The following is a 56,508-nucleotide window of genomic DNA, read 5'->3' on the forward strand; positions in this document are numbered from 1 at the left end:
AATGAAACAGAGACCACCAAAATATAAAAACTAAAAAAAACTCAAAAACTACACCAAAAAAATACGAACTAATTATGCCAGAAAAGCCCAAAAAGAGTAGGGCCCTCCCGTCGTAACGGCGTAATTCCGTCGTTGAGCAGTGAATTTACCTGCGCTGAACCGTTTTAGTGCCGGGTATCTGACGGCGTGTCGACGCCCGCTCCAGCGAACAATTGAGCGATATCGGCAGCATCGAACTCGTAGCGTTCGTTGCAGAACTGGCAGTCGATCTCGACTTTGCCGCCCTGCTCGGCCACCAATGCCTGCGCATCTTCCAGACCCAGACTGACCAGCGCATTGCCCGAGCGTTCCCGCGAGCAGCTGCAGTGGAAGCGCAAGTTCTGCACGTCGAACAAGCGCACTTGCTCTTCATGGTAGAGGCGATGCAGCACGGTTTCGTTGTCCAGGCTCAACAATTCATCGGCGGTCAGGGTGCTGGCCAGCGCGGTGATGTGCTGCCAACTGGCGGCGCGATCTTCTTCGTCTTTCAGACGATCGGCCGGCAGTTGTTGCAACAGCAGGCCACGGGCGCGACGACCGTCGGCGAACAGCTTGAAGCGGGTGCCGACCTGTTGCGACATGACGAAATAATTGGTGAAGCAATCGGACAGGGTTTCGCCGTCGAGGTCGACGATGCCCTGATAGCGCTGGCCAACAGTCGGGTCGACGGTCAGGGCCAGGACGCCGTTGGGCATCAAGTCGCTGAGGGTCGCATCGGCCGAGATCTGGTCGGCGTGGTAACGCGCCAGGCCGCGGATTTCACGATCGCTGGAGCATTCGATCATCAACATCGGGATCGGGCCTTCAGAGCGCGCCTGCAGAATCAGCAAACCGTCGAACTTCAGGGTGCCCACCAGCAACGAGGCCGCCGCCATCAATTCGCCCAGCAGTTGCGCAACCGGCTCCGGGTACGGGTGCTTGGCGAGGACTTCGGCGTAGCTGCGTTCAAGCGCTACCAGTTCGCCGCGAGTGTCGCTGTCATCGAAGATGAAGCGTTGGGTGTAATCGGTATCCGGGAGATCGGTCATAGGTCTGGGTATCTGAATTGATGACAAATTGGTTACAAAACATGAAAATGCCGCGCTTCTTTGCACCGGTTTGGTGCGAACGTTCAGCCACGGGAGGCATTTTATGAACAATCCGGGTTTGTTCCAATCAAGGTGGAACCTCGGCCGGTTGGTTCTGTGCAACGTCGTGCCATTGGCGCTTCTGGCTTTCTGGTTATGGCCTACGGGCAACCTGCTGTGTGTGATTTTCGACGAGTGGCTGTTTCGCTCGCTCAATGCACCGCTGGCCAGCAACCCGATATGGCTCCACATCTGGGCAATTGCAAGTCTGCGCCCTTTCGACATCGTCGTCGGACTGATTCTGCTGACGCTTCTTATCAAGGGCGACTGGGTGTTCAAGGCGATTGACGTGCGTCGCGCGTTCTTCGGCTTTTTCTCGATCCTGCTGTTGATGGTGGTGATTCGCGCACTGTTTTCCAAGTTCGCCGACCACATGGGCTGGCAGCACAACAGCCCGTCGATGGTGCTGGAGGGCGCGGTGCACCTCAGTGACTACTTCCCCCATCTGGAGAAGACCTGGGAGCTGAAGGATCGCTCGGGCCAGAGCTTCCCCGGTGACCATGCGTCGGTGCTGCTGATCTGGGCACTGTTCATGGGTGTGTTCAGCCGTACGGTCGGCCAGTTCCTGACGATCTGGGGCCTGGCTGTGCTGTTCATGCTCCCGCGACTGGTGGCTGGCGCGCATTGGGGTCAGGACGATTACATCGGCGGCGTGTTGCTGGCGGTATGGGCGTTGGGCTGGGGCTACTACACGCCGTTTGCCTATCACGCGGCGAATTTCTGGCTGAAAGTGACAGCGCCGATTTTCAATCTGTTGGGCAAGTTGCCGCTGGTTTCGCGGATGAGTGTGGTGCGTAGCGCCTGATACCGCGTCGTCCCCAGCGAGTGCTGCGCACTCGAATCGACAGCAGGCTGGCGACGAGGCCGGCACGGACGACACTGAAACAGCAGCCCTAATCGTCGTTACTGTTCCCACGAAACTTAAACAGATCCCGCCTCTGCTTCTTGCTCGGTTTGCCGTCGGTGCTCACGCCCAACGCGCCAGCCTTGCGCATCGCCGCGGCCGCTTCGCGCTTGGCAATACTCGCGTCGGTTTCCGCATACAAAGCCTGCGCCTCGGGGGCGCCGCGGCGCACGATCGACAAGGCTTCGACCCTGACGATGCGTACTTCGAAACCGTTACGTATCTCGAACTCATCGCCGACGCGCGGCTCTTTGCCAGGCTTGCAGCGCTCGCCTCGACAATGCACCTTGCCACCCTCGATTGCAGCTTTGGCCAAGGCACGGGTTTTGTAAAAACGCGCTGCCCATAGCCACTTATCGAGACGGACCTTGTCGTCCTCTTCCTGTTTTTGTGCCATATGAATTCCTCGCTCAGCCAGTAGTCGGAACTGTACTACCGTTTCTGTCGGGCGCAAGAACTCGGCCCTCCAGATAGACTGTGATCTTGGCCGATTCATCGGTATGGAGTGATCGAGTGACTAAATTTCCGTCTTCATTAACCTCGCCCAAGACGGGTTGCCAGGGCTGCCAGCAAAGCGAGCCGCTGGGCTTCGATTTTTCTTTCGCCTACCAACCTATCGTAGATCTGCGCAACCAGTCGGTTTTCGCCCATGAAGCGCTGGTCCGCGGCGTGGCCGGCGAAGGCGCACTGACTGTGTTAGATCAGGTTACAGAAGAGAACCGCTACCGTTTCGACCAGCTATGCCGGACACGCGCCATCGAAGGCGCGGCCAGACTTAATATGCAGACACACTTGTCGATCAACTTCATGCCCAACGCTGTCTATCGTCCAGAGTTATGCATTCGCAGCACCCTGGAGGCCGCAGAAAAATACAATTTCCCGATTGATCGACTGATTTTCGAAACCCTGGAAAGCCAGCACGTAGATAACTATCGCCATTTGACCAATATTCTGCGTGAATACCGCGAATTCGGCTTCAAGACCGCCATCGACGATTTCGGTGCCGGTTATTCGGGGCTCAATCTGCTGGCTGATTTCCAACCGGACCTGATCAAACTCGACATGGCGTTGATCCGCGATGTCGATCACGACCGTGTCCGTCAGGCTATCGTTCGGGGGATTGTCACAATCTGTGCGGAGTTGGACGTTACAGTCATTGCCGAAGGGATCGAAAGCGCCGGTGAACGGGATTTCCTGGCGGACTGTGGAATATTTCTGATGCAAGGTTATTGGTTCGCCAAACCTGCATTCAAAGCGTTGGCCCAGGTCTCACCTAGGGCCTGGACGCGTTAATCGTTGGTTTTTTCCTATTGAAGACATTTGACCATTTGACCGTTGTTGGTCTGCGCGAGTGGGTGGCGCTCCCGGATTTGGGAGTCGCGGGCCTGCGCGCAAAAATCGACACCGGTGCCAGTACCTCCAGTCTGCATGCCACCGACATCGAACCGTTCGAACGCGACGGCACGAAGTGGGTGCGATTTACCGCGCACCTGGGCACGGTGGTGCAGTTGCGTCACCGGCGTTGCGAAGCGCCGCTGGTGACGCGCAAAACCATCAAGAGCTCCAACGGCCATGCTCAGGAACGCTACGTGATCAGCACCACCCTGGCCTTGGGTGATCGGGTCTGGCCAATCGAGTTCACTCTGGCCTGCCGCAAGTCGATGCGTTATCGCCTGTTGCTCGGTTCCAAAGCCCTGATCGACGGCCAGTTGGTGGTCAATCCGGGCATCAAATATGTACAAGACAAGCCGGTGTTCCCGGTATCTACCTCTTCCACAGGTGTTGCATGAAGATCGCTGTGCTGTCGCGGAACCCGCGTCTGTATTCCACCCGTCGTCTGGTCGAGGCCGGCACTGAACGCGGGCATGAAATGGTCGTGATCGACACCTTGCGCGCCTACATGAACATCGCCAGCCACAAGCCGCAGATCCACTATCGCGGCAAACCGCTGGAAGGCTTCGACGCGGTGATCCCGCGGATCGGCGCGTCGGTGACGTTCTATGGCTGTGCGGTGTTGCGCCAGTTCGAAATGATGGGGGTGTTCCCGCTCAATGAATCGGTGGCCATTGCCCGCTCGCGTGACAAATTGCGCTCGCTGCAACTGCTGTCGCGCCGTGGCATTGGTTTGCCGGTGACCGGGTTTGCTCACTCGCCGGACGATATTCCCGACCTGATCGACATGGTCAACGGCGCGCCCCTGGTGATCAAAGTGCTGGAAGGCACTCAAGGCATCGGCGTGGTGTTGTGCGAAACCGCGACCGCCGCCGAGTCGGTGATCGAGGCGTTCATGGGCCTGAAGCAGAACATCATGGTCCAGGAATACATCAAGGAGGCTGGCGGTGCAGATATCCGCTGCTTCGTGGTCGGCGACAAGGTAATCGCGGCAATGAAGCGTCAGGCCAAACCGGGTGAATTCCGGTCCAACCTGCATCGCGGCGGCAGCGCCAGCCTGATCAAGATCACCCCGGAAGAACGCATGACGGCGCTGCGTGCGGCCAAGGTCATGGGGCTGTCGGTGGCGGGCGTGGATATTCTGCGTTCCAATCACGGGCCGCTGGTGATGGAAGTGAATTCGTCACCGGGACTGGAAGGGATCGAGACCACCACCGGGAAGAACGTGGCGGGGATCATCATTGAGCATCTTGAGAAGAATGGCGGGCCGAATATGACCCGGACCAAAGGCAAGGGCTAAAGCGAAGAGCAAGAGCCCCTCACCCTAACCCTCTCCCATAGGGAGAGGGGACTGATTGGGGGATGCTTTTGAGATACACCGACCTGAACGAGTATCGCCGAATCCATAATCGACCGGATCTTTCAGGTCGGTGCAGGACGCAAGACACCTCGGTCAGCCCCCTCTCCCTCCGGGAGAGGGCTGGGGTGAGGGTGCTTTTGACTTACACCGCATCTCGCGGCAGCATCAACCCCAACGGCAACCGCACCCGCGCTTCCAGCCCACCACCGGACCGGTTACGCAGCTCAACATTGCCGCCATGCATCGAAGCAATCCGCTTCACGATCGCCAATCCCAAGCCGGTACCCTTGCCGCCCCGCGCCCGATCCCCTCGGGTGAACGGATTGAAAATCGCCTCAAGCTCCGACGGATCAATCCCCGCACCACGGTCCATCACGCTCAGCACCACATACGGCGCGCTGGTGTCGCCGGACACATACGCCGCCACTTCAACGCCGCTGCCGGCATGGTTCAAGGCGTTGCCGATCAGGTTGTTGAGCAGACGTTTCATCGATACCCGACGTAGCGGGAACGGCTGGATCGGCTCCAGACGCAGGCGAACCTTCTCTTCAGTCTGGTTGTACGGCGCCGCCACTTCACGCACCAGATCGCTGAGATCTACCTCCTCCACCGACTCGTCACGACCATCGCGAATGAACGCGAGGAACTGGTCGAGAATCGCGTCCATGTCTTCGATGTCACGCACCATGTCGTCGGTCAGGTCGTTGCGGTCGCCCATCAATTCCAGCGAAAGCCGCAAGCGCGTCAACGGCGTACGCAAGTCATGGGAGACGCCGGCCAGCATCAGCTCACGCTCACGTCCGGCCTGTTCGACGTCTTCGGCCATCTGATTGAAGGCGCGATAGACCTCGGTCATCTCACTCGGCGTGTCGCTGATCGGCAGGCGCACGCTGCGACCCTGGCCGAGTTGCCGGGCGGCGTATACCAGACGTTTCAAGGGTTGGTTGAGCTGGCTGACGAAAATCCATGCCGAGGCAGTCGACAGCAAACCGATCGCGAGGAACCAGCCCAGCACGTTCCAGATTTTCTGGCCACGCAACGGGTGCGGATACAGCGGGACTTTCAGCCAGCCATCACCCAAGCTCGGGGCGCGAACCCACAAGGCCGGCGGCGAGTGCATACGCAACCGCACTTCGGTGTCGGCGCCGAGTTCCGACTGCATCTGCCGTTGATAGATCTCGCTGTAAGGCCAGTGCTGTTCGCCTTCGGGTACACCGGCACCCACCACCCGGATCAGGGTTGCGGCGTCAGCGATCTTCGCGCGATTTTCTTCGTCAGCGGCCCAATAGGCACGCAGCGTCAGGGCGACGCCGTGGCTATATTGGCGATCCACCAGCACGTCCTCGTTCATCAACAGATAAACCAGGGTCAGCGCCTTGGAAAACAGCACGACGATGAGCACCAGCCAGAGGGTGCGGGAGAAAAAACTTTGGGGGAACCAGACAGGGGTCTTCATCAATAACCGCTACACACTTGCAGGAGCGAGCAATGCTCGCATATTGCGGATTGCGAGTCTGTGGGAATGGCCGTTCGACCACCTCCCAACAGACCCGCTCCTACAAATCGCCGATCACTTGGTGGCGGCGCCATCCGGTACGAACACGTAGCCCACGCCCCAGACAGTCTGGATGTAGCGCGGCTTGGATGGATCGGGCTCGATCATACGGCGCAGACGGGAAATCTGCACGTCGATGGAACGCTCCAGAGCATCCCACTCGCGGCCACGGGCCAGGTTCATCAGTTTGTCGCGGGTCAGTGGCTGACGCGCGTTCATCACCAAGGCCTTGAGTACCGCAAACTCACCGGTAGTGAGCATGTGCACTTCGTCACCGCGTTTCAGCTCACGAGTGGCCAGCGACAAGACGTAATCACCGAAGGTGACGTTTTCGTCTTCGCTGCCCGGCGCACCCGGCACTGGTGCGGCCTGACGACGCAGCACCGCTTTGACCCGAGCCATCAGCTCGTCCGGGTTGAACGGCTTGGCCAGATAATCGTCAGCGCCCAGTTCAAGGCCCTTGATGCGGCTCATCTCATCGCCCTTGGCGGTGAGCATGATGATCGGAATCTGGTTGTTCGCGGCCCGCAGGCGGCGGCAAGCGGTCAGACCGTCTTCGCCGGGCAGCATCAGGTCGAGGACGACCAGATTGAATACTTCACGCGCCAGCAGACGATCCATCTGCTCGGTATTGGGTACGGTACGGGCACGGTAGCCCTTGCTGACGAAAAACCGTTCCAGCAGGCTGCTTAGCCCAGGATCGTCGTCAACGATGAGAATTTTTTCGCCTTCAGCAGTTTGTGCAGTGCTGCTCATTAGATGCTCCTTTTAGCTCGGCGCGCATTATGGCGTAGCTGCCGTTATACGCACCGTGTGCATTGTTAGCAGATTTTTCCTTCACTGCCAGAAAACCGGGGTTTAAGCCTACAGACTGTGACGCCCCCGAATGACAGAACGCTGGTTATAATGCGCGGCGTTTTGTGCCAGGCAACGTCTGAATCGTTACCGCAAGTGGCCGTCTTTTTCCCCGGCCAGCGCAGTAATAGTTCGATTTCACGGGTCAATGGGCTGCCTTTTGACCCAGGCAGCGGCAATCTTCAAGCCGCTCAACCAGACTCCGGGCCTTTATTTCCGTGCCTGCGAGCCTGCTTTCACAATATGTCAGGTGGTTTTATGGACAGCATCAACAGCCGCATCGCCGAGGAACTCGGCGTACGCCCACAACAGGTCGAAGCGGCCGTCGCGCTACTCGATGAAGGCTCTACCGTTCCCTTCATTGCCCGCTACCGGAAAGAAGTCACCGGCAGCCTCGATGACACCCAGTTGCGTCATCTGGAAGAGCGTCTGCGCTACCTGCGAGAACTCGACGAACGGCGCATCAGCATCCTCGCCAGCATCGAGGAGCAAGGCAAACTCACCCCTGCCCTCGAGCGCGACATCAAACTCGCAGACACCAAGACTCGCCTCGAAGACTTGTACCTGCCGTACAAGCAGAAGCGCCGCACCAAGGGCCAGATTGCCCTCGAGGCCGGCCTCGGCGACTTGGCCGACGGCCTGTTCAACGACCCGAACCTCGCGCCGGAAGCCGAAGCCGCACGCTTCGTCGATACCGAAAAAGGCGTGGCCGATGTGAAGGCTGCGCTGGAAGGCGCCAAATACATCCTGATGGAACGTTTCGCCGAAGACGCCAGCTTGCTGGAAAAACTGCGTACCTATCTCAAGCAGGAAGCCATCCTCAGTGCCCGCGTCATCGCCGGCAAAGAAGAGGAAGGTGCCAAGTTCCGCGACTACTTCGAACACGACGAACCGCTGAAAAGCATGCCGTCGCACCGCGCCCTCGCGATTTTCCGTGGCCGTAACGAAGGCATTCTCAGCTCCGCGCTGAAAGTCGGCGACGAACTGCCGGGCACCATGCACCCGTGTGAAGGCATGATCGGCCAGCAATTCAAAATCCAGAACCAGAACCGTCCGGCCGACAAATGGCTCGGTGAAGTGGTGCGCTGGACCTGGAAGGTCAAGCTTTACACCCACCTCGAAACCGACCTGCTCGGCGAGCTGCGCGACGGCGCCGAAACCGAGGCGATCAACGTTTTCGCCCACAACCTGCACGACCTGCTGCTGGCCGCCCCGGCCGGCCCGCGCGCCACCCTGGGCCTCGACCCGGGCCTGCGTACTGGTTGCAAGGTGGCCGTGGTCGACTCGACCGGCAAAATGCTCGATCACGCCACGGTTTACCCGCACGTGCCGCACAACAAGTGGGATCAGACCATCGCCATTCTGGCGGCCCTGTGCGCCAAGCACTCGGTTGACCTGATCGCCATCGGCAACGGCACCGCGAGCCGCGAAACCGACAAACTGGCAATCGAACTGATCAAAAAATATCCAGCCATGAAAATGACCAAGGTCATGGTGTCGGAGGCTGGTGCATCCGTGTATTCGGCGTCGGAACTGGCGGCCAAGGAATTCCCGGATCTAGACGTGTCGATCCGTGGCGCGGTGTCAATCGCCCGTCGATTGCAGGATCCACTGGCAGAGCTGGTGAAAATCGATCCGAAATCCATCGGTGTCGGTCAGTACCAGCACGACGTCTCGCAGTTGAAACTGGCGCGCGGTCTGGATGCTGTGGTCGAAGACTGCGTGAACGCCGTCGGTGTCGACGTGAATACCGCCTCCGTGGCGCTGCTGGCGCGAATTTCCGGCCTCAACGCCACGCTGGCGCAAAATATCGTTGCTCACCGCGACGAACACGGCGCGTTCAAGACTCGCGCGGCACTGAAGAAAGTCGCACGTCTGGGCGAAAAAACTTTCGAACAGGCTGCCGGTTTCTTGCGCGTGATGAACGGCGACAACCCGCTGGATTCCTCGGCCGTTCACCCGGAAGCCTATCCGCTGGTGCAGCGCATTGCCGCTGAAACCGACCGCGATATCCGCTCGCTGATCGGTGACGCCAGTTTCCTCAAGCGTCTGGATCCGAAGAAATTCACCGACGAGACCTTCGGTCTGCCAACGGTGACCGACATCATCCAGGAACTGGAAAAACCGGGTCGTGACCCGCGTCCAGAGTTCAAGACTGCCGAGTTCCAGGAAGGCGTAGAAGACCTCAAGGATCTGCAACTGGGGATGATCCTCGAAGGTGTCGTCACCAACGTGACCGCGTTCGGCGCATTCGTCGACATCGGCGTGCATCAGGACGGTCTGGTGCACATCTCGGCGCTGTCGGAGAAGTTCATCAAGGACCCACGCGAAGCGGTGAAGGCCGGTGACGTGGTGAAAGTGAAGGTCATGGAAGTCGACATTCCGCGCAAACGCGTCGGCCTGTCGATGCGCATGGGCGACACCCCGGGCGAAAAAATTGACGGCGCCCGTGGCTCGCGTCCGGGCTCGGCACAGCGTCAGCCGTCGAACAACGCACCACGTAAGGAAACCGCGACCGCAGCGCCAGTGAACAATGCGATGGCCTCGCTGTTCGCCAACGCCAAACAGCTGAAGAAACGCTGATGGAAATTCCGGCCGGGCTCGTCGAGAGCGCGTTTTTCAAGCTGTTGGGCTGTCGCCTGCACAGCCTGGAAACCGGGGTGGCGCAAGTCGCCCTGGGGCTGGAACCGGAACTGCGCAACCGCGGCGGCAAATTGCACGGTGGCGCGCTGTTCAGTCTGGTCGACATTGCCATGGGGCTGGCCTGCTCCAGCACTCACGGTTTCGATCAGCAGAGCGCGACCATCGAGTGCAAGATCAACTACATCCGCGCCGTCTCGGACGGCGAGGTGCTGTGCACGGCGCGGGTGATTCACCCGGGCCGACGCACGTTGGTGGTCGAAGCCGAGGTGATGCAGGGCGACAAACTGGTCGCAAAAGCGCAGGGCACGTTCGCTGTCCTGTAGATGTTGGTCATCATTTTGAGTTAATTTCGGCGCTGTGAACGCAGCGTCGAGCTTTTCTGTGGGAGCGAGCTTGCTCGCGAAGGCGGTGTGTCAGGCGACTTGATGTTGACTGATACGCCCTCTTCGCGAGCAAGCTCGCTCCCACAAGGACCGCGTAATCTTCGCGTGCATCAGCCAGATTCAGGGAATGAAGTTGGCATTTCAACGGGGGCTTTCAGGCCCGAAAAACCAGGCGAAAACGCCAGTTTCAACTTCACCCTTGTAGACCGTCCTGCCCACCCCCATATTGGGGCGACTGACGCGTGAAGGAATCCAAATTGAGCGAACTTCTCAACCGCCGCCTGGCTCTGCTCGGTGAGCGCGCCAACCTCTCTCTGCTCGAGCAGTGCCTTCACGGTATCGAACGTGAATGCCTGCGCGTGACCAGCGAAGGTCGCCTGGCGCAAACGCCGCACCCGGAAGCCTTGGGTTCCGCGCTGACCAACGAACAAATCACCACCGACTATTCCGAGTCGTTGCTGGAATTCATCACACCCGCCCTGCCCGACCCGGCCGACACCCTGGCCAGCCTGGACAAGATTCACCGCTTTGCCTACAGCAAACTCGGCACCGAGTATCTGTGGAGTCCATCGATGCCGTGCCCGTTGCCGGCCGAGGAAGACATCCCGATCGCCTATTACGGCACCTCCAACATCGGTCAGCTCAAGTACGTCTATCGCAAGGGTCTGGCCCTGCGTTACGGCAAGACCATGCAGTGCATCGCCGGGATTCACTACAACTTTTCCCTGCCGGAAAAGCTCTGGCCGCTGCTCAAGGAAGCCGAAGGTTTTGTCGGCACTGACCGGGATTTCCAGTCGGTCTCCTACATTGCGTTGATCCGCAATTTCCGTCGCTACAGCTGGCTGCTGATGTACCTGTTCGGTGCCTCACCGGCGCTGGACGCCGGTTTCCTGCGGGGTCGTTCACATCAGCTGGAACAACTGGACCCGGACACGCTGTACCTGCCCTACGCCACGAGCCTGCGCATGAGCGACCTCGGTTATCAGAGCAACGCCCAGGCCGGCCTGACGCCGTGCTACAACGATCTGGCGAGCTACACCGACAGCCTGCGCAAAGCCGTCGCCACGCCGTACGCGCCGTACGTTGAAGTCGGCACGCATCAGGATGGCGAGTGGGTGCAACTGAACACCAACATCCTGCAGATCGAAAACGAGTATTACTCCAACATCCGCCCGAAACGCGTGACCTACACCGGCGAGCGGCCGATCCAGGCGCTGGTCGCCCGTGGCATTCAGTACGTCGAAGTGCGTTGCCTGGACATCAACCCGTTCCTGCCGATGGGCATCGACCTCACCGAGTCGCGCTTCCTCGACGCCTTCCTGTTGTATTGCGCGCTGAACGACAGCCCGCTGCTGACCAACACCTCGTGCAGCAACGCCACGTCGAACTTCCTCAGCGTGGTCAAGGAAGGTCGCCGTCCAGGCCTGCAATTGCAGCGTGATGGCCAGCCGGTCGACATGAAGACCTGGGCGGCAGAATTGCTGGAACAGATTGCTCCACTGGCGGCGCTGCTGGATCAAAGCCATGGCGGCCACGCGCATAGCACCGCACTGGATGCGCAACTGGCCAAGGTCAAGGATTCGTCCCTGACGCCATCGGCGCAGGTGCTAGCCGCGATGGCCGAGCACAAGGAAAGCTTCGCCCAGTTCTCCCTGCGTCAGAGCCAAGTGCATGCCGAGTTCTTCCGCAGCGAGCCGCTGGCGGCCGATGAGCAGGCGAAGTTTGAGGAAGTGGCGCGTACTTCGCTGGCGGCGCAGGCTGAGCTTGAGCAGAACGAGGTGGGCGATTTCGACGTGTTTGTCGGGTCGTATCAGGCGAGTATTTTGGCGATCAGCAACTGAAAAGCCCCTCACCCTAACCCTCTCCAAGAGGGAGAGGGGACTGACCGAGGTGTTTGGTCGAGCTACGCCGACCTGAAATACCGAGTCGAACTCAGGAGTTGAAAAGCCCCCGATCGGCTCCCTTCCCCCTCGCCCCCCTGGGGGCGGTCCGACGTTTCGGGAGGGTTGGGGTGAGGGGGGAAAATCTCCAGCCGAACCCCAAACCCAAAAAGCCCACAATCCACCGAGCCTTAGATTTTTCCGCTCATAAGCTCATTCTAAAAAGTTATTTATTTCTGCGTTCTTAGATCATTTAGTCTCCTTTCACGCCGACGCTCGGTCGCCTGATATGGAGCTTTTCGATGAAACTGAATTCCCCGCTTCGCCTGCTGGCCGTGGCCTCTCTGGCTGCCGCGAGTTTTCTGGCTCAGGCCACCGACCTTACTGTCGCTTACCAAACCACCGTTGACCCGGCGAAAGTCGCTCAAGCCGACGGCGCCTACGAGAAAGCCACCAAGGCCGATATCAACTGGCGCAAGTTCGACAATGGTGCCGACATCATCGCCGCCATCGCTTCCGGCGACGTGCAGATCGGCTATCTCGGTTCGAGCCCACTGACCGCAGCGATCACCCGCAAAGTCCCGGTGGAAACGTTCCTCATCGCCACCCAGATCGGCGCCGCCGAAGCACTGGTAACCCGCGACGGTTCCGGGATCAAGACACCACAGGACCTGATCGGCAAGAAGATCGCCGTGCCATTCGTGTCGACCGGTCACTACAGCCTGCTCGCGGCGCTGAAGCACTGGAACATCGACCCATCGAAAGTCACCGTGCTCAACCTCGCCCCGCCAGCGATCATCGCGGCGTGGAAACGCGGTGACATCGACGCCACCTACGTTTGGGATCCGGCGCTGGGCGTGGCCAAGGAAAACGGCAAAGTGCTAATCACTTCCGGCGAACTGGCCAAGTTCGGCGCGCCGACGTTCGATGCCTGGATCGTGCGCAAAGACTTCGCCGCCAAGCACCCGGAAATCGTCACCGCGTTCGCCAAGGTCACCCTCGACGCCTACGCCGATTACCGCAAGGACCCGAAAGCCTGGCTCGCCAACCAGAGCAATATCGACAAACTGGTGAAACTCTCCGGCGCCAAGGCCAGCGACATTCCGCTGCTGCTGCAAGGCAACGTCTACCCGCTGGCGGCGGATCAGGTCAGTGACCTCGGTGCGCCGACCACCAAAGCCATCACCGACACCGCCGCGTTCCTCAAGGAGCAAGGCAAAGTCGAAGCCGTTCTGCCGGACTACGCACCGTACGTCAGCGCCAAATACATCACCAACTGATCGGGAGTTAACTGCGATGGCCTTGCTACAGCTGGAGCGCATCAGCGCACAGTACCCGGGCAGCCCTACACCTGTGCTGGCGGATATTTCTTTGACCCTGGGGCCTCAGCAATTGCTGGTCGCCCTCGGCCCGTCCGGCAGTGGCAAGACTTCGCTGTTGAACCTGATTGCCGGTTTCGTCGAACCGAGCGCCGGGCGCATCACCCTCGACGGCGTGCCGGTCAAAGGTCCGAGCGCCGAACGGGGCGTGGTGTTCCAGGACGACGCGTTGCTGCCCTGGCAGGACGTGTTGGCCAACGTTGCTTTCGGTCTGGAACTGGCCGGTGTCGCCAGGAACAAACGCGAACTGCGCGCCCGCGAGATGCTCGCGCTGGTCGACCTTTCCGGTTTCGAAAGCCGCCGCATCTGGCAACTCTCCGGTGGCCAGAAACAACGTGTCGGCCTCGCCCGCGCACTCGCTGCCGACCCGCGCGTTTTGCTGATGGACGAACCCTTCGGCGCCCTCGACGCCTTCACTCGCGAACAGATGCAGGAGCTATTGCTGCAAGTCTGGCAACGCACCGCCAAACCGGTTTTCCTGATTACCCACGACATCGAAGAAGCGGTGTTCCTCGCCACTGACCTGATTCTGCTGGCGCCGAGTCCGGGGCAGATCGTTGAGCGTCTACAGCTGGATTTTGGTCAGCGTTACGCGGCCGGTGAGTCCGCGCGAACGATCAAATCCGACCCGCGTTTTATCGAAACCCGCGAACACGTACTGAGCAAAGTGTTCTCGCAACGGCAGGAGCGCGCATGAGCAGTTACGACGTTTCCGCCCCTGCGGTAAAAACCGCCATTCCCTCGGTGGCAGTTCCAGTGCGCCGCAGCCTCAGCACCCGGTGGATCAGCCTGCTGACGTTGCTCGCGTTGTTGGCAGTCTGGTGGGCAGTGACCGCGGCGGGTTTGATCGAACCGCTGTTCCTGCCGCCACCGTCTGCCGTTGCGCAAAAAGGCTGGTTGCTGGCGACCAGCGGCTACATGGATTCGACGCTGTGGCAGCACCTCGGCGCGAGTCTGAGCCGCATCGGTCTGGGCCTCGGCTTCGCGATTCTGACCGCCGTGCCGGTGGGCATCGCCATTGGCGCCAACCGTATCGCGCGCGGTGTGCTTGATCCGCTGATCGAGTTCTACCGGCCGATTCCGCCACTGGCTTACCTGCCGTTGATCGTGATCTGGTGCGGCATCGGTGAATTGTCGAAAGTGCTGCTGATCTACCTGGCGATTTTCGCGCCGATTGCCATCGCCACTGCCACCGGCGTGCGCACGGTCGATCCAGCGAAATTGCGCGCCGCGCAATCGTTGGGCGCCACCCGCGTGCAGTTGATTCGCCATGTGATTTTGCCGAGCGCACTGCCGGACATCCTCACCGGTGTGCGCATTGGCCTGGGCGTCGGTTGGTCGACCCTGGTCGCCGCCGAACTGATCGCTGCCACCAGCGGTTTGGGCTTCATGGTGCAGTCGGCCGCGCAATTTCTGGTGACCGACGTGGTGGTGCTGGGGATTCTGGTCATCGCCCTGATCGCCTTCGCCATGGAGATGAGCCTGCGCGCCCTGCAACGCAAACTGGTGCCGTGGCACGGCCAGGCTCACTGAATAATTGCCATGTGAAGAACCTGTGGGAGCGAGCTTGCTCGCGAATGCTGACTTTCTGTCGACATTTTTGGTGCCTGACACACCGCTTTCGCGAGCAAGCTCGCTCCCACAAAAAGCTCGACAGCCCGAATTCGAAGAGAACCACCATGAGCAGCCTGCACATCACCCCGTTAAGCTCGGCCCTCGGCGCGCAGATCAGCGGCGTCGACATCAGCCAGCCATTGAGCCTGGACCACCGCGATGCCATCGAGCAGGCGTTGCTCAAGTATCAAGTGCTGTTCTTCCGCAACCAGCCGATCGAGCCGTCGCAACAGGCGCGCTTCGCTCACTATTTCGGCGATCTGCACATTCACCCGATCTACCCGAACGTGCCGGAACAGCCAGAGGTTTTGATCCTGGATACCGCCGTCACCGACGTGCGCGACAACGCGATCTGGCACACCGACGTGACCTTCCTGCCGACCCCGGCGATGGGCGCGGTACTCAGCGCCAAGTTGCTGCCAGAGTTCGGTGGCGACACGTTGTGGGCCAGTGGCATTGCCGCCTATGAAGCGCTGTCGGCACCGATGAAAGGTTTGCTCGAAGGCCTGACCGCGACCCACGATTTCACCCGCTCGTTTCCGCTGGAACGCTATGGCAACACGCCCGAGGCGCTCGCACAGTGGGAGGAGGCACGCCGCAAGAATCCACCGCTGTCACACCCGGTGATTCGCACGCATCCGGTGAGCAGACGACGTTCGTTGTTCGTCAATGAAGGTTTTACATCGAAGCTCAACGAGCTGTCGGAAACCGAAAGCGAGGCGATTCTGAAGTTTTTGTTTGCCCATGCCACGCGACCGGAATTCACCATTCGCTGGCGCTGGCAGAAGGACGATATTGCGTTCTGGGATAACCGCGTGACGCAACATTACGCGGTGGACGATTACCGGCCTGCGCGGCGGGTGATGCAACGAGCTACGGTGTTGGGGGATGTGCCGTTTTTTCGCTGAGCCTTTGAGAGCAAGAGCAAAATCAGAGGCCCCTCACCCTAACCCTCTCCCAGAGGGAGAGGGGACTGATTCGGGGATGCTTGAAAAATCTGCCGACCTGAATGTGCTGTAGCGAATCCAAAGTCGACTCGGTATTTCAGGTCAATGTACGAGGCAAGACACCTCGGTCGGCTCCTTCTCCCTCCGGGAGAGGGCTGGGGTGAGGGTTGCTTACTCCGCCGTCGACGGCCGCTCCCAAAGATTAATCCCACCCTCCTGAGCAAACCGGTCAATCTCCGCCAATTCCTCAGCACTGAAGCTCAAATTCTTCAATGCACCAACGTTCTCGATAATCTGCTCCGGCCGGCTCGCACCGATCAGCGCCGACGTCACTCGAGGATCACGCAGCGTCCACGCCAACGCCAGTTGCGCCAGGCTCTGCCCACGTCGTTTGGCGATCTCGTTCAACGCGCGCACGTGGGCGATGTTGTCCTCCGACAAGTGCGAAGCCTGCAACGAACCACCACCCGGACGATTGACCCGCGCATCCGCCGGCACGCCGTTGAGGTATTTATCGGTCAGCAGACCTTGCGCCAAAGGCGTGAAAGCAATCACGCCCGTGCCGAGTTCATCGGTGGTGTCGAGCAGGTCTTTTTCCACCCAACGGTTGAGCAGGTTGTACGCCGGTTGATGGATCAGCAGCGGCACTTTCCATTCTTGAAGCAGCGCTGCCATCTCGCGGGTTTTCACGCCCGAATACGATGAGATGCCGATGTACAAAGCCTTGCCCTGCTGCACCGCAGTGGCGAGGGCGCTGGCGGTTTCTTCCAGCGGGGTGTCCGGGTCGAAGCGGTGCGAATAGAAGATGTCCACATAGTCCAGACCGAGGCGTTGCAGACTCTGGTCGAGGCTGGCCAGCACGTACTTGCGCGAACCACCGCCCTGGCCGTATGGGCCGGGCCACATGTCCCAACCAGCCTTGCTGGAGATGATCAGCTCGTCGCGATACTGCTTGAAGTCTTCGCGCAGCAAACGACCGAAGTTGGTCTCGGCGCTGCCGTACGGCGGGCCGTAGTTGTTGGCCAGGTCGAAGTGGTTGATGCCCAGATCGAACGCGGTGCGCAGCAAGGCACGCTGGGTGTCGATCGGCGTGCTGTCGCCAAAGTTGTGCCACAGGCCCAGCGACAGCGCCGGCAACACCAGACCGCTGCGGCCGACGCGGCGGTAAGGGATGGAGTCATAGCGGTTTTCGGCAGCGGTGTAAGTCATCGAATCCTCTCTTGTTTGTATTGAAATAGGTGTCGACTGCTTCGCAAGCAAGCTCGCTCCCACAGGATCTCAGTCAGGCCGATAGCTCGCGTAAAGCCGCGGCAGCCAGAAACCCCGAGCGGGAACTGTAACGCTGGTCACGACGGACCGTCTGGTCAATGCGCTCCAGCAATTGCTCCGGCAACGTGGCATTGAAACGCACTGACTTGCCGAAATATGGGGTGATATCAAAGTCGACCACACCCCAAATGCCGCCAGCGTAATCCGGGTTGTCGAGATGCACATCGATTTCCCGGACTCGCGGCAACGGCGCGCCATCAGCAACCAACCCCTCGTAGTGCAATGCCAGCGCCTCTAGAGTGTTTTCAAAAGCTTCGGCTACCGTGGCGCCTGCGGAGTAGCAACCCGGTACATCCGGGACGATTACTCCATAGTCTGAGTCGGCATCCTTGTGCAGAACGACCGGGAATTTCATATGAGTGAATCCTTCCTCTAAAAGGTCCAGAAAAGGACTTTCGTTTCCAGTAACGGGCTTCATTTCAAACCCGCCTGTTTCAAAATGCTGTTGATCGTACCCTTTGGCAGATCCGAGTCAGGGTGCTTGATCGTCACCCTTCCTGGCTTGAGCGGATGCTTGTATTGGTGGTGACTGCCTTTCATCGCAACCAAGTACCAACCATCGTCCTCGATCATCCTGATCATTTCCCGACTACGCATGTCCTTCGCCCTGTTCGACAGCAAGAGCTGCTTACTCTAGGGGCTGGACACTGCGTCCATACACACAATACACACTCAGATAAATTTTAGCTTACTGAACGAACACTTGGTTATTGGTTAGATCAACGGCAGGCGCGGGCCTGCGAGCAAACGCGTCGCCATCTATATACATCTGGATTCGTCGCGAATTGTGTCCAATGGAGAAGGCCTGAGTTGTAAAGAGGTAGGCTAGTTTGGCTATGCTCTAGGCAACAACGAGGCGGCGGCTCAAACGCCGAATATCTCGCAGGTGAACATATGCACACCGCAATCATCATTTTCTTCGGCCTGGTCCTGCTGGCACTGATGCTCTACATCGGCGAGCGCATCGGCTTCAGTCGCCAGACATTGGCCTACAGCTTCGCCGCGCTGTGGCTCGCGTTGACGGTGATCAATGGCGCGGTGGGGGTGGTGCATGCCGGCCAGTCCGTGGGATCGAAACTGGTGATCGGCAGCGCGGTATTCGGGGTGCCGGTAGCGGCGATGGTGCTTTTCATGGTGCTGAGCGCCGAGTCCTGAACAGACCCGGCGCTCAGCTCATGATCAACGCACCAGGTGCAGGAACTGCATGTGCCGTTCGTACTGGTCGAGGATGTCGTTGATGATCTGTTCTTTGGTGTAGCCGACCAGATCGTAGTCCTGACTGCCCTCGCTCAGATGCACTTCAGCGCGGTAGTAACGGCGATTGTTCAGCTGTTTGGAGCCCATGCCCCCGCGCGCGAATGACGGTGTGAAGTAACCGCGCATCTGCACCTGATAGATGAACGGATGCTGCTCGCCATGGCCGATTTCCAGGCTGACGTTGTCGTGCGCAGGATCGGGCTGAGTGACCACATTCAAACCTTTCTCGACGAACACCGCCGTCACTTCTTCGATCGCCGGGCGCACCGTGGTGTCCATGAAGCGGTACACCTCATCACGCGACGGGAAGTGCACAGCCTGGCTCAGGCGTTGTCGCCAACCACCCGTGCCACGTCGCGAGCCGGACACCGGCGCCAGCGAATGCAGTTGCGCGATTTGCTTCTGCGATTCGAGATAGAAGGCCTTGTGCAGCCCCCACATCATCAACAGCAAAATCAGCGAGAACGGCAACGAGGTCAGCACCACCGCCGATTTCAGTGCATCAATGCTGCCGGAGAACAGCAGCGCACTGGTGATCAACGCCGTCATCGCGCCCCAGAACACCCGCAGCCATTTCGGCCCGTCTTCGTCCGGGTTGCCGCCCTTGGCCGACAGTGTCGAAAGCACCACGGTGCCGGAATCGGCGGAGGTGACGAAGAACACGAAGCTGATGAACACCGTCACGGCGATGACGGTTTTGCTCCACGGGTAGGTTTCCAGCAGCAGGTAGAGGGTCATCGACGGGTTGTCGATGGCCGACATGCCGAGTGCGCTCATGCCGTGGTTGAGCACCTGATCAATGGCGCTGTTGCCGAAGATCGACATCCACGCCAGGGTGAAACCGAGCGGAATCAGCAGCACGCCGAAGACGAATTCGCGGATGGTGCGACCACGGGAAATCCGCGCAATGAACAGGCCTACGAATGGCGACCATGCAATCCACCAGGCCCAGTAGAACACTGTCCAGCCGCCAAGCCAGTCGCTCGGTTTGTCGTAAGCGTAGAGGTCGAAACTCTTCATCGGCAATGCGCCGAGGTAGTCACCGATGTTCTGGATCAAGGTGTTGAGCAGGTGCTGAGTCGGGCCGGCGAACAGCACGAACAACAGCAGCGCGCAGGCCAGCAGCATGTTGATGTCGGACATCACCCGCACGCCTTTATCGACCCCGGCCACGGCGACGAGAATCGCCGCGCCCATCATCAGCGTGATCAGGCCGACCTGAATCCACTGCGTGTGAGCAATGCCGAACAGGTAGTCAAGACCCGAGTTGAGGTGCAGCACACCGAAGCCCATGTCGGCGCCGAGGCCGAACACCGTGGCGATGATGCCGAAGCCGTCCACCGCGTAGCCGATCGGGCCGTTGATGCGTTTGCCAATCAGCGGATACAGCGCCGAACGCAAGGCCAGCGGCAGGTTATGCCGGTAGGCGAAGTACGCCAGAGCCATGCCGACGAAGGCGAAAACGCCCCAGCCATGCAGGCCCCAATGCAAGAACAGAATCTGCATGGCCTGACGCGCCGCATCCGCGGTGCCCGCCTCGCCTTGCGGCGGTTGCAGCATGTGAGTCAGCGGTTCTGACACGCAGAAGAAAAACAGCGTAATGCTGATCCCGGCGGCGAACAGCATGCCCGCCCAAGACAAGTAACTGAATTCGGGTTCGTCGTGGTCGGCACCGAGTTTTATCTTGCCGTAGCCGGATAACGCGGTGACCACCACGAAGACCAGATACAGCGTCATCGCGAGCATGTAATACCAGCCGACCGTGTTGGCCGCCCAGTTTTGTGCTTCAAGCAGCCAGGCACCTGCCTGTTCCGGCATGGCGATGACAACGAGACCAAACAGCAGAATGAACGTCGCGGCGAAGTAGAACACCGGCGGATTCATCCGCACCAGACCGCTGGCGGGGGTAGACGATGCACTCATGAAACGTGCACCTCGAGGGGTTGAAACGTGGCTGAAATGATCGGACTCAGCAAAGGCAAGCCTCCTGTTGTGAGCGGGCAGCGAACCACCGGTTTAACTTGAATGAACGTTCAAGTTAAACATGAATGGGATGGTAAGGACTAATCGCAGGGCTAGGCGGTAGCTTTCCTACAGTAGCCCAAGGAGGGGTATGACGTTGGTTGGGGACGATTCGTTCACTGGAGAATTCGCTGAATGCCATTAGCTCGATTCGTCCTGAAAACCATTCGCGAGCAAGCTCGCTCCCACATTGGATCTGTGATTGGCACAAATCCCCTGTGGGAGCGAGCTTGCTCGCGAAGAGGCTGGATGCAACAACGCAAATTCAGAAGCCTACTTCTGCGTCCCGTCATCGTGCTGCAAATTGGCCTGAGTCAAATTGCAGCCCGCCGGCACACTGCGCGTCAGCCAGACGTTGCCGCCAATGGTCGAGCCCTTGCCAATGGTGATCCGCCCAAGAATCGTCGCTCCGGCATAAATCACCACGTCATCTTCAACAATCGGATGACGCGGATGGCCCTTCTGCAACTGCCCGTCTTCATCTGCCGGGAAGCGCTTGGCGCCAAGCGTTACCGCCTGATAGATCCGCACGCGCTCGCCAATGATCGCGGTCTCGCCGATCACCACACCCGTGCCATGGTCGATGAAAAAGCTGCGGCCGATCTGCGCGCCTGGGTGGATATCGATTCCCGTCGCCGAATGGGCGATTTCCGCGCTGATCCGCGCCAGCAATGGCAACCCGGCGCGATACAAGTGGTGGGCCAGACGATGGTGAATCACCGCCAGAATCCCCGGATAGCACAGCAACACTTCATCGACACTGCGCGCTGCCGGATCGCCGTGATAGGCCGCCAACACATCGGTGTCGAGTAGCGTGCGCAAGCCCGGTAAAGCCAAGGCGAAATCCTGAACGATCTGGATCGCACGGGCTTCGACCTCAGTGTCGACCTGTGCGCTGTGTCGGGCGACATAGCGCAGTTCAAGGCGCGTCTGCGCCAGCAAGGCATTCAACGCGACGTCGAGGGTGTGCCCTACATAAAAATCTTCGCTTTCTTCGCGCAGATCGACCGGCCCCAGGCGCATCGGGAATAACGCGCCACACAGCGCCTCGAGAATCTCAGCCATCGCAGCCCGCGATGGCAACTCGCGGCCACCCTGCTCGCCGGTGGCCCGGCCATTTTGTGCACGCCACTGATCCCGCGCGGTGCGCAGTTGGCTGACGATGGTCTGCAATTGCCAATGGCTGGAACGCTCGCTCATAAAGACTCCTCATGGGCGGCCGGACTGTCTGGCCGCGTCAACGGCCACCACTTTACGGCATGCCTGCGAGGGCGAATTAAGAACCGATAGTGCTGGGCTCAGTCCATTTGGCTATAAGCAATTCACGGTTGCCCCTGCAAAATCGCCTGCCTATAGTCCTTTCATCTTTCTCCGCCAGTACGGACTCATGATCAAACAACAGCTGGACCGCTTTAACCGTCTCGACCTGCTCGGCCAACCGACCCCACTGGAGAAACTTGAGCGCCTCTCCGCCTGGCTCGGCCGCGACGTCTACATCAAACGCGATGACCTGACACCGCTGGCCATGGGCGGCAACAAATTACGCAAGCTCGAATACCTCGCCGCCGATGCACTCGCGCAAGGTGCCGACACACTGATCACCGCTGGCGCGCTGCAATCGAACCATGTTCGCCAGACCGCGGCGCTGGCCGCAAAACTGGGCCTGGGTTGTGTCGCGCTGCTGGAAAATCCGTTGGGCACTGACGACAGCAATTACACCGGCAACGGCAATCGCCTGCTGCTGGATCTGTTCGACACCAAGGTGCAACTGGTCGACAACCTCGACAACGCCGACGAGCAACTGGCCGCGCTCGCCGCGCGCCTGCGCAGTAAAGGCAAGAAACCGTATCTGGTGCCGATAGGTGGCTCCAACGCCCTCGGTGCGTTGGGTTACGTGCGTGCCGGCCTGGAACTGGCCGAGCAGATCAAAGACACCGGCCTCGACTTCGCCGCCGTGGTGCTGGCGTCGGGCAGCGCCGGGACGCATAGCGGTCTGGCGCTGGCCTTGAGCGAAGCATTGCCCGAACTGCCGGTGATCGGCGTGACCGTTTCGCGTAGCGAAGAGGATCAGCGCCCGAAAGTGCAGGGCCTGGCCGAGCGCACGGCGGACCTGCTCGGTGTGGCGCTGCCGGCAAGCTTCAATGTCGAGTTGTGGGACGAGTACTTCGGCCCGCGCTACGGCGAACCAAATGCCGGGACGCTGGCGGCGGTGAAACTGTTGGCCAGTCAGGAAGGTCTGTTGCTCGACCCGGTGTATACCGGCAAGGCCATGGCGGGTTTGCTCGACGGGATTGGCCGCTCGCGCTTCGATCAAGGCCCGATTATTTTCCTGCACACCGGTGGGGCGCCGGCGTTGTTTGCCTACAGGGATTTCCTCTAGAAGAAAATGAGCTCTTTCTATATACGCAAAAGCAATATCAATTTTGATATTGAGTATTTTCAAGTCTAACGCAGTCATCATATAGTCACGCCGCAGGCGAATTTCGCGGGAGACGCATAAGCTGCTTTAAGGCAGGATAGCGCTGTCGTTCAATTCCCGAATTCGCCAACTTTGTTAAACGCCTTCCATAAGAAAACACAGGGGCTTGTCATGAATTTTTCCGCACTACGTCGCAATCTGCTGGTTGGTTCGCTGGGCTTGGCGCTGAGCGCCGGTCTGATCGGTCAGGCAGTCGCTGGTGAACAGTTGCAACAGATCAAGGACAAGGGCGTTATCAACGTCGGCCTGGAAGGCACTTACCCACCGTTCAGCTTCGTCGATGCCGACGGCAAACTGTCCGGTTTCGAAGTCGAATTTTCCGAAGCCTTGGCCAAAGAGTTGGGCGTAAAGGTCAAGCTGCAGCCGACCAAATGGGACGGCATCCTTGCGGCGCTGGAGTCCAAGCGTCTGGACGCAGTGATCAACCAGGTGACCATTTCCGAAGAGCGCAAGAAGAAGTATGACTTCTCCGAGCCGTACACCGTGTCCGGGATTCAGGCCTTGGTGCTGACCAAGAAAGCTGCCGACCTGAACATCAAGTCGGCTGCCGATCTGGGCGGCAAGAAAGTCGGTGTGGGTCTGGGCACCAACTACGAACAGTGGGTCAAGGCCAACGTGCCGACCGCTGACGTGCGCACTTATGAAGATGATCCGACCAAGTTCCAGGACCTGCGCGTTGGCCGTATCGACGCCATCCTGATCGACCGTCTGGCCGCGCTGGAATACGCCAAAAAAGCCAAGGACACCTCCGCAGCGGGTGAAGCTTTCTCCCGTCAGGAAGCCGGCGTTACCTTGCGCAAGGGCGAGCCTGAGTTGCTGGCTGCCGTGAACAAGGCCATCGACAAGCTGCGCGCCGACGGCACGCTGAAGAAGCTTTCGGAAAAATACTTCAACGCTGACGTCACTCAATAATGGAAGAAGCTTTTCAACTCGCATTAGAGTCCGTGCCCTTTCTGCTCAAGGGCGCGTACTACACGGTCATTCTCAGCCTGGGCGGCATGTTCTTCGGCTTGCTGCTGGGCTTCGGCCTGGCGTTGATGCGCTTGTCGCGCTTCAAACTGGTGAGCTGGATTGCCCGCATCTACGTATCGTTCTTTCGCGGCACGCCGTTGCTGGTGCAACTGTTCGTGATCTATTACGGCTTGCCGCAATTGGGTCTGGAACTGGATCCGCTGCCGGCGGCCCTGATCGGCTTCTCGCTGAACATGGCCGCGTACGCTTGTGAAATCCTGCGCTCGGCGATTGGTTCTATCGAACGTGGTCAGTGGGAGGCCGCTGCGAGCATCGGCATGACCCGCGCGCAAACCTTGCGCCGGGCCATCCTGCCGCAAGCGATGCGCACGGCTTTGCCACCGCTGGGCAACAGTTTCATTTCGCTGGTCAAGGACACCGCGCTGGCCGCCACCATTCAGGTGCCAGAGCTGTTCCGTCAGGCACAGTTGATCACCGCCCGGACCTTCGAAATTTTCACCATGTATCTTGCCGCCGCGCTGATCTACTGGATTCTGGCCACGGTGCTCTCGCACTTCCAGAACAAGTTGGAAGAGCGGGTCAATCGGCACGACCAGGAGTCCTGACCCCATGATTGTCGTGGAAAAACTGACAAAGCAGTTCAAGGGTCAAGTCGTGCTCAACGGCATTGATCTTGAGGTGAAAGAAGGCGAGGTCGTCGCGATCATCGGCCCCAGCGGCTCGGGCAAAACGACGTTCCTGCGCTGCCTGAATTTCCTTGAAGAGCCCACCAGCGGCCGAATCAAGGTCGGCGACATCGAGATCGATACCCGTCGCCCGCTGAACCAGCAGCAAGGTCTGGTGCGCAACCTGCGCCAGCACGTGGGCTTCGTGTTCCAGAACTTCAACCTGTTTCCTCATCGCACCGCGCTGGAAAACGTCATCGAAGGCCCGATCGTGGTCAAGAAGATGCCGCGCGAGCAAGCCATTGCCTTAGGCATGAAGCTGCTGACCAAGGTCGGTCTCGCCGGCAAGGAAGACGCCTATCCGCGTCGTCTGTCAGGTGGTCAGCAACAGCGCGTGGCGATTGCCCGGGCGCTGGCAATGGAGCCGGAAGTGATCCTGTTCGACGAGCCGACCTCGGCCCTCGACCCGGAACTGGTCGGTGAAGTGCTGGCGACCATCCGCGGTCTCGCCGAAGAGAAACGCACCATGGTGATCGTCACCCACGAAATGGGCTTCGCCCGCGACGTGGCCAACCGTGTGGTGTTTTTCGACAAAGGCGTGATCGTTGAACAAGGTGAAGCCAAAGCGTTATTTGCCAATCCGAAAGAAGAACGCACTCGCCAGTTTCTCAGCAAGTTCCTGAATCACGCCTGAGAACTTTCAATGCACACTCTCAAACTTCCACGGATGGAAGTTATCTCCACCCCGCCTCCCCCCTCCTGAATATATACAAATCAAACATACTCAGCGCACTACATATATATGTTCTGCAACAGATAAAATCTCGTCTTGAATCTGTCAAACACTAATAGCCATCGTTCAAACAACTCTGCGCCAAAACCGCTAAAAAGCCTGTGAAATGTGGCTTTATTCGCTTTTCAACATAGGCATTCGACCTCAGAAATGTAGGAAGTTTCTGATTAAATTGTAATTCACAGATTAACTAAAACCGACTATTGACACCCCTTCCCGCACACTCTTATCTAGTCGCCAACCGGCACTAATTAGTTCAATCACCGCGACTTCAAGTTGAACAACATGTTCATGGCTTTATTGCCAGTTGATTCATGCCATCTGTTCTTCCAGAAACGGACTTCGCTGCAAGGCTTCAAGGAGAGAAATCGATGACCCGCACTTCGCATACCCCCGAACTGGCAGCGCCGACTTTGGCGCCAGCGCAAAAAACCGGCATAAACCTGGCCGCCGCCGCACATCTGCAGGTCGCCGTTTCGCCCTATCCCGACATGGACTGCGGCGACCTGATCGAACTGTTCTGGAACAAGTGCTACGTCGCATCAAAGGTGCTGACCGCCGAGGATGTCGGCGCGCCGGTGAGCCTGCGCGTGCCGGAGAGTTTCATTGCCACCGGCACCGCGCGTATTCACTACCGGGTGATGCAGGTCGGTCAGGGCGCGGCGCTCTCGGCAGCGACGCGCGTGCAGGTCAAACTCGATTGTCCTGGCGGCCTGCCAGCGACAATGTGCGCAGACGAAAACCAGCAACTGGCGCCGGTGACGATTCCCGACACCATTCGCCGCCAGGGTGTGAATCCGAATCAAATCAAACGCGGCGTACCGCTGACCATCGAGCCGTACCTGAACATGGCCGAAGACGACGCCATCACCTTGCGCTGGGACGACGTGCGCATGGATCTGGCGCCGATCACCGCTGCGGATATCGGGCTGCCGATTCAAGTCTGGGTACCGCCGGCAGTTATCGTCGAAGCCGGCGAGGATCTGCGTCTGGACGTGACCTACTGCATCCTCGACCGGGTGGGCAACAACTCACGTTGGGCCCCGCCACGGACACTGAAGATCGGCTGTGTGAATCCTTATCTGAAGGTGCCGCTCAAACCCGAGTTCAAGGCTGCCGAGACACGAAACCAATAGCACCAAGTTCAATGTTGAGGAGATCCTGTGGCGAGGGGATTTATCCCCGTTCGACTGCGAAGCAGTCGCAAATCCATAACACGCGGTGTACCTGTTACACCGCAATCGCTGATTTGGGGCTGCTCCGCAGCCACGGGGATAAATCCCCTCGCCACAGGATCACTGCAGCCTCAAGAAACTCTTAACCAATCAGACCATCACCCCTTCTATGCATATTCCTAAACGTTAGTTTATTTAATTTTTATACACGATTATGGTATATGAACCGGACCACCGGACATTCTTTCTTTCGCCGCACTTTGCGGCGTTTTCATGAAATGTGAGGTAGGTATGGTCCGGAACACAATCACCCCAGTGCAGATCGCCAGGGCATTGCGTGCAGCCAAGGAGCGGCACTGATGTCTAGTCTGGCAGACGCAAACGTCCAGTCTGATCTGGACATCGCCCCGTTGTTGTTGCCCGCGCAAGTCTTGCGCGACGACGCCCAAGCCATCAAGGCCGCCCATGAGCTGGCGCAAGTTGCCCGCGTACAGGCCGCCCAGCGCGACCGCCAACGCAAGTTGCCATGGTCGCAAATCGAACAGTTCACCCGCAGCGGTCTGGGCAGCATTGCCATCCCGCGCGAATACGGTGGCCCGCAGGTTTCGTTCGTCACGTTAGCCGAAGTATTCGCGATCATTTCCGCCGCCGATCCGGCGCTGGGACAGATTCCGCAGAACCAGTTCGGCATCATCAATCTGGTGCTTGGCTGCACCACCGAAGAGCAGAAACAGCAGCTGTTCCAAAGTGTTCTGGAAGGCTGGCGCATCGGCAATGCCGGCCCCGAACGCGGCACCAAAAACACCCTGGAACTGAAAGCGCGCATCACCGCTGACGGCGATGACTACGTGATCAACGGCCAGAAGTTTTATTCCACCGGCGCGCTGTTTGCGCACTGGGTTGCGGTTAAAGCGCTCAACGCTGATGGCAAGCAAGTGCTGGCCTTCGTCCGTCGCGGCACTCCGGGATTGCGCATTGTTGATGACTGGTCGGGCTTCGGTCAGCGCACCACCGCCAGCGGCACGATCCTGCTGAACAACGTGCGCGTCGAAGCGAGCCTTGTCGTCGAAAACTGGAAGATCAACGAAACCCCGAACACTCAAGGCGCGGTTTCGCAGCTGATTCAAGCAGCGATCGACGCCGGCATTGCCCGTGGCGCCATCGATGACGCCATCGATTTTGTCAAAACACGCGCGCGGCCATGGATCGACGCCAAGGTCGAGCGTGCCAGCGATGACCTCTATGTGATCGCCGACATCGGCAAGCTGAAAATCGAACTGCACGCCGCCGAAGCGCTGCTACGCAAGGCCGGGCAAGTGCTCGATCAGGTGAACGGCGCGCCACTCACCGCCGAGTCCGCCGCCCTGGCTTCGATTGCCGTGGCCGAAGCCAAAGTGCTGACCACCGAGATCTCGCTGCTGGCCAGCGAAAAGCTTTTCGAACTGGCCGGCAGCCGCGCGACCCTCGCCGAATTCAACCTCGACCGTCACTGGCGCAACGCTCGCGTGCACACCCTGCACGACCCGGTGCGCTGGAAATATCACGCGATCGGCGCCTATCGCCTGAACGGCACTTTGCCGGCTCGCCATTCCTGGATTTGACCACCAGACATCTGGAGAAAAGCATGACTCTTTCCCATCCCGTCGCGGTCATCACCAGCGATGAGCAAGCCCTGATCGTCGCCAGCGACCTGGCCGAAGATTTTAAACGCGACAGCGCCCTGCGCGACCGCGAACGTCGCCTGCCGCTGCCGGAACTCGACGTGTTTTCCCGCTCCGGCCTGTGGGGCATCACTGTCCCCAAGGAATACGGTGGCGCCGCTGTATCCAACGTGACGCTGGCCAAAGTCATCGCCCTGATCGCTCAGGCTGACGGCTCTCTGGGGCAGATTCCGCAGAACCATTTCTATGCGCTCGAAGTGCTCCGGGTAAACGGCAGCCACGCGCAGAAACAACGGTTGTACGCCGAGGTGCTGGCCGGTCAGCGCTTTGGTAATGCACTGGCGGAACTGGGCACCAAAACCGCCCACGACCGCGTTACCAGCCTCAAGCGTGACGGCGACGGCTATCGCATCAACGGCCGCAAGTTCTACGCAACCGGGGCCATTTACGCTCAGCGCATTCCAACGTCGGTGGTCGATGAAAACGGCGTGCAGCAACTGGCCTTCGTCCCGCGTGACAGCAAAGGCCTGAGCGTGATCGACGACTGGAGCGGCTTCGGCCAGCGCACCACTGGCAGCGGTTCGGTGGTGTTTGAAGACGTGTACGTCGCGGCGCAAGACGTGCTGCCGTTTCAAAGCGCCTTCGAACGCCCGACCACCGTCGGCCCGCTCGCACAGATCCTTCATGCTGCCATCGACACCGGTATCGCCCGCGCCGCTTACGAAGACGCGCTGCATTTTGTGCGCAGCAAAACCCGGCCATGGATCGACTCGGGCAATGACAATGCCACTGAAGATCCGCTGACGTTGAAAAGCTTCGGCCATTTGAGTATTCGCCTGCACGCCACCGAGGCTTTGCTTGAACGCGCGGGTGAGTTCCTTGATGCCGCGCAAGCCGAACCCAACGCAGACACCGTCGCCGCAGCGTCGATTGCCGTCGCCGAAGCACGTGCCATCAGCACCGAAATCTCTCTGGCTGCCGGCAGCACCCTGTTCGAACTGGCCGGCAGCCAGGCCACGCTGATCGAATACGGCCTCGACCGCCACTGGCGCAACGCCCGCGTGCACACCCTGCACGACCCGGTGCGCTGGAAGTATCACGCGGTGGGCAATTACTACCTCAATGATGAAAACCCGCCATTGCGGGGGACCATCTGATGGCTGCGGCGAAAAAGAAGATCCTGCTCAATGCGTTCAACATGAACTGCATCGGCCACATCAACCACGGTTTGTGGACGCATCCGCGCGATACCTCCACGCGCTACAACACCCTTGAGTACTGGACCGAACTGGCGCAGTTGCTGGAGCGCGGACTGTTCGACGGGCTGTTTATCGCCGACATCGTCGGCGTGTACGACGTCTATCAGAACGCAGTGGATGTCACGCTCAAAGAGTCGATTCAGTTGCCAGTCAACGATCCGTTGATGCTGGTTTCGGCGATGGCTGCCGTGACCAAAAACCTTGGTTTCGGCCTGACTGCCAACCTCACCTACGAGCCGCCGTATCTGTTCGCTCGGCGCATGTCGACGCTCGATCATCTGAGCCGTGGTCGCGTGGGTTGGAACATCGTCACCGGTTACCTCGACAGCGCCGCCAAAGCCATGGGCCTCAGCGAGCAGGTCGAACACGACCGTCGCTACGATCAGGCCGACGAATACCTGGAAGTGCTCTACAAACTCTGGGAAGGCAGTTGGGAAAACGGCGCGGTGCTCAATGACCGCGAACAGCGCATCTATGCCCAACCGGAAAAAGTGCACAAGGTCGAGCACAAGGGCGAGTTCTATCAGGTCGAGGGTTATCACCTCTGCGAGCCGTCGCCACAGCGCACGCCGGTGTTGTTTCAGGCCGGCAGTTCTGATCGCGGCTTGCTGTTTGCCGGGCGCCACGCCGAGTGCGTGTTCATCAGCGGCCAGAACAAACCGTCGACCAAGGTCCAGGTCGACAAGGTCCGCGCCAGCGCTGTTGAAGCGGGGCGCAATCCCGAGGACATCAAGGTGTTCATGGGCCTCAACGTGATCGTCGGTGAAACAGAAGAAGTCGCCTGGGCCAAGCACGCCGAATACCTCAGCTACGCCAGTGCCGAGGCCGGCGTGGCGCATTTTTCCGCGTCCACCGGCATCGATTTTTCCCAGTACGAGATTGACGAACCGATCCAGTACGTTAAGAGCAACGCCATCCAGTCCGCGACCAAGAACCTGCAAAACAACGACTGGACCCGGCGCAAGTTGCTCGACCAGCACGCCCTCGGTGGCCGCTACATCACTGTGGTCGGTTCGGCTGAGCAAGTGGCGGATGAACTGGAATCGTGGATCGCCGAAACCGGCCTCGACGGTTTCAACCTGACCCGCATCGTTACCCCGGAAAGCTATGTGGATTTCATTGATTTGGTGATCCCGGAGTTGCAGCGGCGTGGGTCATACAAGACCGCTTATGACAACGGCAGCTTGCGGGAAAAACTGTTTCACGGAGCGGCGCAGCTACCTGAGCAACACACCGGCGCAGCGTTCCGCCGCTAGAAAAAGCTTCGCGAGCAAGCTTGCTCCCACATTTGGAATGTTTTCCCCCTGTGGGAGCGAGCTTGCTCGCGAAGAGGCCCGACCAGACAACACAACTCAAATGCACTGACTGGAAAAACCACCATGACCAAGAACCGCCTGTCCCACCCAGTCAAAGCACTGGCCCTGGCCCTCGGCCTGTTCAGCTCGGCGGTTTTCGCCGCCGATGCGCCGCTGAAAATCGGCACAACCGCAGCCTTCGCCATTCCGCTGGAGGCCGCCGTCGAAGAGGCGAACAAACAAGGCCTGAAGGTCGAACTGGTGGAGTTCAGCGACTGGATCGCACCCAACGTCAGCCTCGCCGCCGGCGACATCGACGTGAACTACTTCCAGCACATCCCGTTCCTCGAAAATGCCAAAACCGCGGCCGGTTTTGACCTGGTGCCATTCGCCCCGGGGATCATCAACAACGTTGGTCTCTACTCGAAAAAATACAAAAGCTTCGACGAGTTGCCAGAAGGCGCCAGCGTCGCCATCGCCAACGATCCGATCAACAGCGGTCGCGGCCTGCAACTGTTGGCCAAGGCCGGTTTGATCACTCTCAAACCGGGCGTTGGCTACAAAGCCACCGAAGACGACATCGTCGCCAACCCGAAGAAAATCAAAATCCTCCAGGTCGAAGCCGTGCAACTGGTGCGCGCTTACGATGACGCTGATCTGGTGCAGGGCTACCCGGCCTATATTCGCCTGGCGAAGACCTTCGATGCCGGCTCGGCGCTGCTGTTCGACGGCCTCGATCACAAGGAATACGTGATCCAATTCGTGATTCAGCCAAAGAGCAAAACCGACCCGCGCCTGATCAAATTCGTCGATATCTATCAGCACTCGCCAGCCGTTCGCGCGGCACTGGATAAGGCCCACGGCAAGCTGTACCAGGCCGGTTGGGAAAGTTGAGCATGACGGCCGCGATCCAACGGCGACTGGAGATTCCAGAGCCAAAGCCTGCTGAACGCACAGAACTGCATCCGGAACTCAACCGCGCCCACGTGCGCTTCATCAACCTCGGCAAAACCTACAACGGTCGGCAAGGACCGGTCGCTGCGCTGCAAGGTATCGACCTGGCGATCCAGCGCGGCGAAGTGTTCGGCATCATCGGCCGCAGCGGCGCCGGTAAGTCGTCGCTGATTCGCACGATCAATCGTCTGGAACAACCGACTTCAGGGCGGGTGCTGATCGATCAAGTGGACATCGGCGAATTCGATGAAAACCGCTTGGTCGCCCTGCGGCGCAGGATCGGCATGATCTTCCAGCACTTCAATCTGATGTCGGCCAAGACCGTTTGGCAGAACGTCGAATTGCCGCTGAAAGTCGCCGGTGTGCCGAAAGAACAACGCGAGAACAAGGTTCGCGAACTGCTGGAGCTGGTGGGCCTGCAAGGCAAGCACAAGGCGTATCCGGCGCAGCTTTCCGGCGGGCAGAAACAGCGTGTAGGCATCGCCCGCGCGCTGGTGCATGATCCGGACATTTTGCTGTGTGACGAAGCGACTTCCGCGCTCGATCCGGAGACCACCCAGTCGATCCTCGGTTTGCTGCGCGAGATCAATCAACGCCTGGGTCTGACCATCGTGTTGATCACCCACGAAATGGCAGTCATCCGCGAAATCTGCGACCGCGTGGTGGTGCTGGAACACGGCCTGGTCGTCGAGCAAGGCCCGGTCTGGGAAGTGTTCGGCAACCCGCAGCACGAGGTCAGCCAAACGCTGCTCGCGCCGCTGCAACACGCGTTGTCGGAAGAATTGCAAAGCCGATTGCACGCGCATTCGCCCTCCGGCGAAGCGGCTGTAGTGTTGCGTTTGCAGTTCACCGGCAGCGCCAGCGACGAGCCGGATCTGGCAGCGTTGTTCGCGGCCCTCGGTGGGCGGGTGAAGTTGTTGCAGGGCGGCGTCGAACGGATTCAGGGCCACGCGCTGGGGCAATTGCTGTTGGCGGTCAGCGGTTCTTCGCTGGACGCCGAGACGTTGCGCCAACGCGCCGGGCAATGGGCGCAACGGGTGGAGGTGATGGGCTATGTGGTTTGATCGCTTGCTGCAGGGTTTTATCGATACGTTTCTGATGGTTGGTGTGTCGTCGCTGATCGCGCTGCTGGTGGGGATTCCCATGGCGGTGATTCTGGTCACCAGCGACAAGGGCGGGATTTATCAAGCGCCGCTGTTGAACCGCGCCTTGGGCGCATTCGTCAACCTGTTCCGCTCGATCCCGTTTCTGATTCTGATGGTCGCGCTGATCCCGTTTACCCGGCTGATTGTCGGCACCACCTACGGCGTGTGGGCGGCGGTGGTGCCGCTAACCATCGCCGCCACGCCGTTCTTCGCACGGATCGCCGAGGTGAGCTTGCGTGAGGTTGACCACGGTTTGATCGAAGCTGCGCAAGCCATGGGTTGCCGGCGCTGGCACATCGTCTGGCATGTGCTGTTGCCGGAAGCGTTGCCGGGGATTGTCGGTGGTTTCACCATCACCCTGGTGACAATGATCAACTCCTCGGCCATGGCCGGTGCAATTGGTGCCGGTGGGTTGGGCGACATCGCTTACCGCTACGGCTATCAGCGCTTTGATAGCCAGATCATGCTGACGGTGATCGTGTTGCTGGTGGCGTTGGTGGCGGTGATTCAGTTGGGCGGGGATCGGTTGGCGCGCGGGTTGAACAAGCGCTGAAGCGATCTTTTAAAGCACGAAAGCGCTTATAGTCAGCCCATCTCCCTTTCCGCCACGAACCGACCATGAAACAGACTCCTACCGACCTCGAGCAGATCACCGCCACCACACTCGGCCACTACAACTCGGTGGCCGAGGACTTTCGTGAAGGCACCCGCGATCACGATGTCAGCCAGAACATCGACGCGCTGTTGCGGCACATTCAGGGCACGGCACCGTTCACTATTCTTGATTTCGGCTGCGGTCCGGGGCGGGATTTGCAGACGTTCACGCGCATGGGCCACATTGCTGTCGGCCTCGACGGCTCGGAAAAATTTGCGCAGATGGCGCGTGAGGACAGCGGTTGCGAAGTGCTGCAGCAGGATTTCCTGAAACTGGATCTGCCAGCAGAGCGCTTCGACGGAATCTTCGCCAATGCGGTGTTGTTTCATGTGCCGTTGCAGGAATTACCACGGGTTTTGCAGCAACTTCACGGCAGCTTGAAAGCGGGCGGCGTGCTGTTCAGTTCCAATCCGCGCGGCGATAACCGCGAGGGCTGGAACGGCCCGCGATATGGCTCGTATCACGATCTGGAAGCGTGGCGCGGTTTGCTCACGGCCGCCGGTTTTGTCGAGCTGGAACATTACTTCCGGCCAGCGGGACTGCCGCGCGAGCAGCAGCCGTGGCTGGCAAGTGTCTGGCGCAAGGTCTGACTCAGGGCGCGTTTTGCACCCGGTAGTGGCTGACCGTGCCATCGGGCATTAACACCGTGATGCTCTCCCCCGGCAGACTTTGGCCGCGCACTTCCCGCGTGGCTTTATCGAAGTTGGCCAGCAATCGAGTGCCGTCCGCAAAGGTCGTCTGCTGCACCCGTCGATCATCGCTCAGCCAATCGAAGCCAGTCAGCGCCTGCGTCGCCAGACGCTCATGTAACGGACGGAAAAACCCGTCCTGCCGCGCCATCAACGGCAGCCGCTGCGCCAGCGTCGCCGCACTCAGGTGATACAGCGGCGGCACGTTGTAGAGCAACTGCGTGAGTTCATTGGCCGCCCGCACGTTGCTCAACTTCAGGCTGTCGTACAACCAGTGATGAGTGGTGATGACCGATCCGTGGAACACCGCCTGGTACAGCGGCAAACGGCTGGCCGGATCAAAATGTATGCGTCGGTATGGTTCTTTGATCGGCACCGGTTTGAAGAACACCGCTGGTTGCTCCGGCGGATACCATTTGCCGACGAAGTATTCGGAATCGGGATTCTTGCTCATGTCGACATCACCCCAGCCGATCACGGGCGTCTGCATGCCATGGGCGAACAGCACGCCTTGCGCCGTGGTCGCGTTGCCATCCTCGGAGCCGGTGGGCAGTTGCAAGACCTGATTGATCCAGCGTGACGCCTCGACGTTGCTTTCGGCATTCTGCTCTTGCGTCATTGTCGCACCGGGACGGTAACTGTCGAGCAGCATGCCGGTGGCGTAGGCGTCGAGAAACCAGCTATTGAAACCGGCAGCAGCGCTGATGGCGGTGACGCGTTTCTCCAGCAACGGCCGCACACAACGCGGGTCGGTGTAGTGGCCCGACTTCTGGAAACCGGTTTTCAGCGTGCGATTTTCCAACACGATGGCGCATTCGGTGTTCGCCTTGTCGCCCAGATGTGCCGTGGTCCAGTCCGGGTTTTCGTACCGGCTCAAGGCGGTCTGGTAGGAGTCATACGGCGCGATCAGATACCCCGCCTTCACCGTTGCGCGAACCACCTCCGGATGCCAAAGTCCGCCCTCCCAACCCTCGCCAAGTCCTAGCCACAAACGCGTCAGCCCGGCGCTGTGCAAACGTTCGAGAGTATCCAGCGACAAGGTGCTGCCCCAGCGCTCGGGATCGGTGGTCAAGGCGCCCGCAAACTCGCCGGCCAGTTGCCCGCGAAGTGCGGCATAACCGCTGACCAATGCCTGCATGTCCGGCACGGCGCGAGCCTGCCAGGTTTTGCGCGCCTGGGTGTTCAGCGCGCGATTGATACTGCGCAGCAGCACGGTTTGCTGGTAGCGATTTAGCACCGTTTCAGTGGCGAGCATCTGCAAGGCTTCGCGATCCATACTGCCGCGTAGCGCACCGGCCAACGGCGTCTGGCTGCGCAGTTTGCCGAGCAGCGCCGGCCAGTTGCGCACATCTTTCGCTCCCAGCAGATCGTTGCCCCACAGGTAGACATGACTGGCCCCCAGCAGCTTGCTGGCTTGCGGGGTTTTCTCAAGCTTGCTGCTCAGCGTTTCATAACGGCCGTTATCGATCAGCCATTGCCGGTAGCGTTTCGCCCCAGCCAACGGCTCGGCGTCGCCCAGAAACAGGCTGAACGTCAGCGGCGTCGATGGCTGCAATGAGGTGAATTGATGCCGCGCGGACAACGCCAAGGTCTGGCCTTCAGCGCTGAACAGCAGTTGATTGTTGTAGGGGTTGGTCAGCAACCAGTTGAGGCTGAACCCGTCGTGCACGACGCCCCACAGCGGCAAGCTGAGATCCTGAGTGGTGTTGAATGCGCCCTCACCAAGCAAAAAATTCTGCCAGACCTGATCGCCACGCGGCACGTAATGCCCTTCGGCCAAGGGCCAGATCAAGCCTTTGCCCATGGCATTGCCGGGTTGGCGCAGGAACTCGAATTCGCCCGGCTTACGCGCGGTAATCGAGAAGGACAGATCGCGCCCATCAAGAATAACGCTGACGGACATGGCGCCATCGTCCCATTGCCAATCAGCCCGTGTGGAAGTCGTCGTGAGTTGGCTGACCTTGTGTGCGGCGACGCCGGCAGAGGCTTGTAGCGTTTTTACCTGAGCGGGTGTGACACGAATCGACAGTGTCGCGGGATCGAGGTCGATACGCCACAAGGGATTTTCCAACACGGTGTTGGCCAAGGCCCAGGGCGACAACAACACAGTCCAACTGAACAGGGCATAGCGTAAAACGCGATAGATGAGCTGCATGGGGATGTCCCTTCTGCGTCAAGAGAAGGGAGGGTATGGCAACTGGAGCCGGAAGTCGGTCAGTAAGATGTTGGTAAATTGTAGATCGGCATCGCCAGCAGGCTGGCTCCCACAGTTGGAATGCATTTCCCTGTAGGAACCAGCCTGCTGACGATGAGCAAAGCGCCTGCTGTTAAGCCGCGTCCTTCTTCGGCTCGCGAATCTTGTACCAGGCCACGTACAGCGCCGGCAGAAACAGCAGCGTCAGCAACGTGGCGATGATGATCCCGCCGATCATCGCGTAGGCCATCGGCCCCCAGAACACTTCGCGGGCGATAGGGATCATGCCCAGGCTCGCCGCCGCTGCGGTCAACAGGATCGGACGGCGGCGATGCTCGGTCGCTTTCGCCACCGCATCCCACGGCTCCATGCCTTCTTTCTCCAGCTCCTCGATCTGCGTCACCAGAATCACCGAGTTGCGGATGATGATGCCGATCAGCGCAAGAATCCCCAGGATCGCCACGAAGCCCATCGGCGTGCCCGTGGGGATCAGCGCCAGCACCACGCCAATCAAGCCGAGCGGCGCGACACTCGCCACCAGAAACAGCTTCTGCACGCTGTGCAACTGGATCATCAGGAACGTCGCCATCAGAAACAGCATCAGCGGCACGACCTTGGCAATCGGCCCTTGGGCCTTGCCGCTTTCCTCGACGGTACCGCCAGTGGCGACCTTGTAGCCCACCGGCAACCCGGCGGCGAATTTGTCGATGGCGGGTTTGAGTTGCTTGACCAGATCGGTCGGCTGAATCTCGTCGCGCACCGCCGCTTTGATGGTGATGGTCGGTTTGCGGTCGCGGCGCCACACCAGCGGTTGCTCCAGCTCATAGCGCACGGTGGCAAAGGCCAGCAGCGGAATCGACGTGCCGCTCGGCGTGACGATCTGCAGGTTTTGCAGGGTCTCCGGCGTACCGCGTTCGGCATCTTCGGCGCGGCCGACAACGTTGATCAGGTAGATGTCGTCATCGACCTGAGTCACGGGCGAGCCGACGACGATGCTGTTCATCAGGTTGGCGACGTCTTCCGACGACAAGCCGAGTTGCCGCGCCTTGTCTTGGGCGATGTCGATGCGCAGCACTTTGCCCGGCTCGTTCCAGTCGTAAATGATCTCGCCGATGTGTGAGTTCTTGTCCAGTTCAGTGGCCAGTTCGATCGCGTGTTTGCGTACTTGATCGATGTCCTTGCCGCTGACCCGGTACTGGATCGGCCGCCCTACCGGTGGGCCCATTTCCAGGGCCTGGACGTAACTGCCAATGCCGACGAAGTCCTTGCGCAGGCGTTCGCGCAGGCGCTGACTCAACGCCTCCCGCGACTCCAGCCCCTTGCTGACGATCACCAGTTGCGCGTAGTACGGGTTCTGCAATTGCTGGTCGAGCGGCAGGTAGAAACGGATCGCGCCTTCACCGATGTAAGTGCTCCAGCGCGCGATGTCCGGGTCGTCCTTGAATGTCGCTTCGAGCTTGTCCACAGCCTTGCGGGTTTCGGCCATCGATGCGTTTTGCGGCAGATTCAGGTCGACAAGAATCTCCGGCCGGTCCGAGGACGGGAAAAACTGGCTCTGCACGAACTGCATGGAAAACACCGACGCCAAGAACAGCGCAATGGTGATGCCGATGGCCCACCAGCGATTACGCATTGCCCAGAACATGCCGTAGTTGAACGCGCGGCCGATGCGGCCCGGCTCGGCGCTGTGCGGTTTCACGTTGGCGCTGAGGATGTGCACGCCGATCACCGGGGCGAACAGCACCGCGACAACCCATGACACCAGCATCGCCACGGCGATCACCGCAAACAGGGTGAAGGTGTACTCGCCGGCCGAACTGGCGTTGAGGCCGATCGGCACGAAACCGGCAACCGTCACCAGCGTACCGGTGAGCATCGGGAATGCGGTCGAGGTGTAGGCATAGGTCGCCGCCTGCTCTTTGGTTTCGCCCATTTCCAACCGGGTGACCATCATCTCCACGGTGATCATCGCGTCGTCCACCAGTAGGCCGAGGGCGATGATCAGCGCGCCGAGGGAGATCCGCTGCATGGTGATGCCGCTGTATTCCATGAATACGAAGACCATCGCCAACACCAGCGGAATCGAGCACGCCACCACCAGACCGGCACGCACGCCTAGGCTGATAAAGCTCACCACCAGCACGATGATCACTGCTTCGAACAGCGCACTGGTGAAGCCGCCGACGGCTTTTTCCACCACGTCGGCCTGATCGGAAACCGTGTGCACGCCGACGCCCACGGGCAAGTCGGCGGTCAACGCTTCCATGCGCTGGTGCAGGGCTTTGCCGAATTCCTGAATGTTGCCGCCCTTCTTCATCGCAATCGCGAGGCCGATGGCCGGTTTGCCGTCAAAGCGGAATTCCGGGGTCGCCGGATCGACGTAGCCACGGCTGATGTTGGCGATATCGGCGAGGCGATAGAAGCGGTCGTTGAGGCGCAGGTTGACGTTGGCCAGGTCTTTCTCCGAGTCGAACTGCCCGGAGGTGCGCACGGAAATGCGCTCCGGCCCGGCCTCGATCACCCCGGCAGGCGTGACTGCGTTTTGCGATTGCAGGCTCTGCACCACCTGACGTTGATCGATGCCCAGCGCCGCGAGTTTGCGCGTGGAGAAGTTCAGATAGAGCACTTCGTCCTGTTCGCCGACCATCTCGACCTTGCCCAGCCCAGGCACTTCGCGGATTTCAGCGCGCACCTGCTCAACGTAATCGCGCAACTGGCGCATCGACAAGCCGTCGGCGGTAAAGGCGTACACCGAACCGAACACATCACCGAACTCATCGTTGAATCCCGGCCCTTGCAGGCCTTGCGGGAAGTCACCGCGAATGTCGTTGATCTTCTTGCGCACCTGATACCAGATGTCCGGGATGTCCTTGGCGCTGGTGGTGTCGCGCAGGTACACGAACACTGTGGATTCGCCGGGGCGCGTGTAACTTTTCACGTAGTCGAGGGAGTCGAGTTCTTCGAGTTTTTTCTCGATGCGGTCGGTGACCTGCTTGAGGGTTTCCTCTTGCGTCGCACCCGGCCAACGGGTCTGGATGACCATGGTCTTGATGGTGAACGACGGGTCTTCCTCGCGACCGAGGTTCATGTACGAGAACACGCCCATCAGCAGCGCGACGAACATCAGGTACCAGACGAACGACTGATGTTTCAGAGCCCATTCGGATAGGTTGAAAGGCCCTTTCATCGTGGACTGTCCTCGTCGATTTTAACTTTCTGCCCCGGTTTGAGGCTGTTCACACCGGCACTCACCACCCGTTCGCCAGCCTTGACGCCGCCAGCCAGCACCACGCTGCTGGCGTTACGACTGATCAGGGTGACGTCACGCGGCGACACGGTTTTCGCTTGCGGGTCGATGATCCATATCCGCGTTTTTCCGTCGACTTCCTGCAACACGCTGACCGGTAACTCCAGACGCGGCTTGATCGCGGAACTGAGGGTGACGCTGATCGCCGTGCCCAGGCGGAAACCTTGCGGCGTGTCGGCCAGAGTCAGGCGGGCGCGACGGGTGCGGGTGGCGCTCTGGGCCTGGGGTTCGATCTCGCGGATGGTCGCGGTGGTGTTGATGCTCGGGTCGAGTTGCGCGGCAACCAGAAAAACCACTCCCGGCGGCAGTTGATCGACCAGGGTATCCGGCAGATCGATCACCGCTTCCTTGATGTCCGGTTGCGCCAGCGTCACCACTTGCTGGCCGGCGGTGACCACTTGCCCGGCCTCGGCATTCCACACGGTGACCACGGCTTTGTGATCGGTGCGCAGTTGCACATAGTCAAGCTGATCCTTGGCTTGGCTCAGCGATGCCTTGGCCTGATCGAGCGAGGCTTTGGTGGTTTTCAGATCGGTCTGAGCGATGTCCAGTTGCGCCTGCGCACCGACGCCACGGTCGAACAACTGTTGCTGGCGACGGGCGTTGGCCTGAGCATTGATGTACTGCGCTTCAATGCGCGCCAGATCGCCCTGGGCGGCGCGCAACTGGTTCTGCTGATCGGTCGGGTCGAGGGTGGCGAGCAAAGCGCCCTTCTCGACTTCGGCGCCGACATCGACGTTACGGCTGGCGATACGCCCCGGGATGCGGAAACCGACGTTGCTTTCATAGCGCGCCTGAATGCTACCGGCAAAACGGCCGAGGTCTTCCTGATTAAGGGTTTTCACTTCCACCGACAACACCGGGCGCACTGGCTCCGGCGGCGCTTCCTTTTCCGAGCACGCGGCCAACGCCAGCAGCACCGTGAGTAACAACAGGCGCTTCATGGCTGGGCTCCCACTTGCAGATCCTTGTAGGTATTTTCGGCGATCTCGACTTTCATGCCCGGATGCAGCAACTGGCCGCCGGCGATGATCACTTTGTCGCCAGCCTTCAAGCCGTCGCTGACGATGACTTTGCCGGTCAGGTAACGCCCGACCGTGACCGTGTGCAGTTGCGCGCGGCCCTCGCCGTCAATGATCCACACGGCAGGGTCGCTGAGATTTTTGGTCAGCGCCGACCACGGCAGTTCCACGGCGGATTTGCCGGGAGCCTTGGCCGTGGCGCTGACCACCGAGCCGAGCTGCATGCCGTCCGGCAAGCTGTGGAGGGTGACTTTGACTTGCACGGTGCCGGTCTGCGCCGACACCGCCGGGGTGATTTCACGCACCGTGCCGGTGGTTTTGATTTTCGGGTTGTCGAGCAGGCTGACCTCAATCGAGCGATCCTCTGGCGGACCGGCCAACAGCGACTCATAGACGTTGAACACCGCATCGCGCTCACCGTCGCGGGCCAGGCTGTAGATCGGCACGGTGGCTTGCACCACTTGCCCGACTTCGGCCTGGCGCGCGGTGATGATCCCCGGCGCTTCGGCGATCAGCGAGGTGTAGCTCAGTTGCTCGCGGGCATTGGCCAATTGCGCCTGAGCGGCCTTCAGTGCGCTCTGACTGCTGCGCAATTGCGCTTGGGCGGCGTCATATTCGGATTGGCTGGTGTAGCCTTTGGGCAAGAGCTTTTGCTGACGGACGAAGGCGGCCGCGCTCTGTTTGACGCGCGCCTGCTCGGCCAGCACTTGTGCTTGCGCGGAGTCGACGTTGGTCTGCAAATCTTTCGGATCGAGTTTGGCCAGCACCTGTTTGGCGGTGACGCGGTCGCCGACGTCAACCGAACGCTGGATGATCTTGCCGCCGACGCGGAACGACAGGTCGGTCTGCACACGCGCCTGCACGTCGCCGGTCAGGGTCACCGAGGCCGCGTAATCCACCGGTTTGACCTCTTGCACGAAAACCCGGGGAAGTTCTTTTTCGACCTGTTTCTTGTCGCCACAGGCGGCCAGCAATGTGAGCAGGCCGAGCATGACCACTGTTTTCAATCCGGGACTCGCCATGCAGACTCCTTCCTGTGTACGAACGTGCAAGTGACGATACGACTGTGAGCTTAGAACAGGGTTCCGCCTTCGCTCGTATGATGCCTGCATTTACCCCTGTAGGCGCTGCCGCAGGCTGCGATCTTTTGCTTTTTAGATCAAGATCAAAAGATCGCAGCCTGCGGCCGCTCCTACAATGCGATCGTTCCCATGTCCGGCGTGGGACCGATCACGAGAAGGATTTTCATGCTCAATACCCTCGCGGTGGCCAATTACCGCTCGATCAATAAATTGGTAATCCCGCTGGGTCGGCTGAACCTGATAACCGGCCCCAACGGCAGCGGCAAGTCCAACCTGTACCGGGCGCTGCGCCTGTTGGCGGAAACTGCGCAGGGCGGCGTGGTCAATGCGCTGGCCCGTGAAGGCGGACTCGATTCGACGTTCTGGGCCGGCCCGGAAACCATCAGCCGACGAATGCGCAACGGTGAAGTGGCAATCGAGCCGAGCGTGCGCCAAGGCGTCAAACGCCTGCGCCTGGGGTTTGCCGGGGAGGATTTCAGTTATTCGATCAGCCTTGGGCTGCCCGATTCCAACGGCCACTTCATGTTGCCGGAGAATCCGCGCCCGATTCCCTCGCGGTTCAGTCTCGATCCGCAAATCAAGCGCGAATGCATCTGGGCCGGCCCACATTACCGCCCGGCCAGCCTGCTGGTAGACCGTGACGGACCGATGATCCGTGCCCGCGCCGAGCGCAAATGGGACGTGCTGGCGCAACACACGCCGAACTTCGACAGTCTGTTCGATCAGGTCGGCAACCTGCGCAGCTCGCCGGAAGTGTTCCAGATGCGCGAGTTCATCCGCCGCTGGCGTTTCTACGATCACTTTCGCAGCGACGCCGACGCCCCGGTGCGCCAGCCGCAACTGGGCACGCGCACGCCGGTGTTGCATCACGACGGCCGCGATCTGGCGGCGGCGTTGCAGACGATCATCGAAATAGGCGATGCCGACGCGATGCGGGCCGCCATCAGCGATGCATTTCCCGGCGCGCGGTTGCACATCGAATCCCAGGCTGGCGGACGTTTCGCCATCGAGTTCTTTCAGGAAGGGTTGTTGCGACCGTTATCGGCGGCAGAGCTGTCGGACGGGACGTTGCGATATCTGCTGCTGGTCGCGGCATTGCTGACGCCACGGCCACCGTCGTTGATGGTGCTGAACGAACCGGAAACCAGTCTGCACCCGGATCTGTTGCCGGCGCTGGCGCGGTTGATCATCCGTGCATCAGAGGAGTGTCAGGTATGGGTGGTGTCCCATGCGCGGCGGTTGATCTCGGCGCTGCAGGAGGATTCGGAGTGCAATTGCATTGTGCTGGAGAAGACGCTGGGTCAGACCGGGATTGTCGGGCAACGGGTGCTGGATGAGCCGGCTTGGTATTGGCCTGACTGAGTGTGTCATCCGGTCAAAAGCCCCTCACCCTAACCCTCCCGAAACGTCGGACCGCCCGGAGGGAGAGGGGACTGAATGGGGATGCTTCAGAAATACGCCGACCTGATCATGCTGTAGCGAATCCAAAATCGACCCGGTTTTTCAGGTCGCGGTATGACGCAAGACACCTCGATCGGCTCCCTCTCCCTCTGGGAGAGGGCTGGGGTGAGGGTTTGCGCTTAAGCCTCACCGCCGACTCAGCAGACAATCACCCCTGCCACTTCCCACCCTCAACAATCACACTCTCAGGCTGGGTGTCATCGCTCAGTTCTTTACGCACATATTGGTCATACAGCTTGAGCAAATACTTCTCTTCACCGAGCTTGGCCAACTCGGTATTCACCCAGTCGCGCAGCTCGATATTGCCCTTCTTTACCGCCGGTGCAATCGGTGCCTCGGCGCCGAGTTTTTCGTCCAGCACGCGATAGCCCGGGTTCTGTTTGGCCCAACTGAACAGCACCAGATTGTCCTGCGCATAAGCATCGCCACGGCCATTGGCCAACGCTTGCAGCGACTCGGAGTTTTTTTCGAACTTCAGCAGTTTCCAGTCAGGGTGATTCTTGGTCAGCCAGATATCAGCGGTGGTGCCCGTAGTGACGATGGTGGTGCGCGTCGCCAGGTCATCGAGGGTTTTCACCGCGCTGTTCTGCGGCACCAAGGCCTGCACCGCAACCTTGAGGTTCGGGTTGGTGAATTCCACCGCTTCCTTGCGCTCCGGGGTCACCGTCATGTTGGCGAGGATCAGGTCGACTTTGTCGCTTTGCAGGAATGGGATTCGGCTCGCCGGCTCCACCGCAACGAACTCGACCTTGTTTTCATCGCCGAGCAGATCCTTGGCAAAGCGCCGGCCGATGTCGGTATCGAAACCGACGTAGCGACCGGCCTCATCGACGAAACCAAACGGCGGTTTGTCAGTGAAGACGCCGACGATCAATTTGTCGCGAGCCTTGATCTTGTCCAGGTAACCGGCTGGCGCGGTGCTTTCGCTGGCGACTTTCGGCTTGGCCGGTTCGTCGGTTTTGTTGCAGCCAGTGAGCAGCACGAGGCTGAGCAGGGGGAGTAGCAGAGCGGCAGTTTTCATAGCAGTTCCAGTTCCTTGGTTGTTTTCGTTTTCGGCAGTGTTGCCACGAAGGAGAACTTCTCCAGAAACTGCTGCGCGCGTGCGGTTTGCGGGTTCGTAAAGAAAATCTCGGGCGGGGTCTGTTCAAGGATGCGCCCGGCATCCATGAACACGATGCGGTCGGCCACCGCGCGGGCGAAGGCCATTTCATGGGTCACGATCAACAGGGTCATGCCTTCGCGGGCCAGCCCCTGAATCACTTGCAGGACTTCCTTGACCATCTCCGGATCGAGGGCGGCGGTGACCTCGTCAAAGAGCATGACACGTGGGTTCATGCACAACGAACGGACGATGGCGATGCGTTGCTGCTGGCCGCCGGAGAGCTGTCTGGGATAAGCATCGCGCTTGTCCGCCAGACCCACACGGTCGAGCAAGGCTTCGGCTTGTTGCTGCGCTTCGCGGCGCTGGCGTTTCTGCACCTTGAGCGGGCCGAGCAGCAGGTTGTCGAGCACGCTCATGTGCGGGAACAGGTGATAGCTCTGGAACACCATGCCGATCTACTGACGCACTTCGCGCCAATCGGTGGCCTTATCCAGCAGCTCGCGCCCGGCAAATTTCAGGCTGCCGCTGTGGGCGCTTTCCAGGCCGTTGAGGCAACGCAGCAAGGTGCTTTTGCCGCAACCGCTGGGGCCGAGGATCACGATCACTTCGCCGCTCTGCACTCGCAGGTCGATGCCGTTAAGCACCTGCTGCTCGCCGTAGAATTTGTTGAACCCGTGAAACTCGATCAATGCGCTCATGCTTGCGTCCAGCGCCGCTCCAGCACGCGCGAGGCGGCCGAGAGCGGGTAGCAGATGAAAAAGAAAAACAGAAACAGCGCGCCGTAAATCAACACCGATTCGTAGGTGCGTTCGATGATTTGCTGGCCGACCTTGATCACATCGACCACGCCGATCAGCACCGCCAGTGAACTCGTCTTGATGATCCGCGTATAGACGTTGATGGTTGGCGGCGTCATGCGCTTCAGCGCTTGTGGCAGCAACACGTAGCCGAACAGTTGCGGGGCATTGAGGCCAATCGACAGCCCCGCCTCACGCTGCCCGCGTGGCAACGAATGCAGCGCACCGCGCGCCACTTCACCGACTTCGCTGGCGCCCCACAAAGACAACACCAGCACCGCGCACCAGAAGCTCGGCAGGCTCACCCCGAAGAAAATCGGCAGGCCGAAAAACAGCAGGTACAACCAGACCAGCACCGGGATCGCCCGGAACAACTCCAGATACACCCGCAGGATCGCGTTCAGCCACGTCACGTTGAGTATCCGCAGCACGCCGTAGAGCACGCCGCCGACGGTACTGATAGCGATGCTCAGGAACGATATCGACAGAGTTTGCCCAGCGCCTTTTGCCAATTGCGGCAACGACACCCAGAGCAGTTCAAGACCCGAACTGGCCATGCTGGAGCCTCCTTTCCAGACGGCTGAGCAGCAGCGACAGCGGCAAGAACAGCAGCACGCAAATCAGTGTCAGCACGGCGAGCATTTCGTAGGTTTTGTAATAGAGCGCGATGTAGCTCTTGGTGGTGTAGAGGATTTCCGGCACCGCCACCGCCGAGACCACGGTGGTTTCCTTGAGCAGGAAAATGAAATTGGCGAACAGCGACGGCAGGCTGAGGATCCCCGCTTGCGGCAGGATCACGTAGCGCAGCAACTGGCCGTGCGACAGGCCGATGGAGCGCCCGGATTCCAGTTGCGCCTGTGGCACCGCGTCGACGCCCGCACGCAGTACTTCGGTGAGGTAAGCGCCGCCGAGGAACGTCATGGTGATGATCGCGGCGGTGAAGCCGGAGACTTTGATCCCCAACACCGGCAAAGCGAAATAGACGAAGAACAGCTGGATCAGCAACGGCGTGTTGCGCGCCAATTCCACATAGAGGCCGACCGCGCGCTGCAAGTAAGGCGTGCGAAATACCAGAATCGTCGCGTTGAGCAGCGCCACCAGCAATGACGTACCAATGGCAATAAAACCAACCTGCAGCGTCACGCCCACGGCTTTGAGAAACGCCGGCAGGGTGCTGAGGATAAACGCGTAATCGAAGGTCATGAGACATCCTGTACGCCGCTGGGTAAGCGACGGTGGTGCAGTCCATGGGCAGCGGGTGACTGTCCGGCAAGAAGTGACTTTATAGGTATAAAAACAAGAATTTAAATACCGTTAAAGCATATTGATATCACCCAAAAAACTATCCTGTGGGTTTGCCGGGAAGGAATAAGAAGGCTATTTTCCTTTGCGCTGTAGGAAGGATCTTTTTTTCACGAAAGCCCTCCAAGGATGAACAGCTTTTGGCCAGACTCCCCCGGCCGAACCATCACAAGGAAGAGAACATGGCTGATTCAAAAGTGCCGCAGCGATTGGATCCACAGGACATTGTGAAGTTGTTGGTGGCGTTGCGAAGGGCGTTGAAATCCACGGCGTAAATCAAAAGCACCCTCACCCCAGCCCTCTCCCGGAGGGAGAGGGGGCCTACCGAGGTGTCTCGGGTATTGCATCGACCTGAAAAAACGAGTCGATTATGGATTCGGCAACGGATAATCAGGTCGGCGTATCTCTACAGCATCCCCCAATCAGTACCTCTCCCTTTGTGAAGAGAGGGCAGATTTTGGCGCTTTTTCAAAGCTGAGTTCACCTCGATATTTCACGTCGATGGAGCTCGCAAAAACAACTCGGTCAGTCCCCTCTCCCTCCGGGAGAGGGTTAGGGTGAGGGGCTTTTTGAGGCACACACAAAAACGCCTATGACCATCGCTGGCCATCGGCGTTTTTACACCTCGAAGGGGTTCAATCAAACGTCAGATCAGAACGCCGGCAATACCGCGCCGTTGTACTTCTTCTCGATGAACGCTTTGACTTCCGGGCTGGTCAGGGCTTTGGCCAGTTTCTGGATCGCGTCGCTGTTCTTGTTGTCCTCACGGGCCACCAGGAAGTTCACGTACGGCGAATCAGCACCTTCGATCACCAAAGCATCTTTATTTGGGTTCAAACCTGCTTCCAGCGCGTAGTTGGTGTTGATCATGTCCAGATCAACTTCCTTGAGAACGCGCGGCAGCAAAGCCGATTCCAGTTCCTTGAACTTGAAGTTGCGCGGGTTTTTGGCGATGTCTTTTGGAGTCGCCAGAGCGTTCTTCGGATCTTTGAGCTCGATCAGGCCAGCCTTCTGCAGCAGGATCAGGGCGCGGCCGCTGTTGCTGCCTTCGTTCGGGATGGCGATGGTTGCGCCGTCCGGCAGTTCGGCCAGGGTTTTGTACTTGCTCGAGTAACCACCGAACGGTTCAACGTGCACGCCTTGCACGGTCACCAGGTACTTGGATTTATCGTCCTTGTACTTGCCCTGGTTGAAGCTGTTCAGGTACGGCAGGGTCTGGAAGTAGTTGGCATCCAGACGCTTCTCGCCAACCTGTACGTTCGGCTGAACGTAGTCGGTGAAGACTTTGATTTCCAGATCCACGCCTTCTTTGGCGAGAGTCGGCTTGATCAGCTCAAGAATTTCAGCGTGCGGAACCGGAGTCGCCGCGACGACCAGTTTCTCGCCAGCCTGGGCCAGGGAAGCAGTCAGAGCAGCCGCCAATGCGGTAAACAACAGAACCTTTTTCATGCAGTGTCCTTATCGAAAATCACGGTCGCTGATGGCGACGGCTATTAATACGTGTGCCAGTGAAGTGCTATCTCTGGCGTGAGGCGGACAATACCGGGATTTTTTATTCCCGGACAATAACGTTTATTCAGCTCTATATTCCATTTGGTTCGCACCCGCGAGTTAGACATGTATGAACTGCGGCACGCTGCGATCTTTTGATTTTCAATGGCTTGAAACTGCTGAAGATCAAAAGATCGCAGTCTTCGACAGCTCCTACAGGAGGCCTGTGTTTTTCAGTGCCTGCTGCAGTGCCTGCTGATCGGAAGCGGAGCCGGAAGAGAGTATCTGCTTGATCTGGGTTTCGATCTGAGTCAGTGCCGGTGGCAGGTTCAGATGCTCCGGGAGAATTTCGTCGCCGGTGCTCACCAGCAACGCAAAATGTATGACGTTTTCCAGTTCGCGGGTGTTGCCCGGCCAGCTGTGTTGTTCAAGCACGTGTTGCGCCGCTTCGCTGATCAACGGCACGGGCAGGCCCAGGCGCTGGCTGTAGATGCCGAGGAAATACTCGGCCAGCGACAGGATGTCGCCGATGCGCGCGCGCAGGGCTGGCAATTCCAGATGCCCTTCGCAGAGATAGTGGTAGAGACGTTCATGGAATTTCCCCGCTGCCACCGCTTGCGCCAGGTCGATGCTGGTTGCCGCGACCAGGCGAACATCGACCGGACTCGGTTGATGCGCGCCGACACGGGTGACTTCGTGGTTCTCCAGGGCCGCGAGCAATTTGATCTGGATCGGCAGCGGCAGGTCGCCGATTTCATCGAGGTATAAAGTGCCGCCATTGGCCGAACCGAACCATCCCGCGCGACTGCTGGCCGAGCCGGTGTAGCTGCCGGCGGCGTAGCCGAACAGTTCGGCATCGGCGTATGTCGGGCTGATCGCGCCGCAATTGACCGAGACGAACAGACCGCTGCGATCACTGGCGCGGTGGATGTGCCGGGCGAGCAGTTCCTTGCCGGTGCCGGTTTCGCCACGGATCAGCACTGAGATTGATCGTGGCGCTAACTGCTCAAGCTCTTCACGCAACTGACGCGAGCGCGGATCGACGAACACCAGCGCTTTGGCGCGAATGCTCAGGGGGCTTTTTTCTGAATCGGGAAAGGTCAGCAACGGCTGACCGAAAGTTTCGAAACTCATGGCAGACTCCCGCCCACAACCGCCGGCAGACGGGGGCGTTTAAAGAAATAAAAAATCAGGCGCGACGTCGGGCGTGGTGTTCCATGCGGTTTTGCAGGCGATAGAGATAGGCAAAACCCTGCTCCCAACGCTGATGCCCGGACTTCACATTGATATGCCCGGCACCGGCAAGAATCCCCGCCTCGGCGCCCCAATTGCGTGCCAGCTCCAGAGCTCGCGGCGCACTGACAGCGGCGTCGTTGTCGGAGCTGACGACCTGGCTCGGGAACGGCAGCAGATCGCTGGGTATCGGCGCGAAATTGCGCAGCGCCGGCGCGCAGGTCGGGCGCTCGACATCCGCCGGCGCGACCAGCAAGGCACCGCGCACCTGACGCAAAAATTGCACAGGCGCCGTCGCCGCCCAATGGGCAACGGTGACGCAGCCGAGGCTGTGCGCGATGAGGATGACCGGCGTGCTGTCGGCAGCAATCGCCTCGGCCAATGCGGCGACCCAGTCTTCACGGCGCGGGGTCAGCCAATCGGCCTGCTCCACCCGCGCGCTGTTTGGCAGGCTGTTCTGCCAGTGGGTTTGCCAATGATCTTCTGGCGATCCTTGCCAGCCCGGCACAATCAGGTAGCGAATTGATTCGTTGCGCATGGGGGAGCTCTCCTGCGTGTCTGTTCCTGATCGAGTATAGGGACGGGATTTATATTCGTTAAGGAATAAGAAGCTATTTATTAAGACCTGAATTGCATATGAAATATGTTTAGGGCTTGAGATCCAGGCCCCTCACCCTAGCCCTCTCCCAGAGGTAGAGGGGACTGATTGGGGGATGCTGTTGAGCTCCGCCGACGTGGAATACCACGCTGAATCCGGATGCTGGATTCGCGGAAATCTTTCAGGTCGATGTAGCTCCTGAGGTCTTTATGGTCGGTCCCCTCTACCTCTGGGAGAGGGCTAGGGTGAGGGCCCTCCGCCCTAAATCCAGACATAAAAAAAGGGCCGCACCCTGCCAAGGAGACGGCCCCGGAAAATCGTAAATCCTGTTAACGCGCAGTGATCACCGACAACCTGGTAATCCCCGCCCGCTCAATCGAGGCCATGGCCCGCGCCACTTCGCCGTAGTTCACGCCATCATCCGCTTGCAGTTGCACGCGCACCTCGGGGTCCTTGGCTTTCGCCGACTTGAGGTTGAACTCCAGCAAGTCCGGCTGAATCTCGTCCTTGTTGATAAACAGCTTGCCGGCACCGTCGATGCTCACCACCAGCGGGTCTTTCTGCTCGACCGGCGCGACTGCTTCAGTCTTCGGCAGGTTGATCGGTATCGCATTGGTCAGCAGCGGTGCGGTGACGATAAACACCACCAGTAACACCAGCATCACGTCCACCAGCGGTGTCACGTTGATCTCGCTGAGCACCTCATCACTGTCTTGCGTGGAGAAGGCCATATCAGGACGCCTCCTTCACTTTTGTCACGTTGCCCGGCGCTGCAACTTTGTTCGCCGTCGGGTGGATCAGCACACGAAACGCACTCTTCTGCGCCAGGCTATAGAAGTCATGCGCGAAGTCATCCAGATCCGCCGCCGTCAGTTTCAGACGACGCAAAAAGTAGTTGTAAACCAGCACCGCCGGTACCGCGACGGCGATCCCCACACCCGTGGCGACCAGTGCCGCGCCGATGGGGCCGGCCACCGTTTCCAGGCTCGCCGAACCTGCCGCGCTGATGCCTTTCAACGCTTCCATGATTCCCCATACCGTGCCGAACAAACCAATGAACGGCGACGTACTGCCGATACTTGCCACTACTGCCAGACCGGTCTCCAGCGAACGCCGCTCGCGCACGATCTGCTGACGCAAGGCCCGTTCGAGACGATCCTGATGGTTGATCGCCTGGCTCAAATCATTCGTCTGCGGCGCCTCGCCGACCTGAATCGCTGCGTAACCGGCCTGTGCCACTCGTGCTGCAGCGCCAGGCTGGGTTTCGCTCAACTCGGCGGCGGCGTCCAGACTCGACGCCGCCCAGAAACGTTTATGAAATTTGCGATCCTGCGCTTTCAGACGACCGAACTGCACAGCCTTGAGCAGGGCCAGCCCCCAAGTGGCGACGGAAAAAACCACCAGCAGCCAGATCACCGCGCTTTCGATGGATTCCAGTGGAGATGCCAGTAACGTCATGATGTGTTCCCTCGTGTAAACGTTTAGCGCGAAAAGGTTTCGGTTTAATGAATCCTGAAATCGATGGGTACGCTGACCCAGCCGTCCTGGGCAACATCACCCTGCTTGGCCGGGACAAAACTCCAACGCTTGACCGCGTTTAACGCGGCGTCGTCGAGTTGTTGCCGACCACTGCTTTTCTGAATCTGGATCTCGCCCGGTTTGCCGCTGGCCAGCACCTGCACCCGCAGCAATACCGTGCCTTCCCAACCGCGGCGCTGGGCCAGCGACGGGTATTCCGGCGCCGGGTTTTTCAGGTACGCGGCGTTGGCTGAAGCCGGGGTCACTGGCGCAGGCGCCGGAGGTGCGGATGGCGCTGGTGCGGCGACCTGAGCTGCCGGTTGTGGCGGCGCCTTGGGTTGCTCGACTGCTTTTGGCGCTGGCTTCGGCACGGGTTTAACCACCGGCTTAGGTTTCGGAATCGGTTTTGGTGGCGCAGGCTTAACAGCCAGCTCGTCTTCTACCGGTGGCGGAGGTTCAACCACCGGCTGCGGTGGCGGCGGCGGCGGCTCGACAATCGGCGGCGCGGGTGGTGCCGGGCGCGAAAACTCAATGGTCATCGGCGGAATTTCCGGCGGCACAATGGGTAGCGCCGGGGTCGGATGCTGATTGATCCAGTAGATCACCGCGCCATGCACCACCAGCGCCAGCACACCGAGCAGAATCGTCTCGCGTCGGCTCAAAATGCCCTTGGGCGCGCGCTGCAAACGCAACTGCCCCAACGGCACACGATGCGCCCGGCCAAGATCGACCAGTTCGCCACTCGGCGTCTGACGCCACAGCAATTCCGGTGCGCTGGCGGCGGTCTGGACATTGCCCATTGATTCACTCCCTGCAGTCTTTTTTGCGTTCTCTACAAAAAGGCCTATCTACCGTTTGTTGAATCCCCCACGGCAGATCGTCAGGTGAATCATTGAGCTCGGCGCTTATCTCCGAAAGTAATATTTAACGTTATGCATAGGCTCTTAAGGAATATACAACCCGATCACTTTCAGCAAAGCCTCGCCACACAAGGCTTTCAGCGAATCGTGCGAAAAGACATGCTTTCGGCGCATAAAAAATATTCACCCAAGGCATCCGCAGATTGATGATCTGGCAAACCCGGACAACTCATACCAAGTAAATATTTTCGTTTTTCTCGAAATAAAAAAAGACCAGCGCACTTTCGTGGGCTGGCCTTTATTTATTTCCGATAAATTACTGTTTTACGAATTCCCCACCCAGAGTCACTACATCACCGTCAAAGTTTGTCCGAGAACCCGCGGCGCGCAATTTTGCATAGCTATGATCAGGAGAAAACAGCGTCCATGTCTGGTATCCGCTGTTGCTATTCTGAGCGAGCACCGCGATCGTAGTCGGATTGCCGGTACTGTTTTGGAAGTGGTAGTTACCGTAGCGAATGTCGTAGTTTACGCCTCCTTGGCTCAACGTGCCGCTGAAAGAGCCATTGGAATCATTGCCATCGGTGATAACCAGTTTCGCGCCTGAGTTAGAGTTTACATAAGTGCCATTAATACTCGACATGATTTGATTTCCTTTATCGTTGGGATACGTGTCTTCCGATGAGAGCAAGTTTCCTCCTGGAAACTCACGACAATCAGAATGGTTCGACATTTAAATATTGTCCACGCGAGCGACTAACGAAATTGCAATAACTACTATTCAAGTCGCTCATAACTTATCGCCAATCAGTCGAGCATTAATTCCAATTCAGTTATCGACTGGCGTTGGTCTGTTGCACTCCGTTGGCCGGCGCGATAGCTGCCGTCTCGAAGCGCGGCGTACCGACTTGCACCCAGTCATTACTTACAGGTAGAGCCCGATAGACCCAGTTGCTGATCGCGTCGTTGCCGGGTCATATCGGGTGACGCCGGGTGGGGTAGACGCTGGGCACAGCGAACGCCCCACTACCCAGCACCGCGCCAGACAACTACAGCGGTAAAGCGGTTTTGATGGGCAACATGATGCAGCTCTCTGAATGACTCATCAAAAGTCGTAGCGACCGGTCACGCCGAGTGTTCGCGGGGTACCGAGCAGGCCTTCATAGCCGCCGTTGCCGCCCGTCCAGAGGGTCGTGTAATAGGTTTTATCGAAGGCATTTTTCAGCCACAGCGAGACGTCCCACTGGCCTTGGTTGAAGTCACCGCGCAGGCCTGTGGAAAGGTTGACCACCGCATAGCTCGGGATCTGGCCGTAGTCGGAGTCCTCGACCGTGCCCACCGCTTTCGAGCGGAACGCGTAGCTGGCGGTGACGTAGGGTTCGAAGCCGTTATCGAGATTCCATTTGTATTCGCCGTTGGCGTTGCCGATCCATTTCGAGGCGCCAACCACTTGATGCCCGCTGAGGTCGCAGGAGGCCGGAGCGCCCGGTGCCTGGCTGACTTCCGGCGGGCACGGCGCATCTTTGTACGAGAGGTAGCTGACGTCGTTGTACGAGCCATTGATGTTCAGGGTCAGGCCCCGCAGCGGGATTAGCGTGCTTTCAAACTCCACACCGCGTGAGCGCACCGATCCGGCGTTGGTCAGATACTGCACGCGGTTTTCGGCGTCGTAGGCGTTGGTCTGGTAGGCGTTGACCTGGGTCCAGAACACGTTGGCGTTGAGTTGCAGGCGGTGATCCCACAGCGTGCTTTTAAACCCGAGCTCCGCATTGTTGGCGCGCTCGGTGCCGATCAACAGCGAGTCGGCGCCGGCCACCGGAGCCGAACCGACGGCGAGGTTGACCCCGCCGGATTTCTCGCCGTGGGACACCGTGGCGTAGCCGAGCACATCATCAGTGATGCGATAGCTGAGGTTGAGCAGTCCGGACGGACTGGAGCTGTACTGATTCAAATCGCCGGAATCGTAGGCGCCGGCACGACCGCGCCGCGCTGTAGCGCCAGGTCCGGTGACAGCCGCGCCGCCAAGCGGAGCATTGCGCGTGACCCAGGCGCTTTTTTCTTCATAGGTGCCGCGCACCCCGGCGGTGAAGTCCAGCCGCTCGCTGAGGTGCCAGGTGCCTTGGGCAAACAACGCGAAGCTGTCGGTCTTGATATGGCCGTTACCGACGCTGGTGACATTGGCCAACGCGCCGGCCGGCGTGCCGTTCCAGACGTCGGCTTGCGGGCCGTAGTTAGCGAAGGATTTGTTGTCCAGATCGTTGCCGAAGTAGTAGGCACCCACGACGTAATCGAAGAACTCCCCCTTGGGCGAGGCCAGACGAAATTCCTGCGAATACTGTTTGTCTTCCACCGACACCCCGGCGTTGTAGCTCGCCGGCACGTTCAGGCCGTCGTCGTTGCGCGGGGTGAAATTCCAGAAGCGGTAGGAACTGATTGAGGTAAGGGTGAAGTCGCTCGGCAAGGTCCAGTTAGCCTCCACCGACGTGCCGCCCTGATGCACAGTGACATGCTGCTCGTTATCCAGATTGACCTTGCGGTGCGAGCCATTGACCAGCGTTGCGCCGGCCGCATTGGCCCGCGCCTGATAGAGATTGACGCCGTTGATGGTCGGCCCGGTGTTGTACAGCACGCGGGTGCCGGCGCTGGAATCCTCTTCGTTGTAATCGCCGATCCAGCGCAGGTTGAAATTTTCGTTGGGCTTGAACAGCAGCTGCGCACGGAAACCTTCTCGCGACCCGCCGTTGAGATCATGGCCGTCGTATTCATTCTTGATGTCGCCATCGCTGCGGGTGCGATAGGCCGAAAAGCGTCCGGCCAACTCGTCGTTGAGCGGCCCGGAAATCGTGCCCTTGGTCTGGAAATAACCGTCCTCGCCGACCGAGGTTTCGATACTGCGCTCAGGCGTGAATGTCGGCGCGCGGGTGCTGATGTTGATCACCCCGGCAGTGGTGTTTTTGCCGAACAGCGTGCCCTGCGGCCCGCGTAAAACTTCGAGCTGTTCGATGTCCATCAGGTCGAAAACCGCCATCCCCGGACGACCCAGATATACGTTGTCGATGTACAAACCGACACTGCCTTCCAGACCATCGCTGGCCGGGTTGTTGCCCAGGCCGCGGATCGACACGCTGGACTGCCGCGCGTGCATGTAGGCAACGTTGACGCTGGGCACCAGTTGCTGCAGATCCTGAATCCGGTAGATCCGTTGCGTCTCCAGATTCTGGCCGCTGACCACGCTCATCGGCGTCGGCACATCCTGCGAACTTTCTTCGCGGCGGCGGGTGGTGACGGTCACCGTTTCCAGTTGTGAATTGTTGGCCGCAGGCTTGCCGGCAGTGACCGGCGCCGGCGTCTCGACTTCGGCGGCGTAGCTGTGAGTCCAACTGGCGCTCCCCGCCAGCAACAGGGCCAGAGGCAGGCGTTTGAGCCGTCGTGGGGTCAAGGGTGACGCAAGGTTCAACGGACTCATGGCGCGGCTCCTGGTCAAAAAACACACAGACATCTTTTGCGCTGCATATTCTTTTAAGTTATTTATTTATGTTTTTACAAAGATTTACTGCATAAGAGATTGCCTTTATAAGGAGTCGACCTAATGCATATCCAATGCATTTCCCGGATATTTTTTATGTGAAAAATGCATATCGACTTGCGCCAACTTCGTCACTTCATCGCCCTGGCTGAACAACGCAGCTTCGTCGCCGGCGCACAGGCGGTGAACCTGTCGCAGTCGGCATTCAGCCGCAGCATTCAGGCGCTGGAACACAGCGTTGGCTGTCAGTTGGTCGATCGCGGGCGCAAGGAATTACCGCCGACCAAGCAAGGCCAGGTGCTGCTCGAACATGCGCGGCGGCTGGTCAGCGGCGCGCAGCAGATGGCTAACGAGATCAGCCAGTTCAATGGTCTGGAGGCGGGGGAATTACGCTTCGGTTGCGGCCCGGCGCCGACGGCGGGATTGATCCCGCGGGCAATCGGCAGCTTCATCGGGCGTTATCCGAAAGCGCGAGTGCAGTTTCAGGTCGATGACTGGCAGAGTCTGAGCAAGCGTCTGCTCAGCGAAGAATTCGAATTTTTCGTCGCCGACACTCGGCACTTCGAGGCGGATCCGGATTACCTGAC

Annotated in this window: 50 protein-coding genes and 2 pseudogenes (1 of these 52 only partly in view); 26 read left to right on the top strand and 26 right to left on the bottom strand. The window is 59.4% G+C overall.

All coding sequences use genetic code 11. The features are described from left to right. Positions 1–164 precede the first annotated feature (164 nt). Entirely contained in the window at positions 165–1,067 is a 903-nt protein-coding gene (gene hslO, locus ACIQVE_RS07820; protein WP_402806389.1) for an Hsp33 family molecular chaperone HslO, read from the bottom strand. Between the two features lie 103 nt (positions 1,068–1,170). Here hslO and ACIQVE_RS07825 point away from each other — a divergent pair, with 103 nt between their 5' ends. Further along, the gene (locus ACIQVE_RS07825) at positions 1,171–1,971 is read left to right on the top strand and encodes a phosphatase PAP2 family protein (RefSeq protein ID WP_402806391.1); all 801 of its coding nucleotides are present in this window, start codon (positions 1,171–1,173) and stop codon (positions 1,969–1,971) included. 88 nt (positions 1,972–2,059) lie between these two features. On the opposite strand, the gene ACIQVE_RS07830 is transcribed toward ACIQVE_RS07825, so the two are convergent. Continuing rightward, entirely contained in the window at positions 2,060–2,467 is a 408-nt protein-coding gene (locus ACIQVE_RS07830; protein WP_402806393.1) for an RNA-binding S4 domain-containing protein, read from the bottom strand. Positions 2,468–2,583: 116 nt separating this feature from the next. Between ACIQVE_RS07830 and ACIQVE_RS07835 the strand changes: the two genes are divergently transcribed. From ACIQVE_RS07835 to rimK, 3 genes are all read left to right on the top strand, one after another. Beyond that, entirely contained in the window at positions 2,584–3,363 is a 780-nt protein-coding gene (locus ACIQVE_RS07835) for an EAL domain-containing protein (RefSeq protein ID WP_402806729.1), read from the top strand. 77 nt (positions 3,364–3,440) lie between these two features. After that, complete coding sequence (locus ACIQVE_RS07840) at positions 3,441–3,860, top strand: ATP-dependent zinc protease (RefSeq protein ID WP_402806732.1); 420 nt, start codon at positions 3,441–3,443, stop codon at positions 3,858–3,860. Continuing rightward, a complete protein-coding gene (rimK, locus tag ACIQVE_RS07845; protein WP_007952690.1) occupies positions 3,857–4,762 on the top strand; it encodes a 30S ribosomal protein S6--L-glutamate ligase in 906 nt (301 codons plus the stop codon). Before ACIQVE_RS07840 ends, rimK begins: the two co-directional genes overlap by 4 nt. A 202-nt stretch (positions 4,763–4,964) precedes the next feature. Here rimK and ACIQVE_RS07850 read toward each other — a convergent pair whose 3' ends face one another. Together ACIQVE_RS07850 and ompR are read right to left on the bottom strand one after the other, a co-directional pair. After that, on the bottom strand, positions 4,965–6,278 hold the full coding sequence (locus ACIQVE_RS07850; protein WP_402806396.1) for an ATP-binding protein: 1,314 nt from the start codon (positions 6,276–6,278) through the stop codon (positions 4,965–4,967). A gap of 114 nt (positions 6,279–6,392) precedes the next feature. Then, positions 6,393–7,133, bottom strand: coding sequence for a two-component system response regulator OmpR (gene ompR / locus ACIQVE_RS07855; RefSeq protein ID WP_042557134.1), 741 nt, complete (start codon positions 7,131–7,133; stop codon positions 6,393–6,395). 357 nt (positions 7,134–7,490) lie between these two features. Between ompR and ACIQVE_RS07860 the strand changes: the two genes are divergently transcribed. The 7 genes from ACIQVE_RS07860 to tauD all read left to right on the top strand — a co-directional run bounded on the left by ACIQVE_RS07860 (position 7,491) and on the right by tauD (position 16,039). Beyond that, complete coding sequence (locus ACIQVE_RS07860; RefSeq protein ID WP_402806399.1) at positions 7,491–9,815, top strand: Tex family protein; 2,325 nt, start codon at positions 7,491–7,493, stop codon at positions 9,813–9,815. Further along, on the top strand, positions 9,815–10,198 hold the full coding sequence (locus ACIQVE_RS07865; protein WP_115146048.1) for a PaaI family thioesterase: 384 nt from the start codon (positions 9,815–9,817) through the stop codon (positions 10,196–10,198). Before ACIQVE_RS07860 ends, ACIQVE_RS07865 begins: the two co-directional genes overlap by 1 nt. Positions 10,199–10,515: 317 nt before the next feature. After that, positions 10,516–12,099: a glutamate--cysteine ligase gene (gene gshA / locus ACIQVE_RS07870; protein ID WP_402806401.1), complete on the top strand. Its 1,584-nt coding sequence runs from the start codon at positions 10,516–10,518 to the stop codon at positions 12,097–12,099. Between the two features lie 341 nt (positions 12,100–12,440). Continuing rightward, a complete protein-coding gene (tauA, locus tag ACIQVE_RS07875) occupies positions 12,441–13,418 on the top strand; it encodes a taurine ABC transporter substrate-binding protein (protein ID WP_402806404.1) in 978 nt (325 codons plus the stop codon). 16 nt (positions 13,419–13,434) lie between these two features. Beyond that, positions 13,435–14,214, top strand: a complete 780-nt coding sequence (tauB, locus tag ACIQVE_RS07880; RefSeq protein WP_402806406.1) for a taurine ABC transporter ATP-binding subunit — start codon at positions 13,435–13,437, stop codon at positions 14,212–14,214. Continuing rightward, positions 14,211–15,050, top strand: a complete 840-nt coding sequence (gene tauC / locus ACIQVE_RS07885; RefSeq protein WP_402806409.1) for a taurine ABC transporter permease TauC — start codon at positions 14,211–14,213, stop codon at positions 15,048–15,050. The genes tauB and tauC overlap by 4 nt, the downstream gene beginning before the upstream one ends. A gap of 146 nt (positions 15,051–15,196) precedes the next feature. Continuing rightward, the gene (tauD, locus tag ACIQVE_RS07890) at positions 15,197–16,039 is read left to right on the top strand and encodes a taurine dioxygenase (RefSeq protein WP_402806412.1); all 843 of its coding nucleotides are present in this window, start codon (positions 15,197–15,199) and stop codon (positions 16,037–16,039) included. Between the two features lie 210 nt (positions 16,040–16,249). On the opposite strand, the gene mgrA is transcribed toward tauD, so the two are convergent. From mgrA to ACIQVE_RS07905, 3 genes are all read right to left on the bottom strand, one after another. Then, entirely contained in the window at positions 16,250–17,287 is a 1,038-nt protein-coding gene (mgrA, locus tag ACIQVE_RS07895) for an L-glyceraldehyde 3-phosphate reductase (RefSeq protein WP_402806415.1), read from the bottom strand. 73 nt (positions 17,288–17,360) lie between these two features. Beyond that, positions 17,361–17,825, bottom strand: coding sequence for a type II toxin-antitoxin system HicB family antitoxin (locus ACIQVE_RS07900; RefSeq protein WP_402806418.1), 465 nt, complete (start codon positions 17,823–17,825; stop codon positions 17,361–17,363). Next, the gene (locus tag ACIQVE_RS07905; RefSeq protein WP_402806420.1) at positions 17,822–18,004 is read right to left on the bottom strand and encodes a type II toxin-antitoxin system HicA family toxin; all 183 of its coding nucleotides are present in this window, start codon (positions 18,002–18,004) and stop codon (positions 17,822–17,824) included. Before ACIQVE_RS07905 ends, ACIQVE_RS07900 begins: the two co-directional genes overlap by 4 nt. A gap of 297 nt (positions 18,005–18,301) precedes the next feature. Between ACIQVE_RS07905 and ACIQVE_RS07910 the strand changes: the two genes are divergently transcribed. Further along, the gene (locus ACIQVE_RS07910) at positions 18,302–18,562 is read left to right on the top strand and encodes a hypothetical protein (RefSeq protein ID WP_402806422.1); all 261 of its coding nucleotides are present in this window, start codon (positions 18,302–18,304) and stop codon (positions 18,560–18,562) included. Positions 18,563–18,586: 24 nt separating this feature from the next. Here the strand turns inward: ACIQVE_RS07910 and betT are convergent, their stop codons facing one another. Both betT and epsC read right to left on the bottom strand, forming a co-directional pair. Next, positions 18,587–20,548, bottom strand: a complete 1,962-nt coding sequence (gene betT / locus ACIQVE_RS07915) for a choline transporter BetT (RefSeq protein ID WP_402806735.1) — start codon at positions 20,546–20,548, stop codon at positions 18,587–18,589. Between the two features lie 411 nt (positions 20,549–20,959). After that, positions 20,960–21,886: a serine O-acetyltransferase EpsC gene (epsC, locus tag ACIQVE_RS07920; protein ID WP_150687667.1), complete on the bottom strand. Its 927-nt coding sequence runs from the start codon at positions 21,884–21,886 to the stop codon at positions 20,960–20,962. 187 nt (positions 21,887–22,073) lie between these two features. Here epsC and ACIQVE_RS07925 point away from each other — a divergent pair, with 187 nt between their 5' ends. The 12 genes from ACIQVE_RS07925 to ACIQVE_RS07980 all read left to right on the top strand — a co-directional run bounded on the left by ACIQVE_RS07925 (position 22,074) and on the right by ACIQVE_RS07980 (position 34,329). Further along, positions 22,074–23,066, top strand: coding sequence for a D-cysteine desulfhydrase (locus tag ACIQVE_RS07925; RefSeq protein ID WP_402806427.1), 993 nt, complete (start codon positions 22,074–22,076; stop codon positions 23,064–23,066). Between the two features lie 210 nt (positions 23,067–23,276). Then, positions 23,277–24,077, top strand: a complete 801-nt coding sequence (tcyJ, locus tag ACIQVE_RS07930; RefSeq protein WP_402806429.1) for a cystine ABC transporter substrate-binding protein — start codon at positions 23,277–23,279, stop codon at positions 24,075–24,077. Further along, a complete protein-coding gene (gene tcyL, locus ACIQVE_RS07935; protein ID WP_402806432.1) occupies positions 24,077–24,742 on the top strand; it encodes a cystine ABC transporter permease in 666 nt (221 codons plus the stop codon). Before tcyJ ends, tcyL begins: the two co-directional genes overlap by 1 nt. Before the next feature lie 4 nt (positions 24,743–24,746). Continuing rightward, positions 24,747–25,496 carry an L-cystine ABC transporter ATP-binding protein TcyN gene (gene tcyN / locus ACIQVE_RS07940; RefSeq protein WP_402806435.1) on the top strand — a complete coding sequence of 250 codons (750 nt, stop codon included), beginning with the start codon at positions 24,747–24,749 and terminating at the stop codon, positions 25,494–25,496. A 470-nt stretch (positions 25,497–25,966) separates the two neighbouring features. After that, positions 25,967–26,731, top strand: coding sequence for a hypothetical protein (locus ACIQVE_RS07945; RefSeq protein WP_402806438.1), 765 nt, complete (start codon positions 25,967–25,969; stop codon positions 26,729–26,731). Positions 26,732–27,129: 398 nt separating this feature from the next. Further along, positions 27,130–28,371, top strand: coding sequence for an SfnB family sulfur acquisition oxidoreductase (locus ACIQVE_RS07950; protein ID WP_402806440.1), 1,242 nt, complete (start codon positions 27,130–27,132; stop codon positions 28,369–28,371). A gap of 23 nt (positions 28,372–28,394) precedes the next feature. Beyond that, positions 28,395–29,588, top strand: a complete 1,194-nt coding sequence (locus ACIQVE_RS07955) for an SfnB family sulfur acquisition oxidoreductase (RefSeq protein ID WP_402806443.1) — start codon at positions 28,395–28,397, stop codon at positions 29,586–29,588. Next, positions 29,588–30,946 carry an LLM class flavin-dependent oxidoreductase gene (locus tag ACIQVE_RS07960; protein ID WP_402806446.1) on the top strand — a complete coding sequence of 453 codons (1,359 nt, stop codon included), beginning with the start codon at positions 29,588–29,590 and terminating at the stop codon, positions 30,944–30,946. Before ACIQVE_RS07955 ends, ACIQVE_RS07960 begins: the two co-directional genes overlap by 1 nt. 123 nt (positions 30,947–31,069) lie before the next feature. Further along, positions 31,070–31,879 carry a MetQ/NlpA family ABC transporter substrate-binding protein gene (locus ACIQVE_RS07965; protein WP_402806448.1) on the top strand — a complete coding sequence of 270 codons (810 nt, stop codon included), beginning with the start codon at positions 31,070–31,072 and terminating at the stop codon, positions 31,877–31,879. 2 nt (positions 31,880–31,881) lie between these two features. Further along, positions 31,882–33,003: a methionine ABC transporter ATP-binding protein gene (locus ACIQVE_RS07970; RefSeq protein WP_402806451.1), complete on the top strand. Its 1,122-nt coding sequence runs from the start codon at positions 31,882–31,884 to the stop codon at positions 33,001–33,003. Next, entirely contained in the window at positions 32,993–33,637 is a 645-nt protein-coding gene (locus ACIQVE_RS07975) for a methionine ABC transporter permease (protein WP_027611182.1), read from the top strand. Before ACIQVE_RS07970 ends, ACIQVE_RS07975 begins: the two co-directional genes overlap by 11 nt. Positions 33,638–33,702: 65 nt before the next feature. After that, on the top strand, positions 33,703–34,329 hold the full coding sequence (locus tag ACIQVE_RS07980; RefSeq protein ID WP_402806455.1) for a class I SAM-dependent methyltransferase: 627 nt from the start codon (positions 33,703–33,705) through the stop codon (positions 34,327–34,329). Position 34,330: 1 nt separating this feature from the next. Here ACIQVE_RS07980 and ACIQVE_RS07985 read toward each other — a convergent pair whose 3' ends face one another. From ACIQVE_RS07985 to ACIQVE_RS08000, 4 genes are all read right to left on the bottom strand, one after another. Next, positions 34,331–36,583, bottom strand: a complete 2,253-nt coding sequence (locus ACIQVE_RS07985; protein WP_402806457.1) for a glycoside hydrolase — start codon at positions 36,581–36,583, stop codon at positions 34,331–34,333. A gap of 172 nt (positions 36,584–36,755) precedes the next feature. Beyond that, positions 36,756–39,809 carry an efflux RND transporter permease subunit gene (locus ACIQVE_RS07990; protein ID WP_402806459.1) on the bottom strand — a complete coding sequence of 1,018 codons (3,054 nt, stop codon included), beginning with the start codon at positions 39,807–39,809 and terminating at the stop codon, positions 36,756–36,758. After that, complete coding sequence (locus tag ACIQVE_RS07995) at positions 39,806–40,873, bottom strand: efflux RND transporter periplasmic adaptor subunit (RefSeq protein WP_402806462.1); 1,068 nt, start codon at positions 40,871–40,873, stop codon at positions 39,806–39,808. Before ACIQVE_RS07995 ends, ACIQVE_RS07990 begins: the two co-directional genes overlap by 4 nt. Beyond that, positions 40,870–41,973, bottom strand: a complete 1,104-nt coding sequence (locus tag ACIQVE_RS08000; RefSeq protein WP_402806464.1) for an efflux RND transporter periplasmic adaptor subunit — start codon at positions 41,971–41,973, stop codon at positions 40,870–40,872. Before ACIQVE_RS08000 ends, ACIQVE_RS07995 begins: the two co-directional genes overlap by 4 nt. A gap of 225 nt (positions 41,974–42,198) precedes the next feature. Here ACIQVE_RS08000 and ACIQVE_RS08005 point away from each other — a divergent pair, with 225 nt between their 5' ends. Further along, complete coding sequence (locus ACIQVE_RS08005; protein ID WP_402806467.1) at positions 42,199–43,395, top strand: AAA family ATPase; 1,197 nt, start codon at positions 42,199–42,201, stop codon at positions 43,393–43,395. A 247-nt stretch (positions 43,396–43,642) separates the two neighbouring features. Here the strand turns inward: ACIQVE_RS08005 and ACIQVE_RS08010 are convergent, their stop codons facing one another. From ACIQVE_RS08010 to ACIQVE_RS08070, 13 genes and pseudogenes are all read right to left on the bottom strand, one after another. Continuing rightward, entirely contained in the window at positions 43,643–44,515 is an 873-nt protein-coding gene (locus ACIQVE_RS08010) for a transporter substrate-binding domain-containing protein (RefSeq protein ID WP_402806470.1), read from the bottom strand. Continuing rightward, positions 44,512–45,294: pseudogene (locus ACIQVE_RS08015) on the bottom strand (amino acid ABC transporter ATP-binding protein). Before ACIQVE_RS08015 ends, ACIQVE_RS08010 begins: the two are co-directional and overlap by 4 nt. Continuing rightward, positions 45,291–45,950: an amino acid ABC transporter permease gene (locus ACIQVE_RS08020; protein ID WP_402806473.1), complete on the bottom strand. Its 660-nt coding sequence runs from the start codon at positions 45,948–45,950 to the stop codon at positions 45,291–45,293. Before ACIQVE_RS08020 ends, ACIQVE_RS08015 begins: the two are co-directional and overlap by 4 nt. Then, positions 45,931–46,596 (bottom strand): amino acid ABC transporter permease, encoded by a 666-nt coding sequence (locus ACIQVE_RS08025; protein WP_402806476.1) that lies wholly within the window; start codon positions 46,594–46,596, stop codon positions 45,931–45,933. The genes ACIQVE_RS08020 and ACIQVE_RS08025 overlap by 20 nt, the downstream gene beginning before the upstream one ends. Before the next feature lie 750 nt (positions 46,597–47,346). Further along, on the bottom strand, positions 47,347–48,144 hold the full coding sequence (locus tag ACIQVE_RS08030) for a MetQ/NlpA family ABC transporter substrate-binding protein (RefSeq protein ID WP_402806479.1): 798 nt from the start codon (positions 48,142–48,144) through the stop codon (positions 47,347–47,349). Between the two features lie 255 nt (positions 48,145–48,399). Continuing rightward, positions 48,400–49,320 carry a sigma 54-interacting transcriptional regulator gene (locus tag ACIQVE_RS08035; RefSeq protein WP_402806481.1) on the bottom strand — a complete coding sequence of 307 codons (921 nt, stop codon included), beginning with the start codon at positions 49,318–49,320 and terminating at the stop codon, positions 48,400–48,402. Between the two features lie 55 nt (positions 49,321–49,375). Then, positions 49,376–49,957, bottom strand: a complete 582-nt coding sequence (locus ACIQVE_RS08040) for an alpha/beta hydrolase (RefSeq protein ID WP_402806483.1) — start codon at positions 49,955–49,957, stop codon at positions 49,376–49,378. 389 nt (positions 49,958–50,346) lie between these two features. After that, entirely contained in the window at positions 50,347–50,748 is a 402-nt protein-coding gene (locus ACIQVE_RS08045; RefSeq protein WP_085702758.1) for a biopolymer transporter ExbD, read from the bottom strand. Position 50,749: 1 nt separating this feature from the next. Continuing rightward, positions 50,750–51,475, bottom strand: coding sequence for a MotA/TolQ/ExbB proton channel family protein (locus ACIQVE_RS08050; RefSeq protein WP_402806486.1), 726 nt, complete (start codon positions 51,473–51,475; stop codon positions 50,750–50,752). A 44-nt stretch (positions 51,476–51,519) separates the two neighbouring features. Beyond that, positions 51,520–52,335: an energy transducer TonB gene (locus ACIQVE_RS08055; RefSeq protein ID WP_402806488.1), complete on the bottom strand. Its 816-nt coding sequence runs from the start codon at positions 52,333–52,335 to the stop codon at positions 51,520–51,522. Positions 52,336–52,711: 376 nt separating this feature from the next. Then, positions 52,712–53,038, bottom strand: coding sequence for a hypothetical protein (locus ACIQVE_RS08060; protein ID WP_402806491.1), 327 nt, complete (start codon positions 53,036–53,038; stop codon positions 52,712–52,714). A 190-nt stretch (positions 53,039–53,228) separates the two neighbouring features. Next, positions 53,229–53,369: pseudogene (locus tag ACIQVE_RS08065) on the bottom strand (ArsR family transcriptional regulator); the annotation flags it as partial. A gap of 131 nt (positions 53,370–53,500) precedes the next feature. Then, entirely contained in the window at positions 53,501–55,861 is a 2,361-nt protein-coding gene (locus tag ACIQVE_RS08070) for a TonB-dependent receptor (RefSeq protein WP_402806493.1), read from the bottom strand. Between the two features lie 165 nt (positions 55,862–56,026). Between ACIQVE_RS08070 and ACIQVE_RS08075 the strand changes: the two genes are divergently transcribed. Then, positions 56,027–56,508, top strand: the 5' portion of a protein-coding gene (locus ACIQVE_RS08075; RefSeq protein ID WP_402806495.1) for a LysR family transcriptional regulator. The gene runs 463 nt beyond the window's last position; the window shows 482 of its 945 coding nt (coding positions 1–482); the start codon lies at positions 56,027–56,029; the stop codon falls past the right edge of the window.

Source organism: Pseudomonas sp. NPDC098747 (assembly GCF_044760045.1).
Lineage (GTDB): Bacteria > Pseudomonadota > Gammaproteobacteria > Pseudomonadales > Pseudomonadaceae > Aquipseudomonas.

Excerpts from the sequence above, each read along its gene's own strand:
- hslO (WP_402806389.1), bottom strand. The coding sequence starts at position 1,067 with ATGACCGATCTCCCGGATACCGATTACACCCAACGCTTCATCTTCGAT.
- ACIQVE_RS07825 (WP_402806391.1), top strand. The coding sequence starts at position 1,171 with ATGAACAATCCGGGTTTGTTCCAATCAAGGTGGAACCTCGGCCGGTTG.
- ACIQVE_RS07830 (WP_402806393.1), bottom strand. The coding sequence starts at position 2,467 with ATGGCACAAAAACAGGAAGAGGACGACAAGGTCCGTCTCGATAAGTGG.
- rimK (WP_007952690.1), top strand. The coding sequence starts at position 3,857 with ATGAAGATCGCTGTGCTGTCGCGGAACCCGCGTCTGTATTCCACCCGT.
- ACIQVE_RS07850 (WP_402806396.1), bottom strand. The coding sequence starts at position 6,278 with ATGAAGACCCCTGTCTGGTTCCCCCAAAGTTTTTTCTCCCGCACCCTC.
- ompR (WP_042557134.1), bottom strand. The coding sequence starts at position 7,133 with ATGAGCAGCACTGCACAAACTGCTGAAGGCGAAAAAATTCTCATCGTT.
- ACIQVE_RS07860 (WP_402806399.1), top strand. The coding sequence starts at position 7,491 with ATGGACAGCATCAACAGCCGCATCGCCGAGGAACTCGGCGTACGCCCA.
- ACIQVE_RS07865 (WP_115146048.1), top strand. The coding sequence starts at position 9,815 with ATGGAAATTCCGGCCGGGCTCGTCGAGAGCGCGTTTTTCAAGCTGTTG.
- tauA (WP_402806404.1), top strand. The coding sequence starts at position 12,441 with ATGAAACTGAATTCCCCGCTTCGCCTGCTGGCCGTGGCCTCTCTGGCT.
- tauB (WP_402806406.1), top strand. The coding sequence starts at position 13,435 with ATGGCCTTGCTACAGCTGGAGCGCATCAGCGCACAGTACCCGGGCAGC.
- tauC (WP_402806409.1), top strand. The coding sequence starts at position 14,211 with ATGAGCAGTTACGACGTTTCCGCCCCTGCGGTAAAAACCGCCATTCCC.
- tauD (WP_402806412.1), top strand. The coding sequence starts at position 15,197 with ATGAGCAGCCTGCACATCACCCCGTTAAGCTCGGCCCTCGGCGCGCAG.
- mgrA (WP_402806415.1), bottom strand. The coding sequence starts at position 17,287 with ATGACTTACACCGCTGCCGAAAACCGCTATGACTCCATCCCTTACCGC.
- ACIQVE_RS07900 (WP_402806418.1), bottom strand. The coding sequence starts at position 17,825 with ATGAAGCCCGTTACTGGAAACGAAAGTCCTTTTCTGGACCTTTTAGAG.
- ACIQVE_RS07905 (WP_402806420.1), bottom strand. The coding sequence starts at position 18,004 with ATGCGTAGTCGGGAAATGATCAGGATGATCGAGGACGATGGTTGGTAC.
- ACIQVE_RS07910 (WP_402806422.1), top strand. The coding sequence starts at position 18,302 with ATGCACACCGCAATCATCATTTTCTTCGGCCTGGTCCTGCTGGCACTG.
- betT (WP_402806735.1), bottom strand. The coding sequence starts at position 20,548 with ATGAATCCGCCGGTGTTCTACTTCGCCGCGACGTTCATTCTGCTGTTT.
- epsC (WP_150687667.1), bottom strand. The coding sequence starts at position 21,886 with ATGAGCGAGCGTTCCAGCCATTGGCAATTGCAGACCATCGTCAGCCAA.
- ACIQVE_RS07925 (WP_402806427.1), top strand. The coding sequence starts at position 22,074 with ATGATCAAACAACAGCTGGACCGCTTTAACCGTCTCGACCTGCTCGGC.
- tcyJ (WP_402806429.1), top strand. The coding sequence starts at position 23,277 with ATGAATTTTTCCGCACTACGTCGCAATCTGCTGGTTGGTTCGCTGGGC.
- tcyL (WP_402806432.1), top strand. The coding sequence starts at position 24,077 with ATGGAAGAAGCTTTTCAACTCGCATTAGAGTCCGTGCCCTTTCTGCTC.
- tcyN (WP_402806435.1), top strand. The coding sequence starts at position 24,747 with ATGATTGTCGTGGAAAAACTGACAAAGCAGTTCAAGGGTCAAGTCGTG.
- ACIQVE_RS07945 (WP_402806438.1), top strand. The coding sequence starts at position 25,967 with ATGACCCGCACTTCGCATACCCCCGAACTGGCAGCGCCGACTTTGGCG.
- ACIQVE_RS07950 (WP_402806440.1), top strand. The coding sequence starts at position 27,130 with ATGTCTAGTCTGGCAGACGCAAACGTCCAGTCTGATCTGGACATCGCC.
- ACIQVE_RS07955 (WP_402806443.1), top strand. The coding sequence starts at position 28,395 with ATGACTCTTTCCCATCCCGTCGCGGTCATCACCAGCGATGAGCAAGCC.
- ACIQVE_RS07960 (WP_402806446.1), top strand. The coding sequence starts at position 29,588 with ATGGCTGCGGCGAAAAAGAAGATCCTGCTCAATGCGTTCAACATGAAC.
- ACIQVE_RS07965 (WP_402806448.1), top strand. The coding sequence starts at position 31,070 with ATGACCAAGAACCGCCTGTCCCACCCAGTCAAAGCACTGGCCCTGGCC.
- ACIQVE_RS07970 (WP_402806451.1), top strand. The coding sequence starts at position 31,882 with ATGACGGCCGCGATCCAACGGCGACTGGAGATTCCAGAGCCAAAGCCT.
- ACIQVE_RS07975 (WP_027611182.1), top strand. The coding sequence starts at position 32,993 with ATGTGGTTTGATCGCTTGCTGCAGGGTTTTATCGATACGTTTCTGATG.
- ACIQVE_RS07980 (WP_402806455.1), top strand. The coding sequence starts at position 33,703 with ATGAAACAGACTCCTACCGACCTCGAGCAGATCACCGCCACCACACTC.
- ACIQVE_RS07985 (WP_402806457.1), bottom strand. The coding sequence starts at position 36,583 with ATGCAGCTCATCTATCGCGTTTTACGCTATGCCCTGTTCAGTTGGACT.
- ACIQVE_RS07990 (WP_402806459.1), bottom strand. The coding sequence starts at position 39,809 with ATGAAAGGGCCTTTCAACCTATCCGAATGGGCTCTGAAACATCAGTCG.
- ACIQVE_RS07995 (WP_402806462.1), bottom strand. The coding sequence starts at position 40,873 with ATGAAGCGCCTGTTGTTACTCACGGTGCTGCTGGCGTTGGCCGCGTGC.
- ACIQVE_RS08000 (WP_402806464.1), bottom strand. The coding sequence starts at position 41,973 with ATGGCGAGTCCCGGATTGAAAACAGTGGTCATGCTCGGCCTGCTCACA.
- ACIQVE_RS08005 (WP_402806467.1), top strand. The coding sequence starts at position 42,199 with ATGCTCAATACCCTCGCGGTGGCCAATTACCGCTCGATCAATAAATTG.
- ACIQVE_RS08010 (WP_402806470.1), bottom strand. The coding sequence starts at position 44,515 with ATGAAAACTGCCGCTCTGCTACTCCCCCTGCTCAGCCTCGTGCTGCTC.
- ACIQVE_RS08020 (WP_402806473.1), bottom strand. The coding sequence starts at position 45,950 with ATGGCCAGTTCGGGTCTTGAACTGCTCTGGGTGTCGTTGCCGCAATTG.
- ACIQVE_RS08025 (WP_402806476.1), bottom strand. The coding sequence starts at position 46,596 with ATGACCTTCGATTACGCGTTTATCCTCAGCACCCTGCCGGCGTTTCTC.
- ACIQVE_RS08030 (WP_402806479.1), bottom strand. The coding sequence starts at position 48,144 with ATGAAAAAGGTTCTGTTGTTTACCGCATTGGCGGCTGCTCTGACTGCT.
- ACIQVE_RS08035 (WP_402806481.1), bottom strand. The coding sequence starts at position 49,320 with ATGAGTTTCGAAACTTTCGGTCAGCCGTTGCTGACCTTTCCCGATTCA.
- ACIQVE_RS08040 (WP_402806483.1), bottom strand. The coding sequence starts at position 49,957 with ATGCGCAACGAATCAATTCGCTACCTGATTGTGCCGGGCTGGCAAGGA.
- ACIQVE_RS08045 (WP_085702758.1), bottom strand. The coding sequence starts at position 50,748 with ATGGCCTTCTCCACGCAAGACAGTGATGAGGTGCTCAGCGAGATCAAC.
- ACIQVE_RS08050 (WP_402806486.1), bottom strand. The coding sequence starts at position 51,475 with ATGACGTTACTGGCATCTCCACTGGAATCCATCGAAAGCGCGGTGATC.
- ACIQVE_RS08055 (WP_402806488.1), bottom strand. The coding sequence starts at position 52,335 with ATGGGCAATGTCCAGACCGCCGCCAGCGCACCGGAATTGCTGTGGCGT.
- ACIQVE_RS08060 (WP_402806491.1), bottom strand. The coding sequence starts at position 53,038 with ATGTCGAGTATTAATGGCACTTATGTAAACTCTAACTCAGGCGCGAAA.
- ACIQVE_RS08070 (WP_402806493.1), bottom strand. The coding sequence starts at position 55,861 with ATGAGTCCGTTGAACCTTGCGTCACCCTTGACCCCACGACGGCTCAAA.